We start from the raw sequence: 49,592 nt of genomic DNA on the forward strand, positions 1-49,592 counted from the left end.
ACTTGTAAACACTTTAAAAGTGTTCACAAGTCTACTTTATTATCTCATTTAGGCATCACTTAGAAAATCCATCAATTATTATACGCTTACGTTCTTAATGTCAATCACTTTTATAGTTAATTTTTTAAACACTGCTGAAGTCGTATTTCAGTAAGCTAGAGTACAAAAAAACTTCTCAAAATTATAGCTTGAGAAGTTTTAAAATATAAAAATAACTAATAGTATTCTTTGGTTTTTACATTTTTACTGTTATTGTTTTGCCATCCCATCCTACTTCATATCCAAAGGCTTCCAAAACGACTCTTATTGGTAGGTTCTTTCATCCTTAATTAAAGCTTTAGTATCATTTTCTATTCTTTCACCATTCTTTAATATGAATGTCTTATCAATAGGAACTTCAACCTTTATTCCATCCTTTTCTGCTATTGCAGTTCTCGTTTCATTATTCCACTCAACTTTTGCTCCGATCTTTTCAAGTATTATTCTAAAGGGTACTTGAGTACGGTTGTTTTCATCAATAAATGGGTATCCAAGCTTATCATTAAACTCAATATATTCACCATTAATTAGTATTGGGATATAAGTATTAGTATTTTCTTCTGCCTCTTCATTAGCATTATTTTTACTTAAGCCAAACTTTTTAAATTGTCCATTAGTTAAATTAACTACTCCATGAGGATTGTCACTTATATAATATATTTCATTATTTTTCCCTAAATAAAAAACATCATTTTCCTTAGTGTATTTTTCATTTACTATTGATTCATCTACATTCATTCTTTTTATTTCTAGTTCCTGAGTCGTCTCATATAAGGCATTTAGCTTATAATATATATTTATATTTTGATCTTCACTGTATTTTTTTTCTGAATCATCAAATACAACTCTTTTATCACTCATCCCTACTAGCCTTAATGCTAAAAATTGTTCATTATTATCATGAACATTTTTATTTAAGCTGCTCACTATTTCATCTACAGCAACTGTATTTCCTTTCTCATCTATATAATATATACTTGTGTCAAAAATACTATGCCAACTATAATAATGATAACCAACCAGCCACACTCTATTATTATTTATGTAAACATCCCATAATTCAAAGGCTACTTCTCCAGCGTCCTCCTCTTCAGAGCTTTTCTTATTTAAATCTAATATCTTCGTAGTACCATCTTCAACCATAACATAGTTTCGATACGTAGGTGTATATGGAGCTGATATAGCTCCGCAAGTATAAACTATTATTGAATACAAAGTTTTGCTATCATTTAAGGTATACTTCTGTAAATAAAAATCCATTGGTACTCTTTCACGTTCAGGATTCTGAATGTAGAATTCATTGTCCTCATCTATGTGTTTTTTAATATCTAGAAGTTGCATCCCGTTGTAGTATAGGTAATCGCCATTTATCTCAATTTCTTTATTATCTATTTCTATTTGCTTTACCTTAAATGTTTCTTCATTAGCTTTCATTTCTTCAATATAATTTTTCTCTTCTTCAGATAGTATTTCATATTGTCCTGAGAAATCTTTTTTAAGTCTCGCAATCTGTCTATCTATTTTAAAATAGAGATAGTCTTTATCCTCATAATGGATACTATCTAATTCTAAATCTTGAATTTTAATCTGCTCATTCTCTTGACCGTAACTGACAGATAGTGAAGATAACAAAAATAAACAAATTAAAAAATATACACATACATTTCTACATTTTCTCATGATTAATCCTCCTTATTAAGGTTTAAGACCCATCATACCATTTTTGTAAAAATAAAGCAAAGTAACATTAATCACCATAAATCAGTATTGAATCATATACCATCAAAACACTTGAATATGCATCTAATTAGCTCTTCTAGTCATAAAGTTTTATCTCTATAAAAATATAGGTGTTAAAATTCTTTAATACATTTCTTATTACATTTTCTTATAAGGCTTTGCATATAAACTTTTATGTACATTAAACTGTTTGGCCTGTGTTTTCCAGCCATGATTACCAAAAGAGGTATTATCCTATCTAAAGCCTTCTTAAGCTCTGATGAATATCCACCGTAAATAACAGGGGTAAGGTATACTACAATATCACTATTAATTACCTTTTCTGTAAGAATACGTCCATAATCATCTATTACACAAATTCCAGGAGTCTTTGTCCAGCAACCAAAGCAGCCAATACATTCTCCTATTTTCTTTTCATGAAGCAAAATCGATTCAAATTCATAATCTTTCTCACACAATATTTCTTTAATAATTTTATTAACTGCTTCCAAACTTTCATCTTCTTTTAATGAACCATTTAGTATTAATGCTTTCATTTTCAGTTTCCTCCCTTTACCCTCACATTTATAGTCAAAAACCTCAATCTAATTTTTCACCTATAATCAATTTTTTATTTGCTCTTATATCCTCTATCTTACTACCCTTTAATATTATGATATTAAAAATAAGTAATAAGCTACCTCCAGTCATTGGTAAAAAATATGGAGGCAATATATTTATTAAAAGACCAGATATGATTAAAGCTATAGGTGCAACAATTTTCCCAATACTCATACCTATGCTTAAAACCCTTCCTCTAAATTCGTCACAGATTATCTTTTGGAGTAAATATAAAATTGGAATATCAATGAATGCTATAAAAATACCAAAAGCTATCATTATTATTGAATAGTATAATAGATAAAATATACTATTAATTCTTAAACTCAAAAATAATAGTGGAATTCCTAATGAAATCATGCTTGTAGACAGTAAAATACTCACAAGGATTAAAAGTTTATTATAGGAAATTTTCTCAAATACTCTTTTTACAAATATTGCACCTAAAATCATTCCAACAGGAAAAGAGCTTTGAATTAACCCCAATTCTTTGGGTGTTAGTTTTAAAACATTGTTAATAATAAACGGTAAAGGAACTGTAACTGAAAAACTAATGAAGAAATTTAAAGTTATAAATATATTTATTATTTTCATGATATCTTTTCTTACCATAATATATTTAAAGCCTTCCTTCATGTCCTTAATAAGTCCTTTCTTCGCTTGTTCTGTATTCATATCTTCAAAATTATATTTAAAATCAATAAAAACTTCTAATGCAGCTGAGAAAACAAATGATAATCCATTTACTAGTATAAAGCTATTTATATCCATAAGCACATATATTAATCCGCCAATAACTGGTCCTATAATCATTGCTACAGAATCAATTATTTTACTAATTGAATTTATATTCATTAATTTCTCCTCTGATACCATATTAGGCTTTGCTGTATCAATACTGATTCCAAAAATTGTAGTAAATACAGTGGTAAGAAATGAGCTTAAAAAAATTATCAATATACTCAAATTACTTATTAAAGTAACAAAATATAGCATTATGAATAAAAGTCCATTCAGCAAGTCCATAATAATAACTATTTTCTTTTTATCAAACCTATCTGCCATAACACCTGCAATTGGATTAAATATAATCACGGGAATTAATCCAAAAAATAAGTTTGCTGCGTAGCTTAGTCCTGATTCAGTAATCTTTAACACATATAATCCTATAGCAAAGGTATGTATGGATGATCCAAATACAGATATACCTTTGCCTAATGAAAACAATACTAAATTAGAAATCTCTTTACTATCACTTAGTCTTATTATACTTAATATTTTTTTTATCATGTAAACCCTCCTATCTTAATTTCATTGTAAATAGTAGTGTCTACACGATAGCAATATAGCAATTTAATATTTTTTTATATAGAAAATACTAAAGGTGGGGTTAACACCATCTTTTCCCATAATACACATAGTTATATACTTTTTCACCCTTTACAAAATAATTCTCAAACTCGCCACCTTTTTCTAAGAAGTCAGAGACTCTTTCATCAATAGTCTTATATTTAAGTCCTTTAATCTCATCTTTTATATTACTTAAAATAAAGCTTTTCCTATACTTATCCTCTATTAAACTGTTTAATCCAAAATTTTTAAATAGGATGTATGATCCTATTAAATAAGAATCATCCTTTATATACTTGTCAATTAGTCCTAATAGAAATTCACTATGCTCAAAACTATAGTTGCTAGTACCTGAAAAATCTAATAGAATATCTACTGATTTGTCTTCTATTGGAATTTGTAAAAAATCTGTACATATAAAAATAATATTTTTCTTTGATTCTGCTCTTTCAAGCATATTCTTAAGAAACTTATGTCTTTTTATATCATGGTCAACCGCTACATATATGCAGTCATCTGGAAGTTCATTGAAAATGTTTCTGAGACAAAAACCAATTCCAGAGCCTAGCTCCAAAACCACTTTCTTCTTAAAACTACTTAAATCTATTTTTTTTCGTAACCAATCTATTCCTTTATATATATTATCCAGATAATTATAATCAACTGCATTTATATACTGACTAATGTAGTCATCTTCAAAGCTGAATTGAGCTTGTCGGTAATAACTATTAGCCTTAATAATTCCTGACTCAATAGCATACTCTTCTCCACAATTACATTTTAATTTTCCATCAACGATTTGATTATCATTTATAATTCCATCTTGAATAAATAGCTGCCCGTTACATTTTAAACATTTTAAGATATTTAAGGCACTAATATCTAAACCAAGTGTAAATTTCTTAGCACTCTCATTTTGTGATAACTCCTCTATCTTCTCCTTAAGCCTGTCCTTTATTGTAATCAGATTTTCTATCTGCTTTGATATATTTTCAAATTTGTCTATAAAAAGTGTTCTGTAATATTCGTCCTCTTGATAATAGGTGAGATTCCCAAGAAGTCTAAACAAGAATATTGTCTTTATTTCATTTAATGTAAATCCCATATTCTTCAAATTTTTTATCTCTTCTAGACTTTCCTGACATATATCATCAAAATAATACTGCCCTCCATGCTTTTCAGGTATGATTAATCCTAAATCCATATAATGCCTAATTGCATCCTTACTAACATTATTAAAATCCGCAAATTCTCCTATTCTCATTTTATCACCACTAAAATTTATATTTATTTTCATTATACCATTTAATGGTATGAAGTAAAATTAAATATATCCATGACACTTATTTAAAATACTGAGAGAGGGTAATTTTATAATAGTAGACATGTTTTTTTAGATGATAATTCAATTAAAATGCTAAAGAGATATTGAATTAATTAATTGAATATCTCTTATCTTTTTATTTAATACCTAGCCGCATTCTATAACTATATATAGCATCTAAAACTCTATCTCCTATTCTTTTCTTAACTATATCTGTAAACCTGCTTATTTCTTCGTTTACTGTCGGAATATTTTTCTTTAATACATCTCGTAAAGCTCCTTGACTATACGCAAATCCAATAAAGCCTTCTGCGTCCAATTTTACTTTTTTATGAACTAGTATTTCTTTTATGAATCAAAATTCATTACTTTTTTTCATGGTATCTAGATATTCATTAATTGTCCAGAGTTTAACTCTGCCTTCATCCTCACGAGTATTATCTAAAATTCTATAAATGTTTTGAAATAAGCTCCTGTAGGCTTTTTCTATTACCCAATCAGTTGTTGGCGGTTGGTCATGGTTGTACATTGCAAAAACACCAGCATCTATTAGCACTCGTGATATTTCCTTGATCGTGCTTTGAGGCTCCATCCATTGAAACGCAGATGAGCATGTTATAATATCAGCACAGTTTGGTTCAAGATTTGTTTCATTACCAAATCCAAACTGAAAAAATATATTACTTACATCACTTTCATCACATTTTTCTTTTGCTTTACTAAGCATATCTATATTAGGATCAATACCTATGACCTTATCTGAGTAATCCTTCCATATAAATGATGATATGCCTGTTCCACATCTGTTCCACATCCTAAATCTACAACTAAAAATGGTCTCCTCCCTAGATAATTCATTAAAATTTCAATAATTATATGAGGTGGTACTGGTCTATATTTGTCATAGCAATCAGTAAACCCACTAAATCTATCTACATTATTTCTTGCATTTATAATTAACTTCCCCCTTTAAGAATTATCTAATTAGCATTCATTACATGATTTTGTATGTTGTATAACATATCATCCTTAATATTTATCCTTTCCCTTAATTTACTATATGCTTAACTTAATTTTATCATATTTTGGTTTTGTTTTAATATTAGTTGCACTTTAACTATAAAAAATAATTGACAGTTAAATAATAAAAGTATAACATCAAAAAGGTTATATTTTTATATATTTGTTCTTATTTTAAATAATTCAGATAAAGGAAGATAAAATATGTCACAAGAAAATTTAAGCTTTATTAAAGAAGTACGAAGAAGAAGAACTTTCGCAATTATTTCCCACCCCGATGCTGGAAAAACCACGCTAACAGAAAAATTTCTATTATATGGAGGCGCAATTCGTTCAGCAGGATCAGTTAAATCAAGAAAATCCAATAAACATGCAGTATCTGACTGGATGGAGATAGAAAAACAAAGAGGTATCTCTGTTACCTCAAGTGTGCTTCAATTTGAATATAATAACTTTTGTATTAATATTCTTGATACACCTGGTCACCAGGATTTCAGTGAAGATACCTATAGAACTCTAATGGCAGCAGATAGTGCTGTTATGGTTATTGATTGCTCAAAAGGTGTTGAAGACCAGACAAAAAAACTATTTCAAGTATGTAAAATGAGAGGTATCCCAATTTTCACTTTTATCAATAAAATGGATCGTCAAGGAAGAGATCCCTTCGAGCTTCTAGAAGATATTGAGAAAGTTTTAGGTATTCATTCTTACCCTGTGAATTGGCCGATTGGCGGAGGTAAAAACTTTAAAGGAGTTTATAATCGTCATAAGAAACAAGTTGAGCTTTTTAATGATGGTAATCATGGTCAATCAATTGCTAAGTCAACAACAGGAGATATCTCAGATGAAAAATTCAGTCATTTATTAGGAGATGACCTTCAGGAACAGCTCATAAACGATCTCGAATTACTAGATATTGCAGGAGATAATTTTAATCTGGAACAAATATTAAATGGGGAGTTAACACCTGTATTTTTTGGAAGCGCCCTAACAAACTTTGGTGTAGAACCCTTTTTAGAATCCTTTTTAAACATCACTACTCCTCCAAAATCTCGTGAAAGCAATCTAGGAAACATAAATCCTGAATCAAGTAATTTTTCTGGCTTTATTTTTAAGATTCAAGCAAACATGAACCCAGCCCATAGAGATAGAATCGCTTTTCTAAGAATTTGTTCTGGAAAATTTGAAAAGGGCATGACTGTAAACCATGTACAAAGAAATAAAAAGGTAAGATTAACACAACCTCAACAGTTTTTAGCACAAGATCGTGTTATAGTAGATACAGCCTATCCAGGAGATATTATCGGGATCCATGATCCTGGAATCTTTAATATTGGTGATACCTTATGCGAAGATCAGTCGCAGCTACAATATAAAGATATCCCTCAATTTGCTCCTGAACATTTTGCCAAAATATCTACGAAAAATTCTCTAAAACGAAAGCAATTCTTAAAAGGTATCACTCAGCTAGCAGAAGAAGGTACTATACAAGTTTACAAACGGCCAAATATAGGTATAGAAGAATTAATAGTTGGTGTAGTAGGAGTCCTTCAATTCGAAGTATTAGAATACCGATTAAAAAATGAGTATGGTGTTGAAATTACTAGCGAAAAACTTCCTTATCGCTATATTCGATGGGTAAAAATGGATAATTTTGATCCACATACTTTTTCTATTACAATGGATACAATGTTGGTTGAAAATGAAGATAAAGAACCAGTATTACTATTTGAAAACGAATGGTCTATTAGGACTGTTCAGGAAAGAAACAAAAATGCATTATTAAAGGAAACTTCACTGTAAGACTAGTGGGCAAATTGAATTTAATCCTAAGTATAATAAAGAAATATAATCTTTATTAATGTATAATAGTTTAAAAGGAGGCGGTTTAATTGAGTTCATTAAAAATAAGAGATGTTTTACCAGAAGATTTAGATCGTGTGGCACAAATAGAGGCAGTATGCTTTCCAGCTGCTGAAGCAGCTCCAAAAAATGTGTTTAAGGAAAGAATTTCGGTTTTTCCAGAAGGTTTTTTTGTAGCTGAGCTAAATAATGAAATCATAGGTTTTATTAACGGTGCAGTAACAAATGAAAAACATATTAAAGATGAATTCTTTAAAGATATGAGTCTGCATATACCTAGTGGAGATAATATCGCAATCTTTGGACTTGATGTCCATCCTGATTTTCAAAGAAAAGGATATGCTAAAGAATTGATGGAGTATTTCATTGCAGCAGCGAAAAAGGATGGTAGAAAGTATATATTACTTACTTGTAAGAAGCATCTAATAGAATATTATCAACAATTTGGATATGTTAATGAAGGCGTGTCTGAATCTGAACACGGTGGATCCGAGTGGTATAACATGTACCTTAAATTAAAGTAGTATATTAATAAACTCCTTTCTGTTAAGAATAGATAACTAATAATAAACAGAGAGGAGTTTTTGTTATTATAGTATTTTTTTATTGACATCTATTTTAAGTAGATATATAATGATGATTCTTCTCTATATTAGTCTTTAGATTTACACTTTGAAACATACATATCTCTAAAAAGGAGGGATACAATGATTGAAGTTGAAGCTTTATGCAAAAGCTTTAAAGTTGTAAAAAGAGGATCTGGTATTAACGCGGCAGTGAAATCCTTGTTCAATCCTCAGTATTCTACTATTCAAGCCTTAGACGACATTTCCTTTAAAATCGATGAAGGTGAAATCGTTGGCTACATTGGTCCTAATGGTGCTGGAAAATCTACTACCATCAAAATTATTAGTGGTATTTTAGTACCTGATAGCGGTAAATGTAATATCCTTGGAAATACTCCATGGAAAAACAGAGTGAATCATGTAAAAAATATTGGTGTAGTCTTTGGTCAGCGTTCTCAGCTCTGGTGGGACGTGCCTGTAATTGATTCGTACAATTTACTAAAAGATATTTACAAAATTTCTCACAATGATTTTAAAGATAATCTCGAACTACTAACAAACACTTTAGATTTATCCACTTTACTTTCAACTCCAGTCCGTCAATTAAGTCTCGGCCAAAGGATGAGATGCGAGATTGGTGCTTCCTTACTTCATAATCCAAAGATATTATTCTTAGATGAACCCACTATAGGTCTTGATGCAGTTTCAAAAATAGCAGTCAGAAATTTTATAAAAACAATAAATAAAGAAAAAAAGATTACTGTTATATTAACTACCCATGATATGAGTGATATTGAAGCATTAGCTGAAAGAATTATACTCATTGGAAAAGGAAAACTCTTGCTAGATGGTACTCTATCAGAATTGAAAAATAGGTTTGTCACTCATAAAACCTTAACCGTAGATTTTACAGAAAACAATGAAGATATAAATGTTGAAGGTACTACTCTTTTATTCAAATCTAAAGAAAGACTAACCTTATCTGTAGATCTCGAGAAAATAAAGGTGTCAGAGGTTATAGGCTTGCTATCAAAAAAATTAGATATTGTTGATGTTTCTGTTGATAGTCGTCCAATTGAAGAGATCATTGTAGCCCTATACAAGGAGTATCAGATATGAAAGCTTATTACTCTTTATTCAAAATGAGATTGCTTAAAGGACTGCAGTATAGAATGGCAGCTTTAGCTGGAGTTTCAACTCAGTTCTTTTGGGGATTTATGTATATAATGATTTTTGAAGCATTTTATAGCAGCACTTCAGCTACTCAGCCTATATCCTTTAGAGAACTAATACAAGTATTATGGTTACAGCAAAGCTTTTTAGTACTAATAATGCTATGGTTCAGAGATAATGAGCTTTTTAATCATATAACCAGCGGTAACATAGCCTATGAGTTGTGCCGTCCTACTGATTTATACAACTTTTGGTATGCAAAGCTTATAGCTCAGAGGCTATCAGGAGCTTTACTTCGATGCTTCCCTATATTGATCGTAGCATCATTATTGCCCTATCCATATAAATTTTCTTTGCCACCTAGCATTTTATCATTTATACTATTTTTCATTGCACTAATATTAGGTCTAATTTTAATAGTAGCAATTTCTATGTTAATATATATATCCGTTTTCTATACTATGTCTCCAACAGGGTCATTATTAGTTTTTGGTGTGTTCGGAGAATTTTTTTCTGGTCTTATAATTCCAGTACCACTAATGCCACACGCTTTAAAAAATATAGTTTACTTACTGCCTTTCAGATATGCCTCTGACTTGCCATTTAGAATATATGCTGGAAATATAGGAATAAAAGAAGGCATAATTAGCATTGTAGTTCAAATTCTTTGGATATTGATTTTAATTGCTCTAGGTAAGTTATGGATGAGTAAGGCTTTAAAAAGAATAGTAGTTCAAGGAGGGTAACTCATGAAGCTATACCTTAGATATATGTCTATACTTTTTAAAAGTCAGATGGAATATAGGACCTCTTTTATTTTGCTTTCCATTGGACAATTTTTTGTACCTTTTTTAGTTTTTGTATCTACATTCCTCTTATTTCAAAGATTTCCAAATATAGGAGGCTGGTCTTTATACGAAGTTGCTTTATGCTACTCCGTTATACATATCGCCTTTTCATTAAGCGAATGCTTTGCAAGAGGATTTGATTCCTTTTCATCTATTATCATTAACGGAGACTTTGATAGGATTTTAGTTAGACCACGTAGAACAGTACTTCAAGTTCTAGGTTCCAAGTTTGAATTTACAAGAATAGGACGATTTATGCAAAGTATTGTTGTATTGATTTTTTCGTTGACTAACATCAATATAGAGTGGAACATATACAAAGTAATAACTTTAATATTAATGATAATTAGTGGAGTATTTATTTTTGCAGGTATATATATGCTTGGTGCTACCTTATGCTTTTGGACCATTGAAGGCTTGGAAGTAATAAATATATTTACGGATGGTGGAAGAGAAATATCTCAATACCCATTAAGCATATATAAAGAATGGGTAAGAAAATTGTTTACATTTGTAATACCTTTCGGTACAGTAAACTATTTGCCTCTTATGTTTATTCTAGATAAAGTCGAAGGAAATAAGTTCGTATACATGATTACTCCCCTATTTGGCATAATGTTTATAATTCCTTGTGTTCTAATATGGAATTTTGGTGTAAAACATTATAAATCTACAGGTTCATAATATCTTTATAATAAATGAAAAAAAGGAATCCAAATCTTTGGATTCCTTTTTCATTCTTCTACTCTATTACTACTTTTCCATCTTTTAAAACTACAGAAATCTGTTTTCCTTCAATAAGCTTGTTTTTTAAATACTGTTCTGCTATCTCATCCTCAATATACTTCTGTATAGTACGTCTTAGTGGACGTGCACCATATTGGTGGTCGTAGCCCTTCTCTAGGATAAGCTCTTTTACTTCATCAGAAATCTGTATAGACATCTTCTTTTCTTTTACTTCGTCAACAATTTCTTTAAGCATCAAGTCAACTATCTTGCTAAGCTCTTCCTTTTTAAGATGTGTAAACACAACAATCTCATCTATTCTGTTTAAAAACTCCGGTCTGAAGGTTTGCTTCAATACATCCTTTACTTTGCTTTCTAATGCATTGTATTCATCTCTAACAAATCCTATCCCATTAGATTTTATGTTTGTTCCTGCATTTGAAGTCATTACAATTACTGTATTCTCAAAAAATACAGTTCTTCCCTGGCTATCTGTTAGTCTACCGTCTTCAAGAATCTGTAGCAGCATATTAAATACATCCGGGTGAGCCTTTTCTATCTCATCCAATAGAATAACTGAATACGGTTTTCTTCTTACTTTCTCTGTCAATTGTCCTCCTTGGTCATAGCCTACATATCCTGGAGGAGCACCTATTAACTTAGATACCGTATGCTTTTCCATATATTCAGACATATCAACTCGAATCATAGCTTCTTCAGTACCAAAAAGCTCATATGCTAAAGATCTGACAAGCTCTGTCTTTCCTACACCAGTAGGCCCTACAAATATGAAAGATGCTGGCTTTTTCTTCTTCTTGAACCCAGAACGATTTCGACGTATAGCTCTCGATAATGAAGAAACAGCTTCATGCTGCCCTATTACTCTTTTATGAAGCCTGTTTTCTAAATCCAGCAGCTTCTCGGCTTCCTGTTCAGTAATTTTTTGAACAGGAATTTTAGTCCATGCTTCAATAACGTATGCAATATCATCAATTGTTATTTCAACTTCATTGCATTTCTCTTCTATTTCTTTTATTTTTCCTTCAATTCTAAGCTCTTCTATTTTATATTCTGCAGCTTTTTCATAATTATCAGTTGATGCAGCTTCTTCTTTTAAATCTTGGATTTTCTTTAAATCCTCTTTTAATGCTTCCAATTCTACAAGTCCTTGATTTTTCAGATTGGCTCTTGATCCTGCTTCATCAATTACATCTATAGCCTTGTCTGGTAAAAATCTGTCAGTAATATATCTTTGTGACATTTTTACTGACTCTTCAATTACATCGTCAGATATCTTTACCTTATGATAATCTTCATAGTAATCCTTTATACCTTGAATAATCTCTACTGACTCCATTATTGTAGGTTCCTCAACTAACACAGGTTGGAATCTTCTCTCAAGTGCTGTGTCCTTCTCAATATGCTTTCTATACTCTTCAAGTGTAGTAGCACCTATAACTTGAATTTCTCCTTTCGCAAGAGCTGGTTTTAATATGTTTGCTGCATTCATAGCTCCACCATGTACCTCACCTGCACCCATAATGTTATGAACCTCATCTATGACTAGAATTATATTCCCACACTCATTAGCCTCATTAATGATAGATTTCATTCGGCCTTCAAACTGACCTCTAAACTGTGTACCTGCTACAATAGAAGTTAAATCAAGAAGGTATACTTCTGCATTAAATAACTTAGATGGAACCTGTTTATCAGCTATACGAACTGCCAAGCCTTCTGCAATAGCTGTTTTACCTACTCCAGGTTCACCTATCAATATAGGGTTGTTTTTTGTTCGTCTGTTAAGTATCTGTATTACCCTATCTATTTCTCGATTTCTTCCAATTATTCTATCTACCTGATTATTTTTAGCTTTTTCTGTTAGATTTGTACCATACGTATCTAGATATTTTTTCTTCTTCTTTTTAAGCCATTTTTTATCAGTCTTTACTTCAGAATCTTTATCATTGCTTTGATTATCCAAAGAAACGTCGTTCTCTTTGAATTTAATTTCATTGTCTGAATCGCCTTCAATATTAGAAAAGTTATTTTTAAACATGCTCATAAATGGATTTTCTGAATCTAAGTTATCCATATCCATGTCTTCTATTAAATTACTCATCTGCTCATTTAAGTTTTCAAATTCCTCAGGTTTAATATCCATCTGCTGCATTAATTGATTTATAACTGGAAGTCCCATTTTTTTGGCACATTCCATACATAATCCTACCATTTCAGTCTTTCCATTTTCAATTTTGGAAGTAAGAATAACTGCTATGTTCTTTTTACATACTGAACACATTTTCATATATACCATCTCCACTTTCTATATATCAGAATAAGAATTATTTTATTACAGTATAGCACAACATTACTCAACTTTAATCTCAATTTCATTAATTTTCTGCTCAATAGCTGTTCTCTCTTCTTCATCAAACTTGTTAAGCAGTTTATTTATCAATTTGTCAATTTTCTTACCTGTTTCAACTAATACTTCATCTGAAGGTACACCTGATTTATGAATTAGCTCTGTATTTATCTTCTTTATGCTACGAAATGTACTGCTACTAAATTCTTCTCCTAAAAGCTTCTGAATATTCTCTACTGAAATAAGATATTTTTCATTTTTAAACTCGGGATGAAATTTCTCAATAAGCTTCCTCATTACTATCTGAAGATCCGACCACTTATCAACAAAATAAAACAAAGCTTTTCTGCTTTGAATTATAGACTCATCTTCATCAGAATTACTATAAGGATTTCTATTTAGTTCGCTTTTAGCTTTTACAAACTTTTTATAAAGAGTCATATCATTTTCAATCATCTTATCAATTATCTGTTCAACAACTGTATTACTTTCACATGAAATATCAATATTATCAATATGCTTATCTATTGCTTTAGGTGTATTTAAACCTGCACTTTTTAAAAATTTGAAAAGTAAATCTGCTCTACCCATTACTATATCTTCAATATCATTTATTTGGTTTTTAGAAGATATCCTGCCATAAATAAAGGAAGCTAGTTCATAGTGACTGCTAAATGCAACTTCATTTTGAGTCACTCTTTCTTTTACTGCTTTATATAGTCTCTTTAAGCCTAATTCTCCAGCTAGTATCAATCCATTTAATTCATCTAATATTTCATATTCATCTATGGAAAGTTCTCCATTTAAAGGTTTATATACGAGGTCATGTTCAACTTCAGACCACGCATGCATTAGAACAGATGCTACTTGTATTTCAACATTAGCTTGACAATATTTTGCTTCATCTTGTTCAATTTGAGTAGCCTTTAGATTGATCCTGTAATGAGTCGCATGGTATCCAGAAAACATTTTTTGATATTTAGGACCAAATGAATTACCCTCAGATATTTTATTCCCACTGTTTTGTGGAAATTTTTTTATTTCTTTAACTTTAAACTTTGACTTTATAAACCTTTCTATCTTTTCCTTATCACTTGGGAAATATAAAGCTATCCTTACGCCAGCTAAATCTACTATATCTGAATATATGTCATCTACGCATTCATACTTTTTACTTTGACTTCTTTTGATAAGCTTATCTTTTAGGCGGTCTACTCTTTTGACTCTATATGTTACAATAGCTCTTATTCCAGCTTTTTCAAGCTCGTTTTCACATATCTGTGCACAAATTCTTGCGGTTCTTTCATAAAAATCTATTTCTCTAACATACTGATTAATAAACTTTTCAACTACATCCATTGCTATTCCTCCTATAAGATTGCTGCAATTATAAAGCTATAACAATAATTATACCTTATACTATTAAAACAGACAAATGTATTAAACAATATAAAAAAACTCCTTCTATTCATTAATTAAAATGTACGAAGGAGTTTTTTATATTATATTATATTATATTAAGTATTCTAGATATCCACTTTTTTACCAGAGATGACACTATTTATGTTCTTTACAGCACACATCTTTCCACACATAGTACACGTACTTCCATCATGTGATGAGTTTTTTCTATAATCTTTTGCTTTTCCAGAATTTAAAGCCAGATTAAACATTTCATTCCAATCAAGAGCAGCTCTTGCTTCACTCATTTTTCTATCCCAATCTGCTGCTCCAGGAATGCCCTTAGCTATATCTGCTGCATGAGCTGCAATTTTTGCTGCAATAATTCCTTGTTTCATATCTTCTAGCGTTGGAAGTCTTAGATGTTCTGCTGGCGTTACATAACATAAGAAATCTGCACCTGTAGAGGCAGCTATTGCTCCACCAATAGCCGAAGTTATATGGTCATATCCAGGAGCTATATCTGTTACTATGGGCCCAAGAACATAAAAAGGAGCACCGTGGCATAACTTTTTCTGTAGCTTCATATTAGCCTCTATTTCATTTATAGGCATATGTCCTGGTCCTTCGATAATGATCTGTACATCTTTATTCCATGCCATTTTTGTTAGCTCCCCAAGTGTAATAAGCTCTTCAATTTGAGAAGCATCAGTAGAGTCTGCTATAGACCCTGGTCTACATGCATCTCCTAAACTTATTGTAACATCATGCTTTCTACATATTTCTAACAATCTATCATAATGCTCATAGAATGGATTTTCATTGCCTGTAATTTCCATCCAAGCATATAATAAAGAACCTCCACGAGAAACAATATTAGTAAGTCTTGGATTTACTTTAAATCTCTCAACTGCTCTTTTATTTAAGCCAACATGAATAGTAAGAAAATCTACACCTTCTTCAGCATGAGCTTCAACTACTTTAAAAAATTCATCAGCTGTAATATCAGCCAGTTCTTTTCCTAAAAACCCTATAGCATCATACATTGGAACTGTACCTATCATTGCAGGCGAAAATTCTATAAGCTTACGTCTAAAATCTTTAGTATCTCCATATGAACTTAAGTCCATAATTGCTTCTGCTCCCATTTCTATAGCCACTTTTACCTTTTCAAGTTCATCTTCATAATTTATACAATCTTTTGATATACCAAGGTTAACATTAATTTTTGTTTTTAATCCCTTTCCAACACCCTTTGGCTTTAGAGATTTGTGGTTTTTGTTAGCAGGAATTACGACTTGTCCAGTTGCTACAAGTTTTATTAAATCCTCAACTCTTATATTTTCCTCTAATGCTACTGCCTGTAATTCTTTAGTTACAATACCTTTTTTTGCAGCTTCCATCTGTGTTGACCATTCCATAATATTCCTCCATTCGTTTATGAATTATTAATAGTGCGCAAAAAAATACAGCACCAAAAAATTTGGCACTGAGGGGCTAATTGCAGGCAAAAAAGGACTTACCAGCATGGATAAGCCCTATCATTCTTAGAATATTGCTTTCCCTACGGCGGTATTAACCGCGTCAGGTTCAATGGGTTAAGGATTCTTTCCTCTCTCAGCCTATCGGCACCCCCAGCACCAAGTATATATTTTAAACTTATTATATCATAATACTTTGCTAAGTCAACATACAACATAGATATATAATCTGATACTTTCTGCTTATTCTACCAATAGATTTGGAACAGTATAGTATCCATGTAGCCCAGATATTATACTATTTTTACCTATTCTAGTATATAATCCAGCTAGTTTTTCGTTATACATAAACAATCCTATTATATGCCCAAATTTACTTACTTTAAGCTCATCTTTTTCGAGCTCAATAAAGTCTCTAGTATATGGTATGCAAAATTCCTGCAATAGATAGTCATTATTCCAGCATTGATCTAGTTTTTCTTTCCACTGGTTTTGTGTGAAGTCTCTTCCAGCATACACGCCTTTAGAAGCATATAAATCTACTGGCTTAATAATGTATTTATCTTTGTTGTTTAATGCTTCTTCATATATTATCTTATTCCCACTAAGTTCTTTAGTATAAGGGATATGAGCTTTAATATATTTCTTTTCTTCATCCGTGAATAATTCTTGTGTATCTTCATCGTGAAGAATCTTAAATATTATCTTATTATGCATTATCTGTGATTTAACTGGACCAATTACACAAACAGCTTTATCTCTATATGCATTTATTAAGTCCTGTATTTCTTCGCTTCGCTCTATAAGCTCTCTAGTTACAATTCTTCTATAGATCAAATCAATCTTCATGTCATTAAAGAACAATTCACTACCATCATACCGTAATTCTCTAGGATCTACAATTTCTGTTCTATATCCACGTTCAATATATGCCTTTTTAAATTCTTCAAATTCAGCTGGAGTTCCACTCTCTTCAAAATCTACAATGGCCACATTAGGTTTTTCTATTTTATCATTAAACCTCTTAAAAGTTTCAATACTTTCATCAACCCACTTATATATGAGCTCAAAATAACTTAGTCTATATTTTTTTTGCATCCTTTTTGCTGGCTCTGCCTCTAAAAGTATTCTAGCAATTGTATTATCTTCATTCATAGCTGATGATCCATCAGTATTGAGTTCACAAAACTTGAACTCCTCTCCTCCTCCATAAAAGATATCAAATCTTCCAATAGGGACGTTAATATCATACCCGTGATCAACTAGTATAAGCTCTTCTAAAAGTTTAGGATACCCAAATTTCAATCTAAACTCAGATGATTCCTTGTATTTGTCAACTACTTTATTTGTTATTGACATTAAAGTTCGTCCGATATTTTCAAATGTTTCTATGTCCTGCTTAGTAAAAATCATTGGTTGATATAAAAATGGAATTGGCTTTCCTTTATATTTTGCATTAGAGTTCGCAACCTTCTCTACTGTTTTTTTATAGTCCTCAAGAAAGTTATTATCATCATTTTTAACTATTTCAATATACTCGTTAGTGAGTTTTATTGCATCCACAGCTCATCACCTCTATCAAGTTTATTATTTATAAAACACCACTTAAGCGCTTCTTTTTTACCTAATTCAAGCCTCTGTTTAGTGATTTGTGAAGGAACTTTTCTACTATTAATCATGTCTTCTAAAGGCATTAAATACTCTTTTTCTATGTCACTAAGCTTGTCTTTTGAAATAGCTATAAGCCATTTACCAACTTCATACACTGATTTATCTTTTATATTAGTATATAATCCTTTTTCAACAATATCTTTTTTAGCTGCATTAATGTCATCAATATTCAAAGTTTTAACGTATTCATAGACTTTGTCTAAGTTACTTTGATCATATAAAATACCTTTCCACAATGCAATAGCAGCAAAATTCAGTGGATATGGTACTGCATCCATCATCCTTACTTCGATATATTTTTTAGTTCTCACATCTGGAAAAACCATTGTTAATACATGCTCTAACTCTTTTAGTAAGTAATCCTCCGGATTAAATATTTCTTTATATATCTTTTTATCAGTAAATATAATTGATTCTCCATTATCAATAAATATAGGAGGTTTATTTAAAATGTATTCTGCATATTGTTCATATCCAAATAAGCCACCAAATGTCTTATCTACAATTCCGCACCTATCACTATCACAGTTCTCCCAGATAATATTTCTCAAGCAATGCTCACTTGATTCATTACCCTCAAAAAAAGGAGAGTTATCAAACATTGCATATATAACTGGCGAAAGTGCATTAGCTATTTTAAATTTCTTAGCATAGTCTTCTTCTGACTTGTAGTCTATAGATAGTTGCACTGAAGCAGTACCTTTCATCATGTTATGCGCATATCTTCCCTTTGATTTAAAGTACTCAAACATATATCCATATCTTTTCTTAGGTATTATCTTTATATCTGAAATCTTACTTTCAGGCTGATATCCTGTTGCTATTAAGGTTTGATTCTTAGCATCTAGTATGGGGACTATCTCATCTAAAAATCTTGTATACTCTTTTTTAATATCTTCAATATTTTTATATGGTTTAATGCTAAGCTCTAATTGACTTCCAGGCTCAAGAGTTATAGTCGTACCATCCTTACTTAATCCTAAAAGATAATCTCCTTCATATTTCCCTTGCCATCCAGTTGAGAGAAGTTTTTTTAATGTGTCTTCTACTCCATGAGTTCCATAATAAGATATAGTTTTTAAGCTGTTCTTGTCAACTATAAAGTGTTCAAATTCAACTCCTATATTAAAGTTCTCTTCTTCTTTTTCATTGCTCTTAAAATACTTTGCTATCTCTTCTACTTGTTTTTTATTGTTCACTAACTTCCCCCACTTTCTTATACTTTCAATACCTATTATACCCATATAATTACTAGGGATAACATAAAATTATATTCAAGTATTATTATTTCATTGCGGATAATATGTATACTATATCATACAGTCAATTATTAATATTAAACAAAATGCGTTGGCAAGATAATTATCTTACCAACGCATTTATATGTCATTTATAATTATAATTTATTTATTTTCCAAAATATCTCTTAAGTAATCCTTGGAATGCAGCACCATGTCTTGCTTCGTCTTTACACATTTCATGCACTGTATCATGAATAGCATCGTAGTTAAGCTGTTTTGCTCTTGTAGCTAAATCTTTCTTACCTTGGCAAGCACCAAACTCAGCATCTACTCTTAATTGTAGGTTTTTCTCTGTATCAGCATTTACTACTTCTCCTAATAGTTCAGCAAACTTTGCTGCATGATCAGCTTCTTCAAAAGCAATTCTTTTATATGCTTCAGCTATTTCTGGGTATCCTTCTCTATCAGCTTGACGGCTCATAGCAAGATACATTCCTACTTCTGTACATTCTCCCATAAAGTTAGCCTTAAGCCCTTCTAAAACTTCAGTATCAATATCCTTAGCAACACCTATTCTATGTTCATCAGCCCACTGTAATTTATCATCTGTTTTCTCAACAAATTTTTCTTTAGGAGCTTTACATAGAGGACATTGTTCTGGTGCCTCATCTCCTTCATGTACATATCCACAAACTAAGCATACAAATTTTTTCATATTTAAATCCTCCCTTAATTTTATATTAATATCAAACCAATGTAATTAATACCCGCTTTTTTTAAAAAGTAACACATAATTTATAAACTTATTTTGAATATTTTTATGGTGTAACACACTCTAAGGTTATGAAATAAAACTAGTTGAGATAATATATTGTATTATGCACCTTAAACAAAAGAGAGCTTACACATCATTGTGAGCGTCCTTTTGTTTATTTCAATTTATTCCTCCTCGATATTTTTTTATTGTTTATCAATAAATATTTATTGATTATTATGATGCTTTGTAGTATATTATTTATAAGACTGGTATTAAGGAGGTTAAATGATATGAAAATTTTAGGTGAAAAATCATTGTCAGCAATAGTAAAGAGACTTCTAGATCTAATTTTTATTGGTGGTATCATGATTACATTAAGCTTACCGATTTCATTAAAATGGTATTTAAATCATACCTATGAAGGCTCAAACGTGAAGATTTACTATTTCCTCATTATTCTTTTATCCGTTACAGGGATATTGGCTTTAATCATTGTTAACGAAATTAGAAAAATATTTAATACACTAAAAAGAAAAGATCCTTTTGTATTAGGTAATGTAAAGAGTCTTAAGCGCATGGGAATAGCTGCTTTCTTAATATCCTTTGCATATATTTTTAAAATAATATTTTATAATTCTTTTATGACAGTTATCGTCCTAATGGTCTTTGTTATAGCTGGATTCTTTTCTATAATTTTAGCTGAAGTATTTCGACAAGCAGTGATATTCAAAGAAGAAAATGATCTTACTATATAGAGGAGGGAAATAATGCCTATCGTTGTTAATTTGGATGTTATGATGGCAAAGAGAAAAATTGGATTATCAGAGCTGGCAGAAAAACTTGGTATTACTAATGCAAATTTATCTATTTTAAAAAATAACAAAGCCAAAGCAGTTCGATTCACTACCTTGGAGGCTATATGCAAGGCTCTAGATTGTCAGCCTGGAGATATATTAGAATATGTTGAAGATAAAAATGATAAAGATTAAGAGGTGCAAATATGCTAAAACAAAATAAGTTAATCATAAATAGTTTGCTAATAGGTGTATTATATACAATTTTGTTCTATAACAAAACAACTGGTATTTCATATCCTATTTTTGTTATGTTAATTACTTTACTCCTCGTCAATACTCTAAAGCAAACCAATAAACTAAAAAAAGACTCGGGTTGGTATTTTTTAATACCTATAGTACTACTATCTATAAGGTATTTTATCAGCAGCAATAGTTTTTTTCACTTTTTTAATCACATAAGCAATGTAACTCTTTTTTTAGGAATGACTTTGTTGCTTATAGGAAAAGAACCTTATAATTTTGAAACATTTAGCTTTTTACTTAAAATTATTAAAGCAATTTTCTGTCCATTTAGTTACTTTTTAAAACCTTATTCATACTTATATAAAAAACTAGTATATGAAAAAAAACAGAATCACAATACACAATTGAAAAAGATATTTGTCGGTATATTGATTTCAGCTCCTATTCTAATTGTTATAATAGCTTTACTAAGTTCTGCTGATATTGTTTTTAGTGAAATGATATCATTTCTTCCAACGAAGCTTTCATACGTCTTAAGAAATGCGAATTTTATTAATACTGTTGCTCAACTATTACTTATAGTATTTGTAGCAACTTACTCCTATAGTTGTATTTACTATTTATTTACTCCTATTGAAATACTAAAAAAAGAAAAGGAAGAAGAAAAAAAAGCTGTAAATAATCAGTTACCTGCTTCTAAGCAGAATATACCAAACAGCCCAAATGTAGCACTGTCTAAAGAAAAGATTTTTTTTGATTCAACTATATTAACTACTGTGTTAGTAATGATTAATATTGTGTATCTAATATTTTGCTTCATTCAATTTACGTACTTATTTAACAACGGATCCAACAACTTACCAGGTGGTTTTACCTATGCTGTATATGCTAGGCAAGGATTTTTTCAGCTTCTTTTAGTGACAATGCTGAACTTTATTATCATTATTTTAAGCTTTAAGTATACAGATTTTAAGAATTCAAAAACTAATAAACGTATTAATGGACTTCTTTTACTTATGGGTACATTCACATATATAATGATCTATTCATCATTTTATAGAATGGGACTTTATTCGCAGAACTATGGATATACATACTTGAGAGTATTTGTTTACTTTTTCTTATCCTTAGAAACAGTTTTGTTAGGAGCTACTCTAGTATATATACTAAAACCAAAATTCAATTTAGCAAAATTTTATATATTTACATTCTTAATATTTTATATAGGATTAAACTATCTAAATATTGATTCAATGATCGCAAAAAATAATATTGATAGATACTTTGAGACAGGAAAAATTGATTTTTATTATCTAACAACACTATCTTACGATGCTGTTCCTCAAATAAGCAGGCTATTAGAAACAGAAAATTCATCAATTAGAAGAGAAGTAGAAGATTATTTTATAGTTCTAAAAAAAGACTTGCAAAATCAATATTCATGGCAAGAGTTCAACCTTTCTCGTTATAGAGCTAGACTTCATTGTCTTACTAAATAATGAATTATCCATCCTCACTTTATAATTAACATGTAGAAATTTTTAAGAAATTCATGTAAAATCTTATTGATACGTTATTTTTTAGTAAAGTGAGGTGTTTGTCATTAATAAACAAACCATAAGGAATGTGCTATCATTAGCGCTACCTGCTGTTGGAGAAATGATATTATATATGTTAATATGGGTTTTCGATACTATGATGGTTGGCCAATACGGTGGTAATCTTACTGTTACTGCAGTTGGTTTAAGCTCAGAGATTATATATACATGTGTAAATATATTAATTTCTGTTGGAATAGCAATAGGTACTACTTCTCTAGTTGCTAGAAAAGTTGGAGCAAAAGAATATCATCAAGCTGAAGAATATGCAACATTAGGTACATTAGTAACAGTTGTTATAGCTTTAGTTTTATCATTTGTGTTCTTTACTTTTTCTAAGCAAATATTGACTTTTACAAAAGCTAATACTGAAGTAGTTTCAATAGGTTCAAAATATATGCAGATTTGCTCTATAGGAATATTTTTTAGTATGCTTACTTCTACACTAAATGGAGTTTTGAGAGGTTACGGTAATACTAAAACTCCACTTGTAGCTTCAATAATCGTCAACTTAGTTAATATAAGTTTAGACTGGTTATTGATTTTTGGACACTTTGGTCTTCCTGAATTAGGTACTAAAGGTGCTGCTATAGCAACAACTACAGCTAATATTTTAGGTTTTCTATTTATAGCTACATTCACATATAAATCATCTGAACTTAAACCTCGAGTTAAATATATAAAGGAATTTAATATTAATGAACTTAAAGAAATGCTCAAATTGTCAATACCTTCAAGTTTACAGGAAGGTGCATTTAGTATAAATAGATTGATTAATACATTTATGATAGTATCTTTAGGAAACATAGCTTTTTCTGCGAATCAAATAACCACAACGATTGAATCATTATCATTTATGCCTGGATGGGGATTCGCAGTTGCTGCTACTACATTAGTGGGTCACAAGATTGGAGAAAAAAATATCAAAAAAGCTAAAGAATATGCCAATACTTGTTTGGTTCTAGGTGCAGGTATTATGGGTATCTGTTCTTTACTCTTTTTACTATTTCCTAATTTTTTAATTAATCTATTTATAAATGAGAGTGAAGTAGAGGTAATAAGATTGGGAGCTATATGTCTCATGATAGCCTCCATTGAACAAATACCGATGGGAGTATCTATGATAATAGGAGGATCACTAAAAGGTTCTGGAGACACTAAGAGTCCCTTTATTGTTTCAGTAATTTCTAATTGGTTTATAAGACTGCCTCTAATGTATTATTTTATATTTATCCGTAAAACTCCAGTGACATATGTTTGGACAATTACTGCAATACAATGGGGTTTCGATGCCGTCCTCATTTACATCATATATAAAAGAAAATTTAAACAGGAAAATAGTTTACTTGCTTTGTAGCTATATAAATTTGAAGCAAAATGAAAGAAACCAGCTAATAGCTTCTACATATAAGCAGCCTTTAGGTGGTTTCTTTTAGATTCATTTATAGCATACTACTTTACTTGTCATCCAACTTTATCAACTCATCAATACTCTCTCCTAATATATAATGACAAAACCATAGTAGATTTTGCTTCATAATAGCTCTATTGAATCCTGGTTTATCAGGAACATGACCCATTCCTTTAAATATTACTAGCTCAGTCTCAACTCCCATATCATTTAATCCCTGATATAATTCATATGCATTCGGAGTTGGAACTCTAGCATCTTTTTCACCATGCTGAATCAAAGTAGGCGTGCATGCAGATTTTATATAAGTCATTGGAGATGTTTTTGCGTATATTTCAGGGTCATTCCAAGGATTATCTCCAAGATACATTCTAGTAAATGGATGAATATCTGTATTTACATAGTACGTAACCCAGTTACTAATTCCAGCTCCAACCGAAACTGCCTTAAATCTATCACTATATGTTGTACAGAAAGCAGAGATATATCCTCCTTGACTCCACCCCATTACTCCTATATTATCTTTATCAGCCAAACCCTCCCCTATAAGCATATCTACACCAGAAATTACATCATCATAATCCCCTATTCCCAGCTTTCTATAGTTAGCCTTTAGAAAATCATTACCATATCCTGAGCTACCTCTATAATTAGGCTCTAATACTAAAAATCCTTTTTCAGTGAGTTGCTCAATAGGATACAATTTCCCATATGTAGGTATTGGAAAAGAAGCCCATGTAGGTCCTCCGTGGATTACTACTAATAAAGGATATTTCCTTGATGAATCATAATCATATGGCATAGACAGTACCCCTTCTATTTCTAATCCATCACTGCTCTGCCAAGAGATTACCTCTTTTCTACTTAAAAGTCTTCCTCCATGAATTTCATTCTCATTAGTTATCTTTTTACCATCTAAATAAACTTCAAATCTTTCTGTGGACGATGCTTTTATGAAGGCTAAGTGTTTACCATCCTTTGATATATAAGATTTAATTATAAAACAGTCGTCTTTATTATCTAGTATATTAAACTCTCCGTTTTCAGAAATCATACCAATTAAATAGTTAGTTTTATCCTGCCAATTAACTAGAATTCCCCTATCTGTCCAACGAATTGGTGTTGCATTCCTGTCAAGCTGTGGTAATAGAAAAGTACTTTTTCCACTTTCAATATCATAAACTGCTAATTTACTATCATCTATTTTGTTTTTATAATATTCTTTTTCATTAATAGACCTTGTATAGCATATCTTTAAACCATCTGGAGAGAACACAACATTACTGTCAATAATTGCATCAATATTTAACTTGTTTATATTTTTCGACTCTGTGTCAAGTATATATAAATCAACATTATTATAATCCTTCATATCAGGTGTAGGAGTAGCTGCAAAAACAATACTTTTACCATCAGTAGAAATATCAAATCCTTGAATATGAGAGTTCTTTCCATCGGTCAGCTGACATACTGTCTCATCATTTTTTTGCTCGTTATCTATCAAGTCTTTCGGTGTAGTATATTGTTTGGTTGTACTGTCTATTCCTTTTTCTATCTCTAAATAATACAGACAGTTACATCTATATTCTCTATCAACATATCTAAAGTCACCATATGTCTCTTTACGTCTTTTTATTATCTTTGATTCAGGTACTTTTGCTAGATAGTAAATCCCTCTACCATCTGGTGACCATTTAAAGCTCTCTACACTTTCTCCCCCTGTTGTAATCTGAACACCATTGTGTTCATCAAAGGATTTTAAAAAAATAAGTGTTTTCTTTTTCTCTTTTTCTCCAACTGGACTAAGGTATGCTAAAAGCTTTGAGTCTGGAGACCATAAAGGATGTGAGCTTTCACATTGACCTGTAGTTAAGGGATAATGCTTATCGCCTTCTTTTTCGTATATCCACACATGATTTACAAACTTATTATTCTCCCAATCCGTAGATTTTTTAACGTATGCCACATTTTCTCCATTATCACTTAAGGATACATTTTCTAGACTAGGAAGTGCAACTATCTCTTCAATCGTTAAATACTTTCCATTATTTTCAGTCATACTAGTTCCCCCTTAGTTTGCTTTATATATATTCACCTTCGTTGAAGTCGTTAAACTCATCAACGTCATAATCTTCATTTTTATCTTCAAAATGTATATCAAGTTCTTGTTTTTTGACTACAGAAGCTATACTATCTGCAATAAACTTTGCTTTCTCAATACTGTTCATTCAATCACTCCTTTTATTATTTTTACACTTCCTTTATATCTCTTATAAGCTCATCTATTAATAATTCCTGATACCCAGCTCTTCTATGTTTCATAATACATTCTTTTAAAATAATTAGATTTTCATTGTTAAGTTTATCCATTTTCTTCAATCTATTATCATCAATTCTATTATCTGAAACACTTTTTTTATAATCATCTAGATTATATCTCCATAGTATTAGACTCTTATTGTATCTATTTTTCAACTTATCAGCTATTATTAACCCTTCAGGGTCAAAGTCCCCAGAATAATATATCTTAGTATTTTGTTTTACTAGCATATCTAAAAGAATTAAAGAAGCTAGTTTAACCTGACCATAGGTACACATCAATGCTGGTTTTTCATTTGCTGTTATATACAATACTTCACTAAAAACAGTAGGGTTTTCAAATACAAAAATTTTACCATTTGGAGTGATAACTTTTTCAATTCTACTTAAATTCCATAGAGATATTTGAATTGGCTCGTTTTCATCATAGAAGCCTTCCCATCCTTTGTGTATTTTTCCATCTGTATATGCTAATAACCCACTACATATAGTAAAGTTAGATATTTCATCTTTTATAATCCCAGCTCTGTATAATATTTCTGCTCTTTCTTCTGCATTTTGGGGATATTTTTCTGATAAGAGATAAACAACACCATATATTAATAGCCTTCCACATTCTGTGTTCTCATCAAATGTATGAGGGTTTTTGCTTATTCTTGATGAAAATAAAGCTAATCTTTCTCTTTCTCCTTTAAAGTATGGCAAATTATTTATACCATCTAATACTATGTATAAATCATTACTCAAACTATCACTATCTATAGCATATCGTTGTAAAACAATATTGTAAGCATTTTTCTTGCTTTCCAATACGTATTTAATCCATTCATATGCTTTAGTATCTTTAACTGTATTCATAATATTAATAAAAAAATCTTCTTTTTCTTTTTCATAGATACTTTTTTCATCTTGCCTAGTAATAATTTCTTCACCAAAATATTCATTTAATACATCTATCAAACTAATCCCTGCAAATGGTGTATCTTCTAACGCATTTTCAAACTTCTTTATTTTTATACATACGGAATCCTTATAATAGTTATTTTTTAGGAAGCCTGTTAAGGCTTCCTTTTCAGCTATAGTTAGTTTGTCTAAAGTTATAGTTCCACCAATTTTACCTAAAGATTTATATCTATCTCTTATTTTTACCATAATCCTACTAAACCCTTGATTATTTTTAAAGTATTCACTGCATTGTTGCAGCAACTTCTTTTTCTCCATAATATTCCCCTTCATTTACTATTAGCTCTTTAACTATTCCATTCCATTTATATCTTAATACTGTAACAAAATCAGCATTATTAGGCCTTACAAGTTCACAGATAGAAAGTGAATTTACTGTGTCATAATCCCCCCACAATATCTGTGAATTTATTATGAAATTAAGCTCTAGCTCATTTAATAATCTAAACATATCTCGTATATTGTTTTCATCAACTCCTGCAAATGCCTCATCTAAAGAAATAATACGTGGACAATCTTTTCTTGCACCTTCATATTTTGCATACACTGCAGAAAACAGAGGTACATACATAGCCATCGCCTTTTCTCCGCCACTAAATTTATCAAAGGCATTATTAGTCATTTCTCTTCTATTTTCATTAGTCTTTTTAAAAAATAATCTAAACTCAAACCACTTTCGATAATCTAATACTTCCTTCATAATAGAATGGAAAGTTAAACTCTTATTACTTTCTTCTGTTTCTCTTCTTGCTTCAGATATTTTTGATCTAAAATGAGACGATAGCTTATTTATTTCATTTTCAGTTAGAAGATTCCCATCCTTTCTTAACAACTCTACTAACTCTTTAGTATCTAGCTGTTCTTCTGTTTCAGCAGTTTTATTTCTCCAGATTAAACTAAACGACAATCCACTTGAAGTATTCATTGATTCCATCAAACTGTTCATTTTTTTAACCCATTCTTCACTATGGTATATCTTTGCTCTGATTTTCTTACTGATATTTTTAGCAAGAATATCCTCAAACAATTGTCTATCACTATCTCTTAATAGCTTCTCATTTTCTAAAATACCTTCTTCTATATAATCTATGAGATTATAAAAACCAACATATTTCCCTCTGACTCTTCCCATTATTTCAAATCTTTTTTGATTCAAAATAACATCAGCTAATTGCTCATTTTCTTCATCTACTTCATTTACAAAAATATATTCAATTCTCAAACTGTATTCAGTCATATATTGACGATTATCATGATATTTATCCTGTAAGTTTTTTATATAATCATCTTTATTCCTATCTTGTTTTTCCGTAGATTTTAATTCATTGTAAATATTCTTTGCACTTTTATACAAGTCCTGTTCTTCATCCTTTTGGAATATATGTTCTAGCATATATTCCTCTTTAAATCCTTCTTTATAAATTTCATTTAATTTTTCTTGAAATTCTACATCTTTATTCAGAGTTTCAAGTTTCTCGCATGATTGATCAAAGCTTGCCTTTGCTCTCTCGCTTCTCTTTAAAGCAGATTTTATTTCTTGAGGCAATGTCATTAAAAGCTCAATACACTTATTTATTTCATCTTCAATTTCTTCGAAGCCTGAAATCTGAAGTTGTTCTAACAAACTTTTCTTTTTCTCTTCATCCTGCTTTATTTTTCTATCTATTTTAGTCAAATCATAACTAAGCTCATCTATATCATTGTCTATTTCTTCTTTCCTCATAAGAGACGTTTGCTTATTATGAACGTATTGTAATAATCTCAAGTGTTCTTTCTCTAGTTCACTAAGCAATCCCTTATAGGTACTTGAATCTTCTTCAGCATCTTTGAATGATTCTAAATTAGCAGGTATTTCTATATTAAATGTCAGAGAATGCACTTTTTGGCGAATTTCCTGTAGTGTCTTATAGGTTTTTTCTGCTTCTTGTTCTTTAATCTCTACAGCTTCTAAACAGTTGTTATAATGGAAATCAGCTTCTTTTAGTTGTGACATTGCTACTTCTAAGTCCTTTTTATCAGGAAATAATGAATATTCTTCTTTTAAAACATCGAGCTTTTTACTTATAATATTTATTTCTGCTTCTGTTATTAAAATTAAATTTCCTATCTCTTCTTTTTCTTTTAAAATAGCTTGTATTGTCTCTTCTCTAAACCTCTGTCTTGCAGATGCTCCGATAAATTTAGGAATATAGCTATTACTTACCTTTCCTTTAATAAGCCCTATTCCAAATTCTCCTTTTTCATTTAAATATGTTGCTTCTTCTTGCTGATCAATTAGTACACTCTTTAATACGTTTTCAACATCTTCTTCATTAATTCCTTCTAGACTAATTTTCTCAGCTTTCAATTTAAGTGATAATTCATGCATTAGATATTTAGGAGTTGAGAAAAGGTATTTATCAGCCATATCGTTATCCATTTCAAATACTCTTTTTTTATATTTATTAGGTATAATAAGAGCATCTAATATTCCCATATCTATCAAGGCTTCTTCTAATCTACCTCTTTCCCTTTCAGCCAAATGCTGTTGAAAATCCACAGCCATATAAAAAGGTATAAATGGTATGTTTTCTTTAGCTAATCTTTCTCTATTTAGCATTACCTTAGTTTCTCTAATAGGCTCTGGATCCTTTTTATTCTTCCATTCTTTTAACATTGCTTCTTTTTCTTTTTGCTGTTGTTGATACTGTTCTTTTTGTATTGATAACCTATGAACCTGTTTATTATAAACGCCCTCAAATTCATTGTACTCATTTCTAATATCTCCAATTATGTCATCATAAGTAATTGTGTCACCATACATGTTAACTTTTCTTGATACCTCTATTTTTGTTTCTTTTGAAACCTTAAGTTCCTTGTTTTCTTTTTCCCAGCTATACATTTTTTCAATAAATTCTTCTTTTGTTTCTGAAAATAGTAGCTTAGCTCTCTCTAAATTTTTATTACTCTCATCTCTTGATATTTTACTTCTTTCAAGCTCTAAAAGTGCTTGATCATATTCATTATTCTTTATACGTTCTTCATCTAAAGCTTTTTTAGCCTTTACTATTTTATCTTTATATACATTTATTTGATTATTTACATAAGAAAAGTCATATTCCTTTTTTATATCCTTTAATAATTCATCCTTCATAAAATACTGCTCATGAAACTTAAACTCATCTGCTAATTCATTCATTTCATCTAATTTTTCAATTATTAAATTTGATTGATAGGATTCTTTCTGCTCAAGTTCCTTTATTGCTAGATAGAGTTCTCTTTCCTTGTCTTTTTTTCTATCAAGCATGTCTTGTTTCTGAGCCTTGTCCTTACTAAGTTCTAATAAATTAACATCTAATCTAGCCATATCTTCTTTTATTCTGTAGCTATCATGTTTTTCTAGTTCTGCTTTTTTCTCTTCTAATGTTTTTTGTTGTATTTCTAAATCCACAATTCTTTTTTCTTCATCATTGTGTTCTTTGGAATATATCTCTTTTTTCTGTTGTAATTCATCTTTATCTTTTATCAGCTTTCTTAACATGTCGTGTGATTTAATAAAATTCTTAGATTTTTCAAAAAGTACATATCTATTGTATTGGTCATATGAATTTTTAATTTTTTCTGCTGCTTTCTGGCTCATTTTCAATTCTTCTAGCCTGTTTTTTATATTATCCATATTTTCTATAGCTTCTGACATAGGTCTTAAATCATCATCCGAAAGTGGCTGTAATGAATTATTCATTATCTCATATATTACTGTAGGTCTAAAGTCTTTTGACAGCTTCGGTGTTCTAAGCTGAATTAAAAGCTTTATAAGCTCATCATAATCCTCTATTTCATCAAATCCAAACAGATATTTATTAACTAAAGCCATATACTCACTTTGACTTTCACTTATCTCTCCACCGTCAGCAATTCTATTCTTGAATTCCTTCTTGCTTAATGGTACTTTTTCACCCATATTCTTATATAAAAATATATCTTTACCTATTCTTCTTCCGTCTGATATGACAAATCCCCAAAAGCTTAGTGCCTTACCTCTTTTTGCATTCAATCCCATTCCTATAGTAAGATATTTTTGACTTTTTTCTTTTTTGAATTCTAAGTATATATATCCAGTGCTCTCATCTTTTCCAGAATCTTCTTCTCCTAAGAGATAATTTTCAAGCTTTCTAGCTCTTGAGCCAAATGGATCTAATCTCTCAGGGCTTTTATTTCCATCTAGTAATAAAGGTATAAAGCTTTGCATTGTAACAGATTTTCCAGAACCATTAGATCCTCTCAACAAAAGCTTACCATCAGAAAAATGAAATTCTTCTTCGTCGTAATACCAGAAGTTTACTAATCCTGCTCTATTCATCACCCATCTGCAATTTTCCATCTATACAACACCTTCTTCTGAAGTATTTATAAAATCAGCTGGATATTTGCCTGTAATTTTCCCTACTAAAGGCATAATCTTGATCTCATTAAGATTTTCATCTATTTGAATCATACTAAAGCTTTTCATGTACTTTATGATTTCATCGCAAAGCTTGTCAATCTTCATTTCTCTATACTCTTTACTCCAGCCTAATACATTTTTTTCTCTAACCTTATTCACTAGTTTTTCAAAATATTGTTTCGATATAGTTATAACATCATTCTCTGCTATATCTAGACTATCTTCTTTTATTTTTTCTACTATAAACTTATTCATTTGAAGAACTATGTCGCTGATTGCCTTATATTCAGGGAATGCATTTTTATAGTTTTTATCATCACTTAATACTAAAAATGCACCATTTTTGTGGACGTGAAATTCTGACTGAAAATATTTTTCTATATCATTCTGTATCATATTTCTATAATTTTTAATATATAAATAATCTGCATCATCTACACTTTCATTATATATAGCTGGTGACATGATTATCCTTCTATATACTCTATTTCTTCTTATTCTTCCTCTATCTTTATCTATATCTATCCATTCATCATTTTCAAAGTCTTCTATATTCTCATATCCTAATATATTCCCAACAAAATTTCTTGTAAAATACATTGATACACCAGTATTTTCATATAATACCTCAACATCTTGAGCATTTGCAAATCCTTGTTCATCCCCATCATTTACTTTGACCATACCTATATCGATTATAAACCTTAAAACCTTTATAAGATGTCTTCTATGTCTATATAATGTCCAATCGATTTTCTCATCTCCTGGAAAAGTACCTTCTATAAATTCAGTGATCTCTGACAATAAAAACTGCTCTTCTTTACCTTTGTCTTCTAAAAACATCAACATTAAGCATAAAAAGCAGTATTCCATCTTATTATCAAAGGACTCTATACCCATCCAGCTTTCTAGTTTACCTGGAAGCTTTTCAAGCTTAATGAGCTGCGGAGTTATTATTATTTGATATCCTAATTTTTCTGTTAAAAAAGGACGAATCTCTGACACAGCATCTCTTAATCGATAGTACATTTCTTTATCTTGATCTTTGAGTAACCAATATCTTTCAAGTAAAATATCAAGTTCTTTCACATTAATATCTCCTATTCAAATTGTATTATATATGCAGGCATATGAAGTTTTCCATCTTCACAGTCCAATACACAGTATTTATTTTCATCTGGCAATATCACCTTAAACACTCTCCCATCTTCTGTTTTTGCCTGTCTATTAGGAGCATTGTTACCTTTACTTACCCATCTTAATAGCGTTATCCTCACATGAGATTCAATTCTCTCTAATTTTGCAAAATCTATTATATTTCCTTCAATATAGCTATCCATTATTGCTTTTTCTTCTTCTCTTTTTCGTATTACCTCTTCAAGCATTTTCTTCTTTCTTTCAGTATTGTCTAAAATAGAGTTTCGTTCTCTTTTTTCTCTATAGGTCCTCACTCTAGGTTTTATAATGACTTCAAGCGGTTTTTCATCATATACACTACTGTTTATACTCTCTGTTTGTCTTACTATATTTCCTTTAATATGTCTTGTATTAAATATACCAAAAGCAACTGAGGACAATTTATGAGCATCATCTATATCATCATATTTCAAAAATATCTCACAAAGCTTTTTGTATTCTTCTTTTCTATTAGCAGCACTATTTCTTGTCTCAGCTATCTGAAATGCAAAACGTGTGATTTTCCTAATTATTTCATTAGTAATATCAAAAAGCTTTGCAACTTCACTTCCTCTACCTTCTTCTCCTAAAAACCATCTTTTTAAGTTTGTCCATCTTCCTACAATATTATCCCATATTGCTTCTAAATTTATTTCTGTATCTAGCCTTGGAATTGATTTATCATATTCAAATACCTTCTTTAATACATCCTTCTCCTCTTCGTCACTTATTTCTTTCAATACTGCTTCTATGGCATAAGTGTTCTGTTGAAGGCCTTTTATAAAATTCCTTAAATAATCTATAAACTTATCTTTAAACACCAAAAATTCTCTGGTTTTCATAAGCTCTTCAGCCTTTAAGCTATATAAATCTCTGATATAATCTTGATAATTTTGATTAAGTCTTTTAAAATCTTCATTTAACGAATTCCACCATGCACCTGCTACATTATCATCTTCATAAACCATATCTTTGAATTTCTTAAGCTCGATACGTAATCTTTCTAGTAGAGATGATTCTAATGATGCACTTTCAACCTTTAAATTTTCAAGTTTTATTGTCATACGCTCTATTTCAACACTATACTCTGAAAGCTGATACCTAAATTGCTTGTTCTTAAATTCTTCTACAGTTGCAGCCTTTGATGTATCCTGCACGGGCATTAGATTTCCCCATTCGACTAATACATCTAGATCTTGTTTACACATGTCCATTGTGTAATCTGTAAAATATTCACTTCTTTTTAATTCTTCAAATATTTCTTCTTTGTACATCCAATATCTCATCTTTCCATATTGAAAATAAAAATATCTCAATATGGTTCTATATCTCCAAGCATTTTCAGCAGTAAGGTATTTTGTTTCTGTAATCTGTTTTAGTAGTTTTTCATCTATCTTCATAAGCCCACCTTTTCTTGTTTATAGCTTTAATTTAATTATAACATATACAAAATAAGTTAGTAATTGGATTTCCTATATATACTTCCTTTCCAATTAAGTACAATAAACTTCATTAGTTATTTTTAATCCAATAAAAAAAGAAGCTAATGGCTTAAGTCTTTCCATTAACTTCTTTTAAACTTATACAGTTATCTCTCTTTTATCAAGTTATTTAATGAAAGGGATTCCAAAAACTCGATCAAATCACCTTTGTCTTGATATAACTCAAACTGTTTAGTTACAGAACCATCTGTTTCTGTCTTTAATAATTCCACAAGTACATTATATTCTTTGCCCCAAAGTTCTTTTTCAAATGTGATGAATCGAATGTTAGTATCATCATGATAGATATAGTAGGTCATATCTCCTATTTGAGTCTTATCTAAATCATAATCTTTTATTTGTGGTATAAATGATTTTGACTTTTCTTTGTAATTGATCTTAATTGCTTCATCATTTTGACTTTGATAACTAATACCCAAATAATCTATTAAGGATAAATCATGCTCCCATTCTAATTTACTTTCCACTTCTTTGATAAAACTCTGACTAGCATTAGTAATTGGATCTTCTGTAACAATTAATTGATCTAGTTTATATCTACTTAAGGTATCTGGGATTACTACATTAGGATACACTGCTTCAAACTCTTCTATGGTTTCAAACGAACCAATATTATTTAAAGTGTAAGAATTCTCTCCGTCTTGTTTCACTGTTCCAAACAACTCAGAGCCAATCACTACACCTGTTACTAATCCAATTATTAAACCAACACATAAAAATATCCAGCTTTTTTTCACTATATATCCCCTCTCTTGCTATAGAATTATTATGCAAAGCTACGATTTTCATTTTAACTGCTCTGTTAATCTAAATACTGTCGGCTTTTTTCAGCACCACAATAGTAACATACAGTTATTCTCACCTTTACTGGAACCCAAGATCCTCCACCTGGACTTGATGGATTTTCTACATATACATATTCTGTAATTATACGTGACTCTGTTTTGGAGTCCATTTCATAATCAGGACAACAAATACGTGCTCTTAATTCATTTTCTACAAAAATGACATTGTTATTCTCATCCATTGAGCGATGATATATATGAATTCCATCATCCCCTTTTACAGTAATTTTACTTTGATTATCTATAAATTCTAAAATATCAATATCCTTTGACTGAGCACTTGCCATAGAAAAATTAGGTATCAGAATCACCAATAATAATGCACAAACTAAATATTTCTTTTTCACCTTAAGTTTTCCTAACATAAAACTATTCCTCCCTTATTTTTTAATTTTAATTGTATTGTTCTTCTTTATTACTTATTTATTGCTTTATTTTCTAAGAACTTTCCTCAATTTAGCCACCTCTTTTCCACAAAATATTCTCGTGTTTCTATATCGTATATTTCCCATTATTTCTAATATGTTACAATTTTAAAATATCATACTTATTCTTATTTGTAAACTATCATAAAAAACCACATATCATATTCATCTATTCTCCTAATTGAATCATTGCTCCATTTGAATTATAGTTTATTATATAATAGTAAATAAGGGGTGTATAATATGGCTAAAGTTGTATTGAAAAATATTAAAAAAGTATATCCTGGTAATGTTGTTGCAGTTAAAGATTTTAATATGGATATAGAGGACAAGGAGTTTGTTGTACTTGTTGGTCCTTCTGGATGTGGAAAAACTACAACACTTAGAATGATAGCTGGTCTTGAGGAAATATCTGATGGTGAGCTTTACATAGGAGACAAGCTTGTAAATGATGTAGCTCCTAAAGATAGAGATATAGCAATGGTTTTTCAAAACTATGCATTATATCCTCATATGACTGTTTATGATAACATGGCTTTTGGATTAAAATTGAGAAAAATGCCTAAAGCAGAAATTGATGAAAAAGTTAGAGAAGCTGCAAGGATTCTAGATATTGAAAGTCTGTTAGATCGTAAGCCTAAAGCTTTATCAGGCGGACAAAGACAAAGGGTAGCATTAGGTAGAGCTATAGTACGTCAACCAAAAGTATTTTTAATGGATGAACCTCTCTCAAACTTAGATGCAAAATTAAGAGTACAGATGAGAACTGAAATATCTAAACTCCACAATAAGCTCCAGACTACATTTGTTTATGTTACTCATGACCAAACAGAAGCCATGACTATGGGAACTAGAATTGTTATAATGAAAGATGGATTTGTTCAACAGATTGACAGTCCACAAAATGCTTATGAACATCCTGCAAATAAATTTGTTGCTGAGTTTATCGGTAGTCCACAGATGAACATTTTCGAAGGAAAAGTTGTATCTGATAATGATAAAGTTGTTCTTGTGTTACCAGATGGCAAAACGTTTAATTTACCTAAAACTAAGCAATCTATTTTAAAAGAAAAAGGATATGTTAATAAAGAAATTTATATTGGTATAAGACCTGAGCATATAAAAGAGGTCAATGATACTCCATTAACTGATGAATATTCCAAGTTTTCTGCTACTATTGAAGTTACAGAAATGATGGGCTCTGAAACTTATCTTTATATGACTATATGTGGTAAACAGGTTGTTGCAATAGTTGATTCAAAGATAAATAAAAGAGTTGGTGATGAGGTAGAGCTCAGAGCAGACGGAAACAATATACACTTGTTTGATATAGAAACTGAAAAAGCAATTTTTTAATGTAATGAATATTAATTTAAAGAGGTAGAAAACAATGAAATTACAAGAGACATTATCTAAAACATATAGTATCATCAATAGAAACATAGTAGTTTTATCTAATACTGAAAAGGTTGTTTTTCCACATAATTTTAAGTTTAATATCCAATTTTCTGAACTAGCTGCTAATATAGATAAAAATTATCTTGGGTATAATATCTATAGAGTTCAGAGTAATCAAAAAGAATTTTTTGTCTGTATACAGTCCAATAAATATAACTTAAATCAAACAACCCAATTAATACTATATATGATAGAAGCATCTCTTACAGAAGCCTCTACTTCTAATAAGTTATTACAAAGCATACTAGACAATAGGATTAGTAAGCAAGAGATGCTTAGCTTCCATGAAGAATTTAGTAATTGGTTAGGCTGTTATCTAATATTAGTAGACTACTCTTATGAGCAAAAAGAAGAAATTAATGAAATTATAATGCATTCATTAGATTTACAATTAATATTAGATTATAAAGGTAGCTTTCTAGTAATATCCAATGATGAAAATATTGAAGAAGCCTGTAATAACCTAGCTGAGAATATTTTATCTGATCTTTTTATTGAATGTACAGTTGCAATAGGTGGTATAATTGAATCAATAGAGAATTTGAAAAGCATATATATTAATTGTCTTCAGACCCTTGATTTAAAGAAAAAATACAATCTATCCAATTATGTATTTAATTATGAAAAGATGATTATATATAGAATCATCTCTGACATGAGTACAGAACTAAAAAAGGATATCTTAAATAATGTTCTTGATTTAAAAGGTAGCGATATAATAGATGAAGAGATGGAAGCAACAATTGAAGCTTTTTTTAAGAATAACCTTAATTTTACGGATACTGCAAAAAATATATTTATTCATAGAAATACTTTATTGTATCGGATTGACAAATTTCAAAAACATACTGGACTCGATTTGAAAAAATTCGAGGACAATTGGTTACTCAAATTAGCATGGCTTATTCGGCAAGAAAATAATAATGAAAAATAAAAACATCTACTGAAAATTATTATATTTTCAGTAGATGTTTTTTATTAAATTATTATAGTAGTACCATCAAATTTAGTAAATGAAAAACCACTAAATTTTTCATTGTAAGTATTCCTATAATCTTGAAGAATACCAATAGCAACAGCTTCACCTAGCTTTAGTCCCTCAGCTCCATCTGAACGCCAGTGAACTCCTGCAAAATCACGACCAAGTGATATATTAGAAGCAAGTTTGTTCAATTCTCCTCCTAGAGTCAAAGTTTCATCTGAATAAGGAAGTAAGCATTGACCATCATAGCTAGCAATTACTGGATTTGGAATTATAAAAGACTCATCAAAAAATGCTTTTAACATAGTGACTCCAGCTCCAACAATACAGGCATGACCAGCTGGATATGCGGTATGAGTAGGGCAGCCCTCTGCATAAGCCATAGGTAGCAAATATGAGCCATATATACTATAAACATTAGAAACTGCCTTTGAATCAAGTAATTCAGAGTTAATAGGATAACTAGTAACACCTATTAAATTATTCTGGATACGTCCTCCAAATTCTTCAGGACGTAGTCTTCTATGAACCAAAAATTTTTGAAACCATGCAGCTTCTAGCGCTACTCTTGCAGCATGAGTCACCAAATCTAAAATATGAGCAGCTCCAAAGGTAATAAAACCCAACTGAGTTTTTGAACATAGATATGGATTTTCTGCGGCAATCGCTTTTGGTCCATAACTCATCAAAATCAAACATGCATCTAGGACACCTTGATAAGTATAATCTCGGTGAACCCATTCGCCTAAGTCACGTCCATTTCGAATATAACGATATATTGAATCGAATTTATTGTTTTCAGATGGATATCCTCCATTCTGAATATTTAGCCATTCATCATACACAGTCATATGGTCGTCTCCAGCTTCTGTAGTACGATATCGTTGGCTAACTGATTTTGCACCAAACGGTACTTCTTTCCATAGGAATTGAGAAATATAAGGTCCTTTAATATCACTAGGAGTATTGCCACGAAATAACGTACCTGTAGTGACCTCTCCATGAACTTTAGGACCACGAAAATCAGTAAATTTAGATAAATCTGAAGCAGCAGCAATTGTAAGTGAATTAGAGTCATACTCTGTAAAAGGTACATCCCTAGTAAGCGCCTGCCAATAGTTTTCAGCCATCTCACTGGCAATCCAAGCGCTATTAAAGGCTGGTGCTGCAATCATGCTCAAATGATGAGAATCTGGTCCTGTTAAGTCATATGCATATGCAGCTTGAGGGTTAACAAACTTAGTAACTCCTCCTAAGGGTATGTCTTCAAAGCTATCATTGTTACCAGTCGTTAAAGCCTTAATCCAATATCTGTATGCATTAACATCAACTTCACCAAGTTCATTATGAGGCAATGCCTTAGAGTAGTTCCCAATTTTATTAGCATATAAATCCTCATCTCCATTGCATGGATGTCCTGGTAGCGGCAGATTCTTTTGAAATAGTGCCGCATCTTTTCGAATAATAAATGACTCTTCTCGACGTTGTAGTTCAGTTAGCGGACCTATTTCACATGATTCTCCAAGAGTTGTTTGTGTATTCAAATCATCTACTTGTTTTTCTACTCTCTTATCAAGCTGTTCTATTTCTATTTCATCATTATCAACGACTTTATTCATATCCATTTTACCACCCTCTCCGATTATTTAGAAAGAATTGCCATTTATTACCGATATTCATAATTCTGCCTAGTATAAACTATGCACTGAGGGAGATAAAAGGTTACTGCTGAATACTTAAGTATTTTGCTTTCAATTGTTTTTTCTATTTAATTATCAATAAGAATACTAGTGCCGCAGTTGCTATACTTAAAAAGTTTATTATATCATTATTAAATATAGTATATCCTCTAATAAGTGTAGTAGGTTTACCATTAAGCTCTGCTTTCTCTGTTTCTTTACCTTCATCTTCTGAATAATATATGCCTTGAATAGTGGCGCCTAGCATTGAATCTATCATTCCTCCAAGGAATCCACCAAGAGTAATGAACAAAAACATATCCATAAGACTATAGTCTGCTATCTTCACTCTGCTTAATACTAATGCTATCACAGAAACAAAACCTATGAGTGTTGAGCCTAATAAAGCTGCTAAGGTGCCTAAGCCACTTATAGCTCCAGAAGTTCCCTTATCAACTCGTCTAAATGTTCTAAGTGAAATTGGCTTTCTATTGTTTAATACACCTAGCTCAGTTGCCCATGTATCCGCATTAGCAGCAGCAAAAGCTATTCCTATGAGTATTAAAAAAATGCTGTTGTCAGTATAAAAATATATTAAAGAATAGATTAATCCTACTCCACCGTTTGCAAACACTTGGAAAATATCTCTGTTACCAGTTTTATCAAACTGTTTTGAAACAACTGACTTTTTGCTTTTTTTAAAGTGACTTAATATGCTTGAAGATACAAAAAATAAAATCATAAGTACAGAGCTATAAAGTCCTCCAGAAGCAAATATTAAGACTCCCATAACTATGGCTCCAATAGACCCACTTAATGTTAAGGATTTCTTTTGGTAAGCCACATAAGCTATAATACTGCTAAAAATAAGTCCTAGTGCTCCTCTATAATAAAAATCTAAAGTGCTGCTGTCCTTTATTGTAAATAATAAATAATATGAAATTAAAGTACTTAATATAGGTACAGATAGATTGTCTAGTCCATAAGGGGTAAATGCCTCTAATAAAGTTGCTGCTACTCCTATGATCAAGCTAATTTGTATATTTATTATGCTAAGCCCATTAAAAGAAACTAACAGCACTAATGTAACAAAAAAAGAAAAGATTAGCATAGCTATTGAACCTTCAATAGTCTTACTATTGTTAATCACTTTATATCTTCTCTCTCCAAATTTTTTTCCTATAATTGCTGCGAAACCATCACCGTATCCCATTATCAATATTCCTATAGCCCCAAGATATTTAATATCTTGTGAAATGAACCCGCCACTCCATGTTATTAAAATTAAAGTCAATAGTGATATAGGAAAATAGACTGTTCCTAAATCAGACTTACCTTCATTCCTCTCCATACTCTTGATTAAATCTTTCTTATAAGAAAAATAGTTCAGTATTATAAAGAGAATAGGAGGAATTATGGCAAATTGAATCTTATCTATTATAACCATTGCTAAAATCCACCAATGCGACACCCCAATGTGGATAAATTTTCTTGTAGCTTCATTAGTGTAATTAGCTTTTTTCTTTAAAATCTCTGATATTACAATTATCAGAATCACAAAACCTACTGATAAAAAAACTCCTATTATGTCATTAAGCACATATACCCTCTCCAAATCTTTGTTTTTTCTTGTGTCTTTAATACCCAACTCCTATTTTACCATTTGAAACCATCAAAATAAAGCAAGATTTCTAAATGTTTACTATCAAAACAAAAGACTAAGGGTGCTGTACCCTAGTCTTTGTACGCATTAATCAATTCTATTTTCTGTTCTCTTGACAATTTCTTGATTTCACACTCTCTTTTCATAGCCTGCCGCTTTGTATCATATTCTTCAAGATGCTTTAATATAATTGGATTCCTGCCACGTGTGTATTTAGCACCTTTGCCTTCATTATGCTCAATAATCCTTCTATTAATATCTGTTGTCCATCCTGTATAAAATGTTCCATCGCTACACTCTACAATGTAAACATAATTCATTATCTTCAATCCTTTTTATAGAATATATTGCTTGCTTATTTATCACATTTAATTCATCAAATTATTTATTGAAGTTTCAATTTAGCTAAAGCATCCGCAAGCGCAGAGTTAATTGGTTCATCATTCTTCTTTTTTTGCTCTTTAAGATACTTAGATACTTCTTTTTTGGAGCTTATGTTGTTTTGCTTTTTCTTTCTTTGATTAAATGCAGTGAGTTTCTCCCTATGTCCGCAGCTACAAATAAAAATTTGTCCTTCTCCTTCACCGCGAAGTTCCAGCTTTTTATGACAATTCGGACATCGAGCATTTGTAATTTTAGAAATACCTTTTCTATATCCACATTCTCTATCTTGGCAAACAAGCATCTTACCTTTCTTACCTTTTACCTCCAGCATGTATTTCCCACACTCAGGACATTTATTTTTTGTCAAATTATTATGTTTAAACGTAGCTTGACTATATTTTATTTCATCTACTATCTTTTCAGTATAATTCTTGATCTCACTAATAAAAGCATGTTTGTTCAGTGAGCCTTTAGCTATGAGCTCCAATTTTTGTTCCCAAGCTCCTGTTAATGCAGGAGATTTTAAGTCCTCAGGTACTAACTCGAGAAGCTGTTTACCTTTGGATGTAATGTATATATCCTTACCTTTTTTTTCAATCAAGAAGCTATTAAACAGTTTCTCAATGATATCAGCTCTAGTTGCTACTGTTCCAATCCCACCTGTCTTATCAATGATCTTAATTAAGTATTTATCTTCAGTAGACATATATTTGATTGGGTTTTCCATAGCTGATAGTAAGCTTCCTTCATTAAACAATGCAGGTGGCTTTGTCTCTCCATTAGTTTGAATAATATTAGTTATATTTAATACATCATCATTATCTACATTAGGTAAACTCTGCTCAGTAATATCATCATTCGTATCATCGTTAATATTATTATCGTATACTTCCTTCCAACCATAACTTATAATAATTTTACCTTTAGCTATAAAGATTTCATTTTCTATCTTAGTCTTAATAGTTGTTTGTTCGTACTCAAAAGGACAACATAATATAGCTATAAAGCGCTTAATAACTAGATCATATATTTTTCTTTCCTTATCACTTAATCTGTCTAAGAAAACTGTCTGCTCTGTAGGTATAATAGCATGATGGTCTGTAACTTTACTATTGTCAACAAAATGTTTGTTTGTTTTTATTGGATTTTTTAAAATCTTAGAAGCTATTACTCTATAAGTTCCTACATTGCATGCTCTTACTCTATCTTTTAAAGTATCAATAATATCATTAGAAATATATCTAGAATCTGTTCTAGGATAAGTTAAAACCTTATGATTTTCATATAATCTTTGCATAATAGAAAGTGTCTCTTTCGCAGAGTAACCATAGAGCCTATTTGCATCTCTTTGAAGCTCTGTCAGATTATATAGCTGAGGAGAAAAGCTTTTTTTGAGAGTTTTATCTACTTCCACTATCTTTATTGATTTATTTCTAATTCTATTTAATATGTCATCGCATTTCTTCTTATCAAATGTTTTGAAATCTTTTGTTTCACTATCTTGCCATATAAATTTTAAGTTATTACTTACTGCAGTAATCCCATAAAAAGTCCTTGGTTTAAAGTTGCGAATCTCCTCTTCCCTTTTCGCAATCATCGCTAAAGTAGGTGTCTGTACACGTCCACAAGAAAGCTGAGCATTATGCCTACACGTCAACGCTCTCGTAGCATTTATCCCTACTAGCCAATCTGCTTCAGCTCGAGCAACAGCTGAAGAATACAAGTTTTCATATAAAGTCCCATCTTTAAGATGATTAAATCCATCTTTAATAGCTTTATCTGTAACAGATGAAATCCAAAGACGTTTAATAGGTTTCTTCACCTTAACCTTTTCAATAATCCATCTTCCGACAAGCTCTCCTTCGCGTCCGGCATCTGTAGCTAAAACAATTTCTTCAACATCTTTTCTATGCATTTGATCTTTTACAATACTAAATTGTTTTCTACTTTGCTTAATAACCACTAACTCCATATTAGAAGGTAGCATTGGTAAGTATTCAATTTTCCATTCCTTATATTTATTGTCATAAGCTTCTGGGTCAGCTAAGGTGACTAAATGTCCTAGTGCCCAAGTAACAATATATCTATTACCTTCTATATATCCATTTCCCTTTTTGTTACAGTTTAAAACTCTCGCTATATCCCTACCAACTGAGGGCTTTTCAGCTAATACTAGTATTTTTTTCATATTCACAGTCCTTTCAGAATAACTATCCTAATATTATCATAAATCATTCAATGAGTCGATTATTACATATTCCTTGTTCATGAAAAAAAGATGAGAGTATAATCTCATCTTTTCAAGTCTTTGATAATTGTATTTATGCCAAGCTACTTTAAATCATAAATTATGGTTACTTACTTTGAAGCACTAATCATAATAATTTGAATCGTCTAATATTCAAACTTAGCAATGCTCTATTTCATATCCTCAGCTAGCTCAACTAATGCTTCTCTTGCATTTGAATTTCTAATTGTATTCCTCTAACTAAATTTTAATCACTAAGATAGTTTTCATTGTTAATGGTTCTTCTTTTATAATATTTTACTCTATCATATTTGATCTTTTCTTCAAACCATTCAGGCAATATAAAGGAAGTGTGAACATATCCCTTAATTAAATCTACTTTAGCCTGTATTGAGTTCCACTTTTCGGGATACTCTTTTAGAAATAAAACAAAATGTTCTGGCTTAATTTGAAATATTTTTTTTCCACCAAATCTTCGTCCTTTTATATAGCCATCTCTAGCCCATCTATATATTAAGTTTGGATCTTTATTTAATAAATAGCCAATATCACCAGTTGTTAAAAACTCCCCATTACCTATTCTTGAAGGTCCTAATTGAAGTTCTGTTGCCTTTTTTTTAATAGAGCTATGGCTCCTATTTAATACTTCTGCTATCCGTTCTGGCGAATATACTCCCCATTTTTCAGTTAAAAAATTTATTTCTTCTATCGTCCATTTTTTTGTAGTCATTGTTAGATTTAAACGTTTTGCTTTCTTAAATACAGAATCTGATGTTCTATGTAACTTATTTGCTATTTCGCTTATGCTCTCTATTCCATAATTGTTGATTAAATATTCAACTTCATATTCTGTCCATTTCTTATAAGCCATCTTGCTTATTCCCCCTTTTTTGAAAATGATGTTATTGTCTTAGCAAATATTTTCACTGTATTTATTTTAAAAAACAAAAAAGTCCATAATAAAAGGTCAAAAAACCTCTTATTATGGACTACTTAAATTGCAAATAGTATATCTGATTCAAATAGTTGTTCCATAATTATCATTTATAATTATTTTATAGCATTATTATAGCCTTAATATAAAAACAGCTTATATAAAAAATATATCTGTCTTCATTTATTAAGATACAAAAAAAGTTAATATTTTTACTTTGTCTATAATATAACATAAACATCAAGTTTCGTCAATTTTTTTGTGCTTATTTCTGAACTTTGTTATCTTTAGATAATATGTAGCAATAGCCTTTCAAATTTCTCTTTTGGATAAATTTCTATTTTTTTTGTCCTCACTTTTCTATCTATTAAACCTCCTATTTCACGCTCAACTTCATTCAGAGTATTTTCATAAATTATTTTTCTAATTACTTCTATGCTTTTATAGTGATGTCCAGTAATTAATAAACTTTCCTCTAAAACAGTAAGGTTTTCTTTTAAGAGAATTTCTATTTCTTTTCCATTCATAAAAACTTGAATAAGCTTTGCTCCTTTTCCAGTAACTTTTTTCAAGTACTTTGAATATAGGTTTCTAATCTCAAGTTCTATTTTGATTTTTGCATCTTCTGTTAGAATTAAATCATTATTTATAACTAGAAATTCCTCTCTTTCTTCTAAAACTTCACTAGCTATTTGTGTTAAGCTTTTCATTAATATATCTGTGTCAATAGGTTTTACCATATATTTTTCTATCTTCAAATCTACGGTTTCCAAAATAGTTTGCGCATCTGAAAGCGCGGATGTAATGATAAAAGGACACCTAAAACCATCAGCTCTTAATCTCTTCATCATTTCGATCCCACTTATATCTGGCATTATTAAATCAGTTATAATTATATCTGGTTGGTATTCAATAAACTTCTTTATACCATCCTCTCCATTCTCTGCTGTAACAACTTTTCCAACTCTTTTCTTTAGAAATCGAAAAACTTGATTTCTTGTAATAACCTCATCTTCCACATAAAGAATTTTTATATTCTGTAGTACATTCATTTCTTCCATAGTAACCCTCCTATATATCTAAAGGAAAACTTATTATAACTCTATTTTCTATTCCACAATTAATTAAATTAATTGTACCTCCCATTGTTTTATGTATAATGCTACTAAACATTGATATATGATTTAAACTCAACTTAAAGTTATTATATATCTCTGTATCGTACACAACTTTTATATCGAAAAAAATATCCCTTTCATTTACGTATATTTGTATTTTTAGTTTTCTGTTATAAATATCTAATGCATTCTTACAATACTCTATAATATCAAAGAAAATACAGTACATAATCTGAACAAATTCATTAGGTGAACCGTATTTTTTAATGTTTTCTTCTATAGATATATCAATCTTTATATGCTCTTTTCTAATTTTTTCTTCCATAATTTCAAAAACTAAGTCCAAATATTTTTTTATATAAAAAATCTCTTTCTTGTAATCCATTTCAAAGAATGCTTTAAATTTGTCTATTTTTCTTGATAAATTTTTTATAATTTGCCATATTTCATTATAGTATTCATTTACTAATCCATTTTCTCCTGCTTCGTTATCTATTTCATCAATAAGATTAATGATAGAAAAATTCAAGCTATTAAGAGGCTGTCTCCATGCATGAGATAAATTAGAAACAATATCAGACATACTCATAATTTTGTCATTATAGTTATTAATATCTCGTATACTACTTTTTTCTTGCATGTTCCTCAATTCTTTACATATATCCTTTATAACAATAAACACTTTTAAAAATTGAGTATCTTTCCTAAAAGCATAGGCCATAATTTGGTAAGATTCACAATTTTCCTCTTCTATGTCCTCTATACTTAAAATCTCAAGCTTCTTACCGCTTTTCTTAATGTATATATTTACACTATCTTCCATAGAGTTCCTAAAAAGATAATTCATTATTTGATAATATATATTTACAAAATCATCATTGATACTAAAGATATTATTACCTATAATCTCACTTCGCTCAACATTTAAATACTTACAATAATGGCTGTTGATATTATTTAAATAGCATTCAAGTTTGTCATTTTTTATTCTTCCTTCCACTTCTAAAGTGAAATCTAGAGATTGATTTATACTATCAATTGAGATCTGATTCAAATCAATCTGCTGTGATTCAAAATTTTCATTCAAGAAGCACCCTCCTAACTTAGTTTACATTTATGATTAATATTATAATAATATCACACAAATTCGACTGATTCTACATATTGGTAGCTAATGAAATATTCTATTATAAAATAAAAAACATATAAAAATCACATGTTTTTTAACTATTACATTCTTTGGTATATTTATCATCGCTGAAGGATTTCCCTAATCCTTTTCTTTAACTATATTTTCGCTCTCCTACCTCTTTCTCCATTATCTCAATTTTTATAATAATTATAACAGGCATTTTCATTATACAAGATTATCTAAAAAGTGCACAAATAATTTTACCTTTCATTCTTTTGGACTAAATATTTCTCTATGAAATATAGCTCAATACCTTGAACTAATTTGATTCAAAAATAACTGTATCTTTTTCTCCTTCAATTGACCTCTCTCCATCATGTTTAACCCCAGTTGCTGATTTATAACATATTGTAAGTCTTGACTTTTCATTATGCTTCATTATTGCTACCAATCTTTCCTTAATATCCTTTTAACATATATAATTTTCGGTTCAAATAAAAAGTAGAGGCATAATGCCCCTACCCTTGAGAAGTCGATACTTTTATCTTTATAAACCTAATTTTTCTATTTAGATTCTTCTATCATGTTTATAAAATACTCATGGAAGGATTTATCGTTAGTCAGCTCAGGATGAAAAGAAGTCACAAGTATATTTTCCTGACGCGCAACTACGATATTTCCGTCAACTTTATGAAGTACAACAACCTTTTTATCCATATCAACAATATAGGGTGCTCTTATAAACACCATTGGAATTTCTCTGTCAGATACCTCTTCAATCACTCCTGTAGTGAGGAAACTATCATGTTGAGTGCCATATGCATTTCGTCTCACTTTAATGTCCATAACTTTTAAGTGAGCATCTTCGTTGCCATCAAGCTCTTTTGCAAGTAAAATCATTCCTGCACAAGTTCCCCATACAGGTAATCCATTTTTAATCTTATTTACTAAGATTTCTTTAATTTTAAAATCATCAAGTAATTTTCCAATTGCTGTACTTTCGCCACCAGGTAAAATAATTCCATCAAGATTATCAAGATGACTTGCATTTTTTATCTCAATAGCTTCGTGACCTAACGATTTAATTATGGTGATATGCTCTTTAAATGCACCTTGAAGTGCTAAAACACCAATTCTGTTCATTTTAATACCCTCTATTAGCCATTCTTTCTTCTTTGTCTATTGAGTATACATTGATTCCAACCATTGCTTCTCCAATATTTTCTGATATTTCAGCTAGTATATTTGCATCATTAAAGTTTGTAACAGCTTTAACTATAGCAGAAGCTCTTTTTCTCGGATCTCCAGATTTGAAAATTCCAGAACCAACGAATACCCCGTCGCAGCCAAGCTGCATCATCATTGCAGCATCAGCAGGAGTTGCAATACCACCTGCAGCAAAGTTTACAACAGGCAATCTTCCATGTTCGTGAACATATTCCACTAAATGAATAGGAGCTTGTAGTTCTTTGGCAGCATTCATTAATTCTTCTTTGGATAAGCCTTGTATCGTCCTAATTTCCGAATTCATCATTCTCATGTGCTTAACTGCTTCTATAACATCACCTGTGCCTGGCTCACCTTTAGTTCTGATCATTGACGCACCTTCTCCAATTCTTCTTAAAGCTTCACCAAGATTTTTAGCTCCACAAACAAAAGGAACCTTAAAAGCTTTCTTGTCAATATGTAGAATTGGATCAGCAGGTGTTAGAACTTCACTTTCATCTATATAGTCAACTCTAATAGCTTCCAAAATTTGAGCCTCAACGAAATGTCCAATTCTTACTTTAGCCATTACAGGAATAGAAACAGCTTTCTGAATCTCTTTAATCATTTGTGGATCTGAAGCTCTTGCAACCCCACCATCTTTTCTGATGTCAGCAGGAACTCTCTCAAGAGCCATAACAGCACAAGCACCAGCTTCTTCAGCAATTTTTGCTTCTTCTGGAGTTGTTACATCCATGATTACTCCACCCTTTAACATTTGAGCAAGATTTTTATTTAGCTCATACCTATTATTCATAATAATACCTCCCTCTATAAATTAAATTTTTCTTTAAAATACTCACTTATTCATAGAATTTCTCCACTTTTTAAAAGAAGCTATTTGGATATTTGTTGAAT

42 protein-coding genes and 1 riboswitch are annotated in these 49,592 nt (G+C 30.4%); of the genes, 11 read left to right on the top strand and 31 right to left on the bottom strand.

Annotated features, from left to right (window positions below):
- Positions 1–235 precede the first annotated feature (235 nt).
- The 7 genes from HNR33_RS20100 to HNR33_RS20130 form a co-directional block, all read right to left on the bottom strand.
- Positions 236–295, bottom strand: a complete 60-nt coding sequence (locus HNR33_RS20100) for a hypothetical protein (protein WP_429087218.1) — start codon at positions 293–295, stop codon at positions 236–238.
- Between the two features lie 8 nt (positions 296–303).
- On the bottom strand, positions 304–1,719 hold the full coding sequence (locus HNR33_RS20105; protein WP_429087106.1) for a copper amine oxidase N-terminal domain-containing protein: 1,416 nt from the start codon (positions 1,717–1,719) through the stop codon (positions 304–306).
- A gap of 173 nt (positions 1,720–1,892) precedes the next feature.
- The gene (locus HNR33_RS20110) at positions 1,893–2,315 is read right to left on the bottom strand and encodes a flavodoxin family protein (RefSeq protein ID WP_429087107.1); all 423 of its coding nucleotides are present in this window, start codon (positions 2,313–2,315) and stop codon (positions 1,893–1,895) included.
- Positions 2,316–2,358: 43 nt separating this feature from the next.
- Complete coding sequence (locus HNR33_RS20115) at positions 2,359–3,669, bottom strand: MFS transporter (RefSeq protein ID WP_429087110.1); 1,311 nt, start codon at positions 3,667–3,669, stop codon at positions 2,359–2,361.
- Between the two features lie 100 nt (positions 3,670–3,769).
- The gene (locus HNR33_RS20120) at positions 3,770–5,026 is read right to left on the bottom strand and encodes a MerR family transcriptional regulator (protein WP_429087113.1); all 1,257 of its coding nucleotides are present in this window, start codon (positions 5,024–5,026) and stop codon (positions 3,770–3,772) included.
- Positions 5,027–5,189: 163 nt separating this feature from the next.
- On the bottom strand, positions 5,190–5,372 hold the full coding sequence (locus HNR33_RS20125; protein WP_429087116.1) for a hypothetical protein: 183 nt from the start codon (positions 5,370–5,372) through the stop codon (positions 5,190–5,192).
- Between the two features lie 36 nt (positions 5,373–5,408).
- Positions 5,409–5,867 (bottom strand): class I SAM-dependent methyltransferase, encoded by a 459-nt coding sequence (locus HNR33_RS20130; RefSeq protein WP_429087118.1) that lies wholly within the window; start codon positions 5,865–5,867, stop codon positions 5,409–5,411.
- Between the two features lie 410 nt (positions 5,868–6,277).
- Between HNR33_RS20130 and HNR33_RS20135 the strand changes: the two genes are divergently transcribed.
- The 5 genes from HNR33_RS20135 (at position 6,278) to HNR33_RS20155 (ending at position 11,207) form a co-directional block, all read left to right on the top strand.
- Positions 6,278–7,876, top strand: coding sequence for a peptide chain release factor 3 (locus HNR33_RS20135; RefSeq protein ID WP_429087120.1), 1,599 nt, complete (start codon positions 6,278–6,280; stop codon positions 7,874–7,876).
- Positions 7,877–7,965: 89 nt separating this feature from the next.
- A complete protein-coding gene (locus HNR33_RS20140; protein WP_429087122.1) occupies positions 7,966–8,460 on the top strand; it encodes a GNAT family N-acetyltransferase in 495 nt (164 codons plus the stop codon).
- 183 nt (positions 8,461–8,643) lie between these two features.
- Entirely contained in the window at positions 8,644–9,621 is a 978-nt protein-coding gene (locus tag HNR33_RS20145) for an ABC transporter ATP-binding protein (RefSeq protein ID WP_429087125.1), read from the top strand.
- A 23-nt stretch (positions 9,622–9,644) separates the two neighbouring features.
- Positions 9,645–10,421: an ABC transporter permease gene (locus tag HNR33_RS20150; RefSeq protein WP_429087127.1), complete on the top strand. Its 777-nt coding sequence runs from the start codon at positions 9,645–9,647 to the stop codon at positions 10,419–10,421.
- Positions 10,422–10,424: 3 nt separating this feature from the next.
- Positions 10,425–11,207, top strand: a complete 783-nt coding sequence (locus HNR33_RS20155; RefSeq protein ID WP_429087129.1) for an ABC transporter permease — start codon at positions 10,425–10,427, stop codon at positions 11,205–11,207.
- A gap of 58 nt (positions 11,208–11,265) precedes the next feature.
- Here HNR33_RS20155 and HNR33_RS20160 read toward each other — a convergent pair whose 3' ends face one another.
- The 6 genes from HNR33_RS20160 to HNR33_RS20185 form a co-directional block, all read right to left on the bottom strand.
- Positions 11,266–13,557 carry an ATP-dependent Clp protease ATP-binding subunit gene (locus HNR33_RS20160; RefSeq protein ID WP_429087131.1) on the bottom strand — a complete coding sequence of 764 codons (2,292 nt, stop codon included), beginning with the start codon at positions 13,555–13,557 and terminating at the stop codon, positions 11,266–11,268.
- A 63-nt stretch (positions 13,558–13,620) separates the two neighbouring features.
- Positions 13,621–14,976, bottom strand: coding sequence for a hypothetical protein (locus HNR33_RS20165; protein WP_429087133.1), 1,356 nt, complete (start codon positions 14,974–14,976; stop codon positions 13,621–13,623).
- 167 nt (positions 14,977–15,143) lie between these two features.
- Positions 15,144–16,439 (bottom strand): phosphomethylpyrimidine synthase ThiC, encoded by a 1,296-nt coding sequence (gene thiC / locus HNR33_RS20170; protein WP_429087135.1) that lies wholly within the window; start codon positions 16,437–16,439, stop codon positions 15,144–15,146.
- Between the two features lie 122 nt (positions 16,440–16,561).
- Positions 16,562–16,664, bottom strand: a riboswitch (TPP riboswitch).
- A gap of 78 nt (positions 16,665–16,742) precedes the next feature.
- Positions 16,743–18,062 (bottom strand): glutathionylspermidine synthase family protein, encoded by a 1,320-nt coding sequence (locus HNR33_RS20175; RefSeq protein WP_429087138.1) that lies wholly within the window; start codon positions 18,060–18,062, stop codon positions 16,743–16,745.
- Complete coding sequence (locus tag HNR33_RS20180; protein WP_429087141.1) at positions 18,050–19,369, bottom strand: glutamate--cysteine ligase; 1,320 nt, start codon at positions 19,367–19,369, stop codon at positions 18,050–18,052. The genes HNR33_RS20175 and HNR33_RS20180 overlap by 13 nt, the downstream gene beginning before the upstream one ends.
- 208 nt (positions 19,370–19,577) lie before the next feature.
- Positions 19,578–20,126, bottom strand: coding sequence for an NADH peroxidase (locus HNR33_RS20185; RefSeq protein ID WP_429087144.1), 549 nt, complete (start codon positions 20,124–20,126; stop codon positions 19,578–19,580).
- A gap of 332 nt (positions 20,127–20,458) precedes the next feature.
- On the opposite strand from HNR33_RS20185, the gene HNR33_RS20190 reads away from it, so the two are divergent.
- The 4 genes from HNR33_RS20190 to HNR33_RS20205 all read left to right on the top strand — a co-directional run bounded on the left by HNR33_RS20190 (position 20,459) and on the right by HNR33_RS20205 (position 24,163).
- Positions 20,459–20,923 (top strand): DUF2975 domain-containing protein, encoded by a 465-nt coding sequence (locus tag HNR33_RS20190; RefSeq protein ID WP_429087147.1) that lies wholly within the window; start codon positions 20,459–20,461, stop codon positions 20,921–20,923.
- A 12-nt stretch (positions 20,924–20,935) separates the two neighbouring features.
- Complete coding sequence (locus HNR33_RS20195) at positions 20,936–21,157, top strand: helix-turn-helix domain-containing protein (RefSeq protein ID WP_429087150.1); 222 nt, start codon at positions 20,936–20,938, stop codon at positions 21,155–21,157.
- Between the two features lie 11 nt (positions 21,158–21,168).
- A complete protein-coding gene (locus tag HNR33_RS20200) occupies positions 21,169–22,707 on the top strand; it encodes a DUF4153 domain-containing protein (RefSeq protein WP_429087153.1) in 1,539 nt (512 codons plus the stop codon).
- 94 nt (positions 22,708–22,801) lie between these two features.
- Positions 22,802–24,163: an MATE family efflux transporter gene (locus HNR33_RS20205; protein ID WP_429087156.1), complete on the top strand. Its 1,362-nt coding sequence runs from the start codon at positions 22,802–22,804 to the stop codon at positions 24,161–24,163.
- Between the two features lie 100 nt (positions 24,164–24,263).
- Here the strand turns inward: HNR33_RS20205 and HNR33_RS20210 are convergent, their stop codons facing one another.
- The 8 genes from HNR33_RS20210 to HNR33_RS20245 all read right to left on the bottom strand — a co-directional run bounded on the left by HNR33_RS20210 (position 24,264) and on the right by HNR33_RS20245 (position 35,810).
- On the bottom strand, positions 24,264–26,276 hold the full coding sequence (locus HNR33_RS20210) for a S9 family peptidase (RefSeq protein WP_429087159.1): 2,013 nt from the start codon (positions 26,274–26,276) through the stop codon (positions 24,264–24,266).
- Positions 26,277–26,298: 22 nt separating this feature from the next.
- Positions 26,299–26,445 carry a hypothetical protein gene (locus HNR33_RS20215; protein ID WP_429087162.1) on the bottom strand — a complete coding sequence of 49 codons (147 nt, stop codon included), beginning with the start codon at positions 26,443–26,445 and terminating at the stop codon, positions 26,299–26,301.
- A gap of 22 nt (positions 26,446–26,467) precedes the next feature.
- Positions 26,468–27,757 carry a TIGR02679 family protein gene (locus tag HNR33_RS20220; RefSeq protein ID WP_429087165.1) on the bottom strand — a complete coding sequence of 430 codons (1,290 nt, stop codon included), beginning with the start codon at positions 27,755–27,757 and terminating at the stop codon, positions 26,468–26,470.
- Positions 27,723–31,859 carry a TIGR02680 family protein gene (locus tag HNR33_RS20225; protein ID WP_429087168.1) on the bottom strand — a complete coding sequence of 1,379 codons (4,137 nt, stop codon included), beginning with the start codon at positions 31,857–31,859 and terminating at the stop codon, positions 27,723–27,725. The genes HNR33_RS20220 and HNR33_RS20225 overlap by 35 nt, the downstream gene beginning before the upstream one ends.
- A complete protein-coding gene (locus HNR33_RS20230) occupies positions 31,860–33,011 on the bottom strand; it encodes a TIGR02678 family protein (protein WP_429087171.1) in 1,152 nt (383 codons plus the stop codon).
- An 11-nt stretch (positions 33,012–33,022) separates the two neighbouring features.
- Positions 33,023–34,498: a TIGR02677 family protein gene (locus HNR33_RS20235; protein WP_429087174.1), complete on the bottom strand. Its 1,476-nt coding sequence runs from the start codon at positions 34,496–34,498 to the stop codon at positions 33,023–33,025.
- 188 nt (positions 34,499–34,686) lie between these two features.
- Positions 34,687–35,337 (bottom strand): hypothetical protein, encoded by a 651-nt coding sequence (locus HNR33_RS20240; protein ID WP_429087177.1) that lies wholly within the window; start codon positions 35,335–35,337, stop codon positions 34,687–34,689.
- A gap of 65 nt (positions 35,338–35,402) precedes the next feature.
- Complete coding sequence (locus HNR33_RS20245) at positions 35,403–35,810, bottom strand: hypothetical protein (RefSeq protein ID WP_429087179.1); 408 nt, start codon at positions 35,808–35,810, stop codon at positions 35,403–35,405.
- A 303-nt stretch (positions 35,811–36,113) separates the two neighbouring features.
- Here HNR33_RS20245 and HNR33_RS20250 point away from each other — a divergent pair, with 303 nt between their 5' ends.
- Positions 36,114–37,226, top strand: a complete 1,113-nt coding sequence (locus HNR33_RS20250; protein WP_429087182.1) for an ABC transporter ATP-binding protein — start codon at positions 36,114–36,116, stop codon at positions 37,224–37,226.
- Positions 37,227–37,260: 34 nt separating this feature from the next.
- A complete protein-coding gene (locus HNR33_RS20255; protein ID WP_429087185.1) occupies positions 37,261–38,262 on the top strand; it encodes a PucR family transcriptional regulator in 1,002 nt (333 codons plus the stop codon).
- Between the two features lie 44 nt (positions 38,263–38,306).
- Here HNR33_RS20255 and HNR33_RS20260 read toward each other — a convergent pair whose 3' ends face one another.
- The 10 genes from HNR33_RS20260 to pdxS form a co-directional block, all read right to left on the bottom strand.
- The gene (locus tag HNR33_RS20260; RefSeq protein ID WP_429087187.1) at positions 38,307–39,935 is read right to left on the bottom strand and encodes a vanadium-dependent haloperoxidase; all 1,629 of its coding nucleotides are present in this window, start codon (positions 39,933–39,935) and stop codon (positions 38,307–38,309) included.
- A 139-nt stretch (positions 39,936–40,074) separates the two neighbouring features.
- A complete protein-coding gene (locus HNR33_RS20265) occupies positions 40,075–41,589 on the bottom strand; it encodes a DUF92 domain-containing protein (RefSeq protein ID WP_429087190.1) in 1,515 nt (504 codons plus the stop codon).
- Positions 41,590–41,723: 134 nt separating this feature from the next.
- Positions 41,724–41,972 carry a GIY-YIG nuclease family protein gene (locus HNR33_RS20270; RefSeq protein WP_429087193.1) on the bottom strand — a complete coding sequence of 83 codons (249 nt, stop codon included), beginning with the start codon at positions 41,970–41,972 and terminating at the stop codon, positions 41,724–41,726.
- 65 nt (positions 41,973–42,037) lie between these two features.
- A complete protein-coding gene (locus HNR33_RS20275; RefSeq protein ID WP_429087195.1) occupies positions 42,038–44,224 on the bottom strand; it encodes a DNA topoisomerase III in 2,187 nt (728 codons plus the stop codon).
- 307 nt (positions 44,225–44,531) lie between these two features.
- On the bottom strand, positions 44,532–45,155 hold the full coding sequence (locus HNR33_RS20280; protein WP_429087198.1) for a hypothetical protein: 624 nt from the start codon (positions 45,153–45,155) through the stop codon (positions 44,532–44,534).
- Positions 45,156–45,505: 350 nt separating this feature from the next.
- Positions 45,506–46,279 carry a Na-translocating system protein MpsC family protein gene (locus HNR33_RS20285; RefSeq protein WP_429087201.1) on the bottom strand — a complete coding sequence of 258 codons (774 nt, stop codon included), beginning with the start codon at positions 46,277–46,279 and terminating at the stop codon, positions 45,506–45,508.
- A gap of 10 nt (positions 46,280–46,289) precedes the next feature.
- A complete protein-coding gene (locus HNR33_RS20290; RefSeq protein WP_429087204.1) occupies positions 46,290–47,423 on the bottom strand; it encodes an ATP-binding protein in 1,134 nt (377 codons plus the stop codon).
- Positions 47,424–47,787: 364 nt separating this feature from the next.
- Complete coding sequence (locus HNR33_RS20295) at positions 47,788–47,919, bottom strand: hypothetical protein (RefSeq protein WP_429087207.1); 132 nt, start codon at positions 47,917–47,919, stop codon at positions 47,788–47,790.
- 113 nt (positions 47,920–48,032) lie between these two features.
- Positions 48,033–48,611, bottom strand: coding sequence for a pyridoxal 5'-phosphate synthase glutaminase subunit PdxT (gene pdxT / locus HNR33_RS20300; protein ID WP_429087210.1), 579 nt, complete (start codon positions 48,609–48,611; stop codon positions 48,033–48,035).
- 1 nt (position 48,612) lies between these two features.
- Entirely contained in the window at positions 48,613–49,491 is an 879-nt protein-coding gene (pdxS, locus tag HNR33_RS20305; RefSeq protein ID WP_429087212.1) for a pyridoxal 5'-phosphate synthase lyase subunit PdxS, read from the bottom strand.
- Positions 49,492–49,592: the final 101 nt, after the last annotated feature.

Origin of the sequence: Brassicibacter mesophilus, from assembly GCF_050433385.1 — a bacterium.
Lineage (GTDB): Bacteria > Bacillota > Clostridia > Tissierellales > Proteiniboraceae > Brassicibacter > Brassicibacter mesophilus.

Coding starts and splice junctions, on each gene's coding strand:
- HNR33_RS20105 (WP_429087106.1), bottom strand. CDS start 1,719: ATGAGAAAATGTAGAAATGTATGTGTATATTTTTTAATTTGTTTATTT.
- HNR33_RS20110 (WP_429087107.1), bottom strand. CDS start 2,315: ATGAAAGCATTAATACTAAATGGTTCATTAAAAGAAGATGAAAGTTTG.
- HNR33_RS20115 (WP_429087110.1), bottom strand. CDS start 3,669: ATGATAAAAAAAATATTAAGTATAATAAGACTAAGTGATAGTAAAGAG.
- HNR33_RS20120 (WP_429087113.1), bottom strand. CDS start 5,026: ATGAAAATAAATATAAATTTTAGTGGTGATAAAATGAGAATAGGAGAA.
- HNR33_RS20130 (WP_429087118.1), bottom strand. CDS start 5,867: ATGTGGAACAGATGTGGAACAGGCATATCATCATTTATATGGAAGGAT.
- HNR33_RS20135 (WP_429087120.1), top strand. CDS start 6,278: ATGTCACAAGAAAATTTAAGCTTTATTAAAGAAGTACGAAGAAGAAGA.
- HNR33_RS20145 (WP_429087125.1), top strand. CDS start 8,644: ATGATTGAAGTTGAAGCTTTATGCAAAAGCTTTAAAGTTGTAAAAAGA.
- HNR33_RS20150 (WP_429087127.1), top strand. CDS start 9,645: ATGAGATTGCTTAAAGGACTGCAGTATAGAATGGCAGCTTTAGCTGGA.
- HNR33_RS20155 (WP_429087129.1), top strand. CDS start 10,425: ATGAAGCTATACCTTAGATATATGTCTATACTTTTTAAAAGTCAGATG.
- HNR33_RS20160 (WP_429087131.1), bottom strand. CDS start 13,557: ATGAAAATGTGTTCAGTATGTAAAAAGAACATAGCAGTTATTCTTACT.
- HNR33_RS20165 (WP_429087133.1), bottom strand. CDS start 14,976: ATGGATGTAGTTGAAAAGTTTATTAATCAGTATGTTAGAGAAATAGAT.
- thiC (WP_429087135.1), bottom strand. CDS start 16,439: ATGGAATGGTCAACACAGATGGAAGCTGCAAAAAAAGGTATTGTAACT.
- HNR33_RS20185 (WP_429087144.1), bottom strand. CDS start 20,126: ATGAAAAAATTTGTATGCTTAGTTTGTGGATATGTACATGAAGGAGAT.
- HNR33_RS20190 (WP_429087147.1), top strand. CDS start 20,459: ATGAAAATTTTAGGTGAAAAATCATTGTCAGCAATAGTAAAGAGACTT.
- HNR33_RS20195 (WP_429087150.1), top strand. CDS start 20,936: ATGCCTATCGTTGTTAATTTGGATGTTATGATGGCAAAGAGAAAAATT.
- HNR33_RS20200 (WP_429087153.1), top strand. CDS start 21,169: ATGCTAAAACAAAATAAGTTAATCATAAATAGTTTGCTAATAGGTGTA.
- HNR33_RS20210 (WP_429087159.1), bottom strand. CDS start 26,276: ATGACTGAAAATAATGGAAAGTATTTAACGATTGAAGAGATAGTTGCA.
- HNR33_RS20215 (WP_429087162.1), bottom strand. CDS start 26,445: ATGAACAGTATTGAGAAAGCAAAGTTTATTGCAGATAGTATAGCTTCT.
- HNR33_RS20220 (WP_429087165.1), bottom strand. CDS start 27,757: ATGGAGAAAAAGAAGTTGCTGCAACAATGCAGTGAATACTTTAAAAAT.
- HNR33_RS20225 (WP_429087168.1), bottom strand. CDS start 31,859: ATGGAAAATTGCAGATGGGTGATGAATAGAGCAGGATTAGTAAACTTC.
- HNR33_RS20235 (WP_429087174.1), bottom strand. CDS start 34,498: ATGAAGATAGATGAAAAACTACTAAAACAGATTACAGAAACAAAATAC.
- HNR33_RS20245 (WP_429087179.1), bottom strand. CDS start 35,810: ATGTTAGGAAAACTTAAGGTGAAAAAGAAATATTTAGTTTGTGCATTA.
- HNR33_RS20250 (WP_429087182.1), top strand. CDS start 36,114: ATGGCTAAAGTTGTATTGAAAAATATTAAAAAAGTATATCCTGGTAAT.
- HNR33_RS20255 (WP_429087185.1), top strand. CDS start 37,261: ATGAAATTACAAGAGACATTATCTAAAACATATAGTATCATCAATAGA.
- HNR33_RS20260 (WP_429087187.1), bottom strand. CDS start 39,935: ATGGATATGAATAAAGTCGTTGATAATGATGAAATAGAAATAGAACAG.
- HNR33_RS20270 (WP_429087193.1), bottom strand. CDS start 41,972: ATGAATTATGTTTACATTGTAGAGTGTAGCGATGGAACATTTTATACA.
- HNR33_RS20275 (WP_429087195.1), bottom strand. CDS start 44,224: ATGAAAAAAATACTAGTATTAGCTGAAAAGCCCTCAGTTGGTAGGGAT.
- HNR33_RS20280 (WP_429087198.1), bottom strand. CDS start 45,155: ATGGCTTATAAGAAATGGACAGAATATGAAGTTGAATATTTAATCAAC.
- HNR33_RS20285 (WP_429087201.1), bottom strand. CDS start 46,279: ATGGAAGAAATGAATGTACTACAGAATATAAAAATTCTTTATGTGGAA.
- pdxT (WP_429087210.1), bottom strand. CDS start 48,611: ATGAACAGAATTGGTGTTTTAGCACTTCAAGGTGCATTTAAAGAGCAT.
- pdxS (WP_429087212.1), bottom strand. CDS start 49,491: ATGAATAATAGGTATGAGCTAAATAAAAATCTTGCTCAAATGTTAAAG.